The organism is Lactobacillus sp. 3B(2020), from assembly GCF_013487845.1.
Taxonomy (GTDB): Bacteria; Bacillota; Bacilli; order Lactobacillales; family Lactobacillaceae; genus Limosilactobacillus; species Limosilactobacillus alvi.
Genome location: NZ_CP047410.1, coordinates 346,028 through 403,698, shown reverse-complemented (window position 1 = coordinate 403,698; position 57,671 = coordinate 346,028). Strand labels below are relative to the sequence as shown.

44 protein-coding genes, 15 tRNA genes and 6 rRNA genes (1 of these 65 cut by a window edge) are annotated in these 57,671 nt (G+C 43.6%); 16 read left to right on the top strand and 49 right to left on the bottom strand.

Features of this window, described 5'->3' with window-relative positions; translation table 11 throughout:
• Window positions 1–218 carry the 3' portion of a PaaI family thioesterase gene (locus GTO83_RS01910; protein WP_180871467.1) on the top strand. It extends 148 nt beyond the left edge of the window, so 218 of the gene's 366 nt are visible here — the last part of the coding sequence; the start codon falls outside the window, past its left edge; its stop codon occupies window positions 216–218.
• Window positions 219–810: 592 nt separating this feature from the next.
• Here GTO83_RS01910 and GTO83_RS01905 read toward each other — a convergent pair.
• The 21 genes from GTO83_RS01905 to GTO83_RS01805 all read right to left on the bottom strand — a co-directional run bounded on the left by GTO83_RS01905 (window position 811) and on the right by GTO83_RS01805 (window position 13,259).
• Window positions 811–895 (bottom strand) — tRNA-Leu (locus tag GTO83_RS01905).
• 14 nt (window positions 896–909) lie between these two features.
• Window positions 910–980, bottom strand: a tRNA-Cys gene (locus tag GTO83_RS01900).
• 39 nt (window positions 981–1,019) lie between these two features.
• Window positions 1,020–1,094, bottom strand: a tRNA-His gene (locus tag GTO83_RS01895).
• 17 nt (window positions 1,095–1,111) lie between these two features.
• Window positions 1,112–1,182, bottom strand: a tRNA-Trp gene (locus GTO83_RS01890).
• A gap of 6 nt (window positions 1,183–1,188) precedes the next feature.
• Window positions 1,189–1,271 (bottom strand) — tRNA-Tyr (locus GTO83_RS01885).
• A gap of 6 nt (window positions 1,272–1,277) precedes the next feature.
• Window positions 1,278–1,350 (bottom strand) — tRNA-Phe (locus GTO83_RS01880).
• Window positions 1,351–1,381: 31 nt separating this feature from the next.
• Window positions 1,382–1,454 (bottom strand) — tRNA-Val (locus tag GTO83_RS01875).
• A gap of 9 nt (window positions 1,455–1,463) precedes the next feature.
• A tRNA-Glu gene (locus tag GTO83_RS01870) sits at window positions 1,464–1,536 on the bottom strand.
• Between the two features lie 5 nt (window positions 1,537–1,541).
• Window positions 1,542–1,633: transfer RNA gene (locus tag GTO83_RS01865), tRNA-Ser, on the bottom strand.
• A 52-nt stretch (window positions 1,634–1,685) separates the two neighbouring features.
• A 5S ribosomal RNA gene (rrf, locus tag GTO83_RS01860) occupies window positions 1,686–1,802 on the bottom strand.
• Between the two features lie 83 nt (window positions 1,803–1,885).
• Window positions 1,886–4,808, bottom strand: a 23S ribosomal RNA gene (locus GTO83_RS01855).
• A gap of 149 nt (window positions 4,809–4,957) precedes the next feature.
• Window positions 4,958–5,030: transfer RNA gene (locus GTO83_RS01850), tRNA-Ala, on the bottom strand.
• Window positions 5,031–5,034: 4 nt separating this feature from the next.
• A tRNA-Ile gene (locus GTO83_RS01845) sits at window positions 5,035–5,109 on the bottom strand.
• 87 nt (window positions 5,110–5,196) lie between these two features.
• A 16S ribosomal RNA gene (locus GTO83_RS01840) occupies window positions 5,197–6,771 on the bottom strand.
• Together the 16S, 23S and 5S rRNA genes with 11 tRNA genes alongside form the textbook arrangement of a ribosomal RNA operon.
• 472 nt (window positions 6,772–7,243) lie before the next feature.
• On the bottom strand, window positions 7,244–7,492 hold the full coding sequence (locus tag GTO83_RS01835; RefSeq protein WP_180871466.1) for a DUF1797 family protein: 249 nt from the start codon (window positions 7,490–7,492) through the stop codon (window positions 7,244–7,246).
• Between the two features lie 72 nt (window positions 7,493–7,564).
• Window positions 7,565–8,578, bottom strand: coding sequence for a lysylphosphatidylglycerol synthase transmembrane domain-containing protein (locus tag GTO83_RS01830; protein WP_180871465.1), 1,014 nt, complete (start codon window positions 8,576–8,578; stop codon window positions 7,565–7,567).
• A 1-nt stretch (window position 8,579) separates the two neighbouring features.
• Complete coding sequence (locus GTO83_RS01825) at window positions 8,580–9,602, bottom strand: glycosyltransferase family 4 protein (protein WP_180872090.1); 1,023 nt, start codon at window positions 9,600–9,602, stop codon at window positions 8,580–8,582.
• Window positions 9,602–10,807 (bottom strand): glycosyltransferase family 4 protein, encoded by a 1,206-nt coding sequence (locus GTO83_RS01820; RefSeq protein WP_180871464.1) that lies wholly within the window; start codon window positions 10,805–10,807, stop codon window positions 9,602–9,604. The genes GTO83_RS01825 and GTO83_RS01820 overlap by 1 nt, the downstream gene beginning before the upstream one ends.
• Before the next feature lie 140 nt (window positions 10,808–10,947).
• A complete protein-coding gene (ptsP, locus tag GTO83_RS01815; protein WP_180871463.1) occupies window positions 10,948–12,657 on the bottom strand; it encodes a phosphoenolpyruvate--protein phosphotransferase in 1,710 nt (569 codons plus the stop codon).
• Window position 12,658: 1 nt separating this feature from the next.
• On the bottom strand, window positions 12,659–12,925 hold the full coding sequence (locus GTO83_RS01810) for a phosphocarrier protein HPr (RefSeq protein ID WP_180871462.1): 267 nt from the start codon (window positions 12,923–12,925) through the stop codon (window positions 12,659–12,661).
• Window positions 12,926–13,076: 151 nt separating this feature from the next.
• Entirely contained in the window at window positions 13,077–13,259 is a 183-nt protein-coding gene (locus tag GTO83_RS01805) for a hypothetical protein (protein WP_180871461.1), read from the bottom strand.
• A gap of 229 nt (window positions 13,260–13,488) precedes the next feature.
• Here GTO83_RS01805 and GTO83_RS01800 point away from each other — a divergent pair, with 229 nt between their 5' ends.
• On the top strand, window positions 13,489–15,717 hold the full coding sequence (locus GTO83_RS01800; protein WP_180871460.1) for an ATP-dependent Clp protease ATP-binding subunit: 2,229 nt from the start codon (window positions 13,489–13,491) through the stop codon (window positions 15,715–15,717).
• Between the two features lie 337 nt (window positions 15,718–16,054).
• On the opposite strand, the gene GTO83_RS01795 is transcribed toward GTO83_RS01800, so the two are convergent.
• The 4 genes from GTO83_RS01795 to argF all read right to left on the bottom strand — a co-directional run bounded on the left by GTO83_RS01795 (window position 16,055) and on the right by argF (window position 20,912).
• Entirely contained in the window at window positions 16,055–17,473 is a 1,419-nt protein-coding gene (locus tag GTO83_RS01795) for a basic amino acid/polyamine antiporter (protein ID WP_180871459.1), read from the bottom strand.
• Between the two features lie 203 nt (window positions 17,474–17,676).
• Complete coding sequence (arcA, locus tag GTO83_RS01790) at window positions 17,677–18,903, bottom strand: arginine deiminase (protein WP_180871458.1); 1,227 nt, start codon at window positions 18,901–18,903, stop codon at window positions 17,677–17,679.
• A 61-nt stretch (window positions 18,904–18,964) separates the two neighbouring features.
• The gene (gene arcC, locus GTO83_RS01785) at window positions 18,965–19,894 is read right to left on the bottom strand and encodes a carbamate kinase (protein WP_180871457.1); all 930 of its coding nucleotides are present in this window, start codon (window positions 19,892–19,894) and stop codon (window positions 18,965–18,967) included.
• A gap of 16 nt (window positions 19,895–19,910) precedes the next feature.
• Window positions 19,911–20,912, bottom strand: a complete 1,002-nt coding sequence (gene argF, locus GTO83_RS01780) for an ornithine carbamoyltransferase (protein WP_180871456.1) — start codon at window positions 20,910–20,912, stop codon at window positions 19,911–19,913.
• 299 nt (window positions 20,913–21,211) lie between these two features.
• Here argF and GTO83_RS01775 point away from each other — a divergent pair, with 299 nt between their 5' ends.
• Window positions 21,212–22,060 (top strand): DNA-binding domain-containing protein, encoded by an 849-nt coding sequence (locus GTO83_RS01775; RefSeq protein WP_180871455.1) that lies wholly within the window; start codon window positions 21,212–21,214, stop codon window positions 22,058–22,060.
• A 126-nt stretch (window positions 22,061–22,186) separates the two neighbouring features.
• Here GTO83_RS01775 and GTO83_RS01770 read toward each other — a convergent pair whose 3' ends face one another.
• On the bottom strand, window positions 22,187–22,783 hold the full coding sequence (locus GTO83_RS01770; RefSeq protein WP_180871454.1) for an ECF transporter S component: 597 nt from the start codon (window positions 22,781–22,783) through the stop codon (window positions 22,187–22,189).
• 140 nt (window positions 22,784–22,923) lie between these two features.
• Between GTO83_RS01770 and GTO83_RS01765 the strand changes: the two genes are divergently transcribed.
• The 3 genes from GTO83_RS01765 to GTO83_RS01755 all read left to right on the top strand — a co-directional run bounded on the left by GTO83_RS01765 (window position 22,924) and on the right by GTO83_RS01755 (window position 25,977).
• Window positions 22,924–23,649, top strand: a complete 726-nt coding sequence (locus GTO83_RS01765) for a MucBP domain-containing protein (RefSeq protein ID WP_180871453.1) — start codon at window positions 22,924–22,926, stop codon at window positions 23,647–23,649.
• The gene (gene proC / locus GTO83_RS01760) at window positions 23,649–24,431 is read left to right on the top strand and encodes a pyrroline-5-carboxylate reductase (RefSeq protein ID WP_180871452.1); all 783 of its coding nucleotides are present in this window, start codon (window positions 23,649–23,651) and stop codon (window positions 24,429–24,431) included. The genes GTO83_RS01765 and proC overlap by 1 nt, the downstream gene beginning before the upstream one ends.
• 292 nt (window positions 24,432–24,723) lie before the next feature.
• Window positions 24,724–25,977 carry a carboxylate--amine ligase gene (locus GTO83_RS01755; protein ID WP_180871451.1) on the top strand — a complete coding sequence of 418 codons (1,254 nt, stop codon included), beginning with the start codon at window positions 24,724–24,726 and terminating at the stop codon, window positions 25,975–25,977.
• A 177-nt stretch (window positions 25,978–26,154) separates the two neighbouring features.
• Here GTO83_RS01755 and GTO83_RS01750 read toward each other — a convergent pair whose 3' ends face one another.
• The 3 genes from GTO83_RS01750 to GTO83_RS01740 all read right to left on the bottom strand — a co-directional run bounded on the left by GTO83_RS01750 (window position 26,155) and on the right by GTO83_RS01740 (window position 29,120).
• Window positions 26,155–26,646 (bottom strand): prolyl-tRNA synthetase associated domain-containing protein, encoded by a 492-nt coding sequence (locus tag GTO83_RS01750; protein ID WP_180871450.1) that lies wholly within the window; start codon window positions 26,644–26,646, stop codon window positions 26,155–26,157.
• A gap of 132 nt (window positions 26,647–26,778) precedes the next feature.
• Window positions 26,779–28,695 carry a heavy metal translocating P-type ATPase gene (locus tag GTO83_RS01745; protein WP_180871449.1) on the bottom strand — a complete coding sequence of 639 codons (1,917 nt, stop codon included), beginning with the start codon at window positions 28,693–28,695 and terminating at the stop codon, window positions 26,779–26,781.
• Between the two features lie 116 nt (window positions 28,696–28,811).
• On the bottom strand, window positions 28,812–29,120 hold the full coding sequence (locus GTO83_RS01740) for a helix-turn-helix transcriptional regulator (RefSeq protein ID WP_180871448.1): 309 nt from the start codon (window positions 29,118–29,120) through the stop codon (window positions 28,812–28,814).
• A gap of 97 nt (window positions 29,121–29,217) precedes the next feature.
• On the opposite strand from GTO83_RS01740, the gene GTO83_RS01735 reads away from it, so the two are divergent.
• The 3 genes from GTO83_RS01735 to GTO83_RS10905 all read left to right on the top strand — a co-directional run bounded on the left by GTO83_RS01735 (window position 29,218) and on the right by GTO83_RS10905 (window position 31,809).
• Window positions 29,218–29,757 (top strand): DNA-3-methyladenine glycosylase I, encoded by a 540-nt coding sequence (locus GTO83_RS01735; protein ID WP_180871447.1) that lies wholly within the window; start codon window positions 29,218–29,220, stop codon window positions 29,755–29,757.
• A 179-nt stretch (window positions 29,758–29,936) separates the two neighbouring features.
• A complete protein-coding gene (locus tag GTO83_RS01730) occupies window positions 29,937–31,655 on the top strand; it encodes an IS1182 family transposase (protein WP_180871446.1) in 1,719 nt (572 codons plus the stop codon).
• Window positions 31,656–31,677: 22 nt separating this feature from the next.
• Window positions 31,678–31,809 carry a hypothetical protein gene (locus tag GTO83_RS10905; RefSeq protein WP_255463140.1) on the top strand — a complete coding sequence of 44 codons (132 nt, stop codon included), beginning with the start codon at window positions 31,678–31,680 and terminating at the stop codon, window positions 31,807–31,809.
• A gap of 61 nt (window positions 31,810–31,870) precedes the next feature.
• On the opposite strand, the gene GTO83_RS01725 is transcribed toward GTO83_RS10905, so the two are convergent.
• The 9 genes from GTO83_RS01725 to sufC all read right to left on the bottom strand — a co-directional run bounded on the left by GTO83_RS01725 (window position 31,871) and on the right by sufC (window position 39,889).
• Window positions 31,871–32,503, bottom strand: coding sequence for an NAD(P)H-binding protein (locus GTO83_RS01725; protein ID WP_180871445.1), 633 nt, complete (start codon window positions 32,501–32,503; stop codon window positions 31,871–31,873).
• 151 nt (window positions 32,504–32,654) lie between these two features.
• The gene (locus GTO83_RS01720) at window positions 32,655–33,389 is read right to left on the bottom strand and encodes a demethylmenaquinone methyltransferase (RefSeq protein ID WP_180871444.1); all 735 of its coding nucleotides are present in this window, start codon (window positions 33,387–33,389) and stop codon (window positions 32,655–32,657) included.
• The gene (locus GTO83_RS01715) at window positions 33,376–34,290 is read right to left on the bottom strand and encodes a helix-turn-helix transcriptional regulator (protein WP_180871443.1); all 915 of its coding nucleotides are present in this window, start codon (window positions 34,288–34,290) and stop codon (window positions 33,376–33,378) included. The genes GTO83_RS01720 and GTO83_RS01715 overlap by 14 nt, the downstream gene beginning before the upstream one ends.
• 9 nt (window positions 34,291–34,299) lie before the next feature.
• Window positions 34,300–34,638 carry a metal-sulfur cluster assembly factor gene (locus GTO83_RS01710; RefSeq protein WP_180871442.1) on the bottom strand — a complete coding sequence of 113 codons (339 nt, stop codon included), beginning with the start codon at window positions 34,636–34,638 and terminating at the stop codon, window positions 34,300–34,302.
• Between the two features lie 86 nt (window positions 34,639–34,724).
• A complete protein-coding gene (gene sufB / locus GTO83_RS01705; RefSeq protein WP_180871441.1) occupies window positions 34,725–36,131 on the bottom strand; it encodes a Fe-S cluster assembly protein SufB in 1,407 nt (468 codons plus the stop codon).
• A gap of 4 nt (window positions 36,132–36,135) precedes the next feature.
• Complete coding sequence (sufU, locus tag GTO83_RS01700; protein WP_180871440.1) at window positions 36,136–36,588, bottom strand: Fe-S cluster assembly sulfur transfer protein SufU; 453 nt, start codon at window positions 36,586–36,588, stop codon at window positions 36,136–36,138.
• Window positions 36,566–37,810 (bottom strand): cysteine desulfurase, encoded by a 1,245-nt coding sequence (locus GTO83_RS01695; protein WP_180871439.1) that lies wholly within the window; start codon window positions 37,808–37,810, stop codon window positions 36,566–36,568. The genes sufU and GTO83_RS01695 overlap by 23 nt, the downstream gene beginning before the upstream one ends.
• The gene (sufD, locus tag GTO83_RS01690) at window positions 37,797–39,080 is read right to left on the bottom strand and encodes a Fe-S cluster assembly protein SufD (RefSeq protein ID WP_180871438.1); all 1,284 of its coding nucleotides are present in this window, start codon (window positions 39,078–39,080) and stop codon (window positions 37,797–37,799) included. The genes GTO83_RS01695 and sufD overlap by 14 nt, the downstream gene beginning before the upstream one ends.
• Before the next feature lie 11 nt (window positions 39,081–39,091).
• The gene (gene sufC, locus GTO83_RS01685; protein ID WP_180871437.1) at window positions 39,092–39,889 is read right to left on the bottom strand and encodes a Fe-S cluster assembly ATPase SufC; all 798 of its coding nucleotides are present in this window, start codon (window positions 39,887–39,889) and stop codon (window positions 39,092–39,094) included.
• A 299-nt stretch (window positions 39,890–40,188) separates the two neighbouring features.
• Between sufC and GTO83_RS01680 the strand changes: the two genes are divergently transcribed.
• The 4 genes from GTO83_RS01680 (at window position 40,189) to GTO83_RS01665 (ending at window position 43,709) form a co-directional block, all read left to right on the top strand.
• The gene (locus GTO83_RS01680; protein WP_180871436.1) at window positions 40,189–40,395 is read left to right on the top strand and encodes a FeoA family protein; all 207 of its coding nucleotides are present in this window, start codon (window positions 40,189–40,191) and stop codon (window positions 40,393–40,395) included.
• 3 nt (window positions 40,396–40,398) lie between these two features.
• On the top strand, window positions 40,399–42,384 hold the full coding sequence (feoB, locus tag GTO83_RS01675; protein WP_180871435.1) for a ferrous iron transport protein B: 1,986 nt from the start codon (window positions 40,399–40,401) through the stop codon (window positions 42,382–42,384).
• A gap of 23 nt (window positions 42,385–42,407) precedes the next feature.
• A complete protein-coding gene (locus tag GTO83_RS01670; protein WP_180871434.1) occupies window positions 42,408–42,575 on the top strand; it encodes a FeoB-associated Cys-rich membrane protein in 168 nt (55 codons plus the stop codon).
• A 162-nt stretch (window positions 42,576–42,737) separates the two neighbouring features.
• Window positions 42,738–43,709, top strand: a complete 972-nt coding sequence (locus GTO83_RS01665) for a polyprenyl synthetase family protein (RefSeq protein ID WP_180871433.1) — start codon at window positions 42,738–42,740, stop codon at window positions 43,707–43,709.
• A gap of 112 nt (window positions 43,710–43,821) precedes the next feature.
• On the opposite strand, the gene GTO83_RS01660 is transcribed toward GTO83_RS01665, so the two are convergent.
• The 3 genes from GTO83_RS01660 to GTO83_RS01650 all read right to left on the bottom strand — a co-directional run bounded on the left by GTO83_RS01660 (window position 43,822) and on the right by GTO83_RS01650 (window position 46,835).
• A complete protein-coding gene (locus GTO83_RS01660; protein ID WP_180871432.1) occupies window positions 43,822–44,784 on the bottom strand; it encodes a ketopantoate reductase family protein in 963 nt (320 codons plus the stop codon).
• 63 nt (window positions 44,785–44,847) lie between these two features.
• Window positions 44,848–46,023 carry a pyridoxal phosphate-dependent aminotransferase gene (locus tag GTO83_RS01655; protein WP_180872089.1) on the bottom strand — a complete coding sequence of 392 codons (1,176 nt, stop codon included), beginning with the start codon at window positions 46,021–46,023 and terminating at the stop codon, window positions 44,848–44,850.
• Window positions 46,024–46,052: 29 nt separating this feature from the next.
• On the bottom strand, window positions 46,053–46,835 hold the full coding sequence (locus GTO83_RS01650; protein ID WP_255463139.1) for a carbon-nitrogen family hydrolase: 783 nt from the start codon (window positions 46,833–46,835) through the stop codon (window positions 46,053–46,055).
• Window positions 46,836–47,429: 594 nt separating this feature from the next.
• Between GTO83_RS01650 and GTO83_RS01645 the strand changes: the two genes are divergently transcribed.
• Genes GTO83_RS01645 through GTO83_RS01635 form a run of 3 tightly spaced genes read left to right on the top strand, consistent with a single transcriptional unit; the run spans window position 47,430 to window position 49,745 of the window.
• A complete protein-coding gene (locus tag GTO83_RS01645; protein ID WP_180871431.1) occupies window positions 47,430–48,257 on the top strand; it encodes a transporter substrate-binding domain-containing protein in 828 nt (275 codons plus the stop codon).
• Window positions 48,258–48,314: 57 nt separating this feature from the next.
• A complete protein-coding gene (locus GTO83_RS01640; RefSeq protein ID WP_180871430.1) occupies window positions 48,315–48,995 on the top strand; it encodes an amino acid ABC transporter permease in 681 nt (226 codons plus the stop codon).
• A gap of 12 nt (window positions 48,996–49,007) precedes the next feature.
• Window positions 49,008–49,745: an amino acid ABC transporter ATP-binding protein gene (locus GTO83_RS01635; RefSeq protein WP_180871429.1), complete on the top strand. Its 738-nt coding sequence runs from the start codon at window positions 49,008–49,010 to the stop codon at window positions 49,743–49,745.
• Window positions 49,746–49,986: 241 nt separating this feature from the next.
• Here the strand turns inward: GTO83_RS01635 and menC are convergent, their stop codons facing one another.
• From menC to GTO83_RS01595, 8 genes are all read right to left on the bottom strand, one after another.
• A complete protein-coding gene (menC, locus tag GTO83_RS01630) occupies window positions 49,987–51,093 on the bottom strand; it encodes an o-succinylbenzoate synthase (protein WP_180871428.1) in 1,107 nt (368 codons plus the stop codon).
• 787 nt (window positions 51,094–51,880) lie between these two features.
• Window positions 51,881–51,953, bottom strand: a tRNA-Thr gene (locus tag GTO83_RS01625).
• Between the two features lie 41 nt (window positions 51,954–51,994).
• Window positions 51,995–52,067, bottom strand: a tRNA-Asn gene (locus tag GTO83_RS01620).
• A 5-nt stretch (window positions 52,068–52,072) separates the two neighbouring features.
• Window positions 52,073–52,189: ribosomal RNA gene (gene rrf, locus GTO83_RS01615) — 5S ribosomal RNA — on the bottom strand.
• Window positions 52,190–52,271: 82 nt separating this feature from the next.
• A 23S ribosomal RNA gene (locus GTO83_RS01610) occupies window positions 52,272–55,194 on the bottom strand.
• A 149-nt stretch (window positions 55,195–55,343) separates the two neighbouring features.
• A tRNA-Ala gene (locus GTO83_RS01605) sits at window positions 55,344–55,416 on the bottom strand.
• Window positions 55,417–55,420: 4 nt separating this feature from the next.
• Window positions 55,421–55,495, bottom strand: a tRNA-Ile gene (locus GTO83_RS01600).
• 87 nt (window positions 55,496–55,582) lie between these two features.
• Window positions 55,583–57,157: ribosomal RNA gene (locus tag GTO83_RS01595) — 16S ribosomal RNA — on the bottom strand.
• Window positions 57,158–57,671 lie beyond the last annotated feature (514 nt).

Here is a 57,671-nt window from a genome sequence, read left to right as displayed (position 1 = left end):
CCCTTGGGGCCAATGAAAATCTTGCAAGTAATCAAATTGCTGTTGGCGTTGATATCACCACTCACCATCTTGGCGCCGTCACTAAGGGAACGTTAATTGCAACCGCCATACCAATTCACATTGGAAAACATCTCCAAACTTGGGAGGTAAAAATCAGGAATAACCACCAAGTTACAAGTATTAGTACCGTAACCCTCAGCGCCATTAATAAATCCTAACAAGTCCCTTCTATTTTAACCCTTTACAAAATAAAAAATTTACATTACAGTTAAATTATGAGGTATACCTAAAAATGGAAAGAAGATCCAATAATGACAATCGTAACAAATATTATCCGACTTATTTGGTGGCTAATCGTTTTAGGATTAACGGTTAGCCGTAAGATGACAATTGCGATGGAAATGATGTCAATCGGAATGTGCTTAGAAGTTGTGTTGTGCTTTCTTCCAAGAAAAAATAAACGGTGAATCATGACCCGTGTATTAATTACGTGGCGAACTCCCTATACTGAAGACATTAAATCTCGGTTAGGGGGTTCGCTTTATATAAAAAATAACTGGCGGGAGTAGTTTTCAATAAAAAAGTTCTGAAACAAAATGAAGAGCTTTTAGAAATCGTCCGACAACTTTAACGGATGGTTATGACTAAATTTGCCAGTAATCATCTTTGATACATAAAAAATCCCATAAACCAGGCTGCTAGGATTTTAATCCTAGCAGTACCAAATATTGTAGACCCTGAATATACAAAAATAAAAGCGATCAGAATAACTCTGATCGCTTTTTAAGCAAAGACCTGAATATTTTAAAATGCCTCCGGTGGGGGTCGAACCCACACTCCCTCAACGGGAACTGGATTTTGAGTCCAGCGCGTCTGCCAATTCCGCCACAGAGGCATGTCTTTACTAAAAGGTGGTAACCGGATTCGAACCGGTGATAAAGGTTTTGCAGACCTCTGCCTTACCACTTGGCTATACCACCAATTAGTTATACTAACTAATCATAATGACTAGTTACAAGGGCGGTATGTGGGATTCGAACCCACGCATGTCGGACCCACAAACCGATGTGTTAACCAAACTTCACCAATACCGCCAAAATATTCAGTTGAGCAGGGATAGTAGGAATCGAACCCACAATGACGGTTTTGGAGACCGTAGTTATACCGTTTAACTATATCCCTATAAAGTGGAGGAGAGTGGATTCGAACCACCGAACCCGAAGGAACGGTTTTACAGACCGTCGCGTTTAACCAGACTTCGCTACTCCTCCATAAAGTGGCGCGGGACGGAATCGAACCGCCGACACACGGAGCTTCAATCCGTTGCTCTACCAACTGAGCTACCGAGCCATCTTTAGGTTATACAACTATTTAGCTGTAATGGAGGATACAGGGCTCGAACCTGTGACCCTCTGCTTGTAAGGCAGACGCTCTCCCAACTGAGCTAATCCTCCAAAGTAATATGACCCGTACGGGACTCGAACCCATGTTACCAGCGTGAAAGGCTGGTGTCTTAACCAGCTTGACCAACGGGTCATAAACGGAGAGTAAGGGATTCGAACCCTTGATACAGGCTTTAACCCGTATACAGCATTTCCAATGCTGCTCCTTCGGCCAGCTCGGACAACTCTCCAAAATCCAAGCCCTGACACATTTAACTGCCAGGTGCCAAAGGCTTGATCATCGCGTGGCGACGCCCTATCCTCGCAGGGAGCGATCCCCCAACTACTTTCGGCGCGTTGAAGCTTAACTTCTGTGTTCGGCATGGGAACAGGTGTATCCTTCAAGCCATCATCACCACACTCTATCCTTTTCAGGATTGAAAGCTTGTGCTTTCAAAACTAAACAATATCTTTCCCCTCAAGTAACCTTACCACCTTTTACCTTGGTTAAGTCCTCGACCGATTAGTAATGGTCCGCTCCATGCGTCACCGCACTTCCACTTCCATCCTATCTACCTCATCATCTCTGAGGGGTCTTACTTCCTTAACGGAATGGGAAATCTCATCTTGAGGCGAGTTTCACACTTAGATGCTTTCAGCGTTTATCTCATCCATACATAGCTACCCAGCGGTGCTCCTGGCGGAACAACTGGTACACCAGCGGTATGTCCATCCCGGTCCTCTCGTACTAAGGACAGGTCCTCTCAAATTTCCTACGCCCGCGACGGATAGGGACCGAACTGTCTCACGACGTTCTGAACCCAGCTCGCGTACCGCTTTAATGGGCGAACAGCCCAACCCTTGGGACCGACTACAGCCCCAGGATGCGATGAGCCGACATCGAGGTGCCAAACCTCCCCGTCGATGTGGACTCTTGGGGGAGATAAGCCTGTTATCCCCAGGGTAGCTTTTATCCGTTGAGCGATGGCCCTTCCATACGGAACCACCGGATCACTAAGCCCGACTTTCGTCCCTGCTCGACCTGTCTGTCTCGCAGTCAAGCTCGCTTGTGCCTTTACACTCTGCGAATGATTTCCAACCATTCTGAGCGAACCTTTGGGCGCCTCCGTTACCTTTTGGGAGGCGACCGCCCCAGTCAAACTGCCCACCTGACACTGTCTCCCACCACGATGAGTGGTGCGGGTTAGAGTGGTCATAGTGCAAGGGTAGTATCCCACCAACGCCTCCACCGAAACTAGCGTCCCGGTTTCTATGGCTCCTACCTATCCTGTACAAGCAATACAAACACTCAATATCAAGCTACAGTAAAGCTCCATGGGGTCTTTCCGTCCTGTCGCGGGTAGCCTGCATCTTCACAGGCAATTCAATTTCACCGAGTCTCTCGTTGAGACAGTGCCCAGATCGTTACGCCTTTCGTGCGGGTCGGAACTTACCCGACAAGGAATTTCGCTACCTTAGGACCGTTATAGTTACGGCCGCCGTTTACTGGGGCTTCAATTCAGAGCTTCGCCGAAGCTAACCCTTCCTTTTAACCTTCCAGCACCGGGCAGGCGTCAGCCCCTATACTTCATCTTACGATTTTGCAGAAACCTGTGTTTTTGATAAACAGTCGCCTGGGCCTTTTCACTGCGGCTGGTCTTGCGACCAGCACCCCTTCTCCCGAAGTTACGGGGTCATTTTGCCGAGTTCCTTAACGAGAGTTCACTCGCTCACCTTAGGATTCTCTCCTCGACTACCTGTGTCGGTTTGCGGTACGGGTAGTTAGTTACTCACTAGAAGCTTTTCTCGGCAGCGTGACATCAACGACTTCGCTACTATAATTTCACTCCCCATCACAGCTTGTTAACCCGGATTAAAACATTTAACTCTAACCCTAACTTACTGCTTGGCCGGACACTTCCAATCGTCCGGATCGTTTAGCCTTCTGCGTCCCTCCATCATTCAAACGCAACTAACTAGTACAGGAATCTCAACCTGTTAGCCATCGACTACGCCTTTCGGCCTCGCCTTAGGTCCCGACTTACCCTGGGAGGACGAGCCTTCCCCAGGAAACCTTAGTCATTCGGTGGACAGGATTCTCACCTGTCTTTCGCTACTCATACCGGCATTCTCACTTCTAAGCGCTCCACTAGTCCTCACGGTCTAACTTCATCGCCCTTAGAACGCTCTCCTATCATTCAACCTAACGGTTGAATCCACAGTTTCGGTAATATGCTTAGCCCCGGTACATTTTCGGCGCAGGATCACTCGACTAGTGAGCTATTACGCACTCTTTAAATGATGGCTGCTTCTGAGCCAACATCCTAGTTGTCTATGCAACTCCACATCCTTTTCCACTTAGCATATATTTTGGGACCTTAACTGGTGATCTGGGCTGTTCCCCTTTCGACGGTGGATCTTATCACTCATCGTCTGACTCCCGGACATGAATCGATGGCATTCGGAGTTTATCTGAAGTTGGTAACCCATGACGGGCCCCGTGTTCAAACAGTGCTCTACCTCCAAGATTCTTAATTCCGAGGCTCCCCCTAAAGAGATTTCGGAGAGAACCAGCTATCTCCAAGTTCGTTTGGAATTTCACCGCTACCCACACCTCATCCCAGCCTTTTTCAACAGACACGGGTTCGGACCTCCAGTGCGTTTTACCGCACCTTCATCCTGGACATGGGTAGGTCACCTGGTTTCGGGTACATAACTACGTACTTCGTACGCCCATTTCAGACTCGCTTTCGCTACGGCTCCGGTTTTTCCACCTTAACCTTGCACGTAATCATGACTCGCCGGTTCATTCTGCAAGAGGCACGCCGTCACCCATTAACGGGCTCCGACAGCTTGTAGGCACATGGTTTCAGGAACTCTTTCACTCCCCTCCCGGGGTGCTTTTCACCTTTCCCTCACGGTACTGGTTCACTATCGGTCACTAGGGAGTATTTAGCCTTGCGAGATGGTCCTCGCGGATTCCGACGGGGTTTCACGTGTCCCGCCGTACTCAGGATCCTGAACTGAGGGGGTAAGGTTTCGTCTACTGGACTATCACCATCTCTGGTGCAGCTTCCCAACTGCTTCGACTACCTTGCCCCTTGGTAACTCAAACGTTCAGTCCTACAACCCCAACAAGCAAGCTCGTTGGTTTGGGCTCTTTCCGTTTCGCTCGCCGCTACTCAGGAAATCGATTTTTCTTTCTCTTCCTGCAGCTACTTAGATGTTTCAGTTCACTGCGTCTACCGCTTACTAGCTATGAATTCACTAGTCAAGCAACTAACGACTAAGTTAGTTAGGTTTCCCCATTCGGAAATCTCCGGATCAAAGTGTACTTACCACTCCCCGAAGCATATCGGTGTTAGTCCCGTCCTTCATCGGCTCCTAGTACCAAGGCATTCACCATGCGCCCTTTGTAACTTAACCTGATTGATCGACGATCAATCGAGTTAATTGAGATAGCGATTATATTCGTTAAAAACTCAAATAACGCGGTGTTCTCGGTTTTCTTGATTATTTAGAAAAGATATTATTTAGTTTTCAAAGTACAAACTTTTACCAACTATCGTTGGTAATGGAGAATATCGGGATCGAACCGATGACCTCCTGCTTGCAAAGCAGGTGCTCTCCCAGCTGAGCTAATTCCCCATAATGGGCCTAAGTGGACTCGAACCACCGACCTCACGCTTATCAGGCGTGCGCTCTAAACCAACTGAGCTATAGGCCCAAATAAGCGAGCTATTAAATTGAGAGGTAAACCCCTCAAAACTGAACAAAGTTTCAACGCTGTGTAGGTTTCCGATTAATTCCTTAGAAAGGAGGTGATCCAGCCGCAGGTTCTCCTACGGCTACCTTGTTACGACTTCACCCCAGTCATCTGCCCTGCCTTAGGCGGCTGGCTCCAAAAGGTTACCCCACCGACTTTGGGCATTGCAAACTCCCATGGTGTGACGGGCGGTGTGTACAAGGCCCGGGAACGTATTCACCGCGGCATGCTGATCCGCGATTACTAGCGATTCCGACTTCGTGCAGTCGAGTTGCAGACTGCAGTCCGAACTGAGAACGGTTTTAAGAGATTAGCTTGCCCTCGCGAGTTCGCAACTCGTTGTACCGTCCATTGTAGCACGTGTGTAGCCCAGGTCATAAGGGGCATGATGATCTGACGTCGTCCCCACCTTCCTCCGGTTTGTCACCGGCAGTCTCACTAGAGTGCCCAACTAAATGCTGGCAACTAGTAACAAGGGTTGCGCTCGTTGCGGGACTTAACCCAACATCTCACGACACGAGCTGACGACGACCATGCACCACCTGTCATTGCGTCCCCGAAGGGAACGCCCTATCTCTAGGGTTGGCGCAAGATGTCAAGACCTGGTAAGGTTCTTCGCGTAGCTTCGAATTAAACCACATGCTCCACCGCTTGTGCGGGCCCCCGTCAATTCCTTTGAGTTTCAACCTTGCGGTCGTACTCCCCAGGCGGAGTGCTTAATGCGTTAGCTGCGGCACTGAAGGGCGGAAACCCTCCAACACCTAGCACTCATCGTTTACGGCATGGACTACCAGGGTATCTAATCCTGTTCGCTACCCATGCTTTCGAGCCTCAGCGTCAGTTGCAGACCAGGCAGCCGCCTTCGCCACTGGTGTTCTTCCATATATCTACGCATTCCACCGCTACACATGGAGTTCCACTGCCCTCTTCTGCACTCAAGTCATCCAGTTTCCGATGCACTTCTTCGGTTAAGCCGAAGGCTTTCACATCAGACTTAGAAAACCGCCTGCGCTCGCTTTACGCCCAATAAACCCGGATAACGCTTGCCACCTACGTATTACCGCGGCTGCTGGCACGTAGTTAGCCGTGACTTTCTGGTTGAATACCGTCAATACTAGAACAGTTACTCTCTAGCATGTTCTTCTTCAACAACAGAGCTTTACGAGCCGAAACCCTTCTTCACTCACGCGGTGTTGCTCCATCAGGCTTGCGCCCATTGTGGAAGATTCCCTACTGCTGCCTCCCGTAGGAGTATGGACCGTGTCTCAGTTCCATTGTGGCCGATCAGTCTCTCAACTCGGCTACGCATCATTGCCTTGGTAAGCCATTACCTCACCAACAAGCTAATGCGCCGCAGGCCCATCCAGAAGTGATAGCCGAAACCATCTTTTAAACATTAACCAGGCGGTTAATGTTGTTATGCGGTATTAGCACTTGTTTCCAAATGTTGTCCCCCGCTTCTGGGCAGGTTGCCTACGTGTTACTCACCCGTCCGCCACTCGTTGGTAAACCAACGTCAATCAGATGCAAGCATCATCAATCAGTTGGGCCAACGCGTACGACTTGCATGTATTAGGCACACCGCCGGCGTTCATCCTGAGCCAGGATCAAACTCTCATATAAAATAAGAATTTGAGATAGCTCTCAAAAATAAATTAAGCGAATTGACTTCGCAAATGTTTTGCCTCGATCATTACGATCAAGGACCCTACACATTTGATTCGTCGAAACTTTATTCAGTTTTCAAAGGTCTACCGAATTGCTTGGAAAAATAATTCCTAGCGCTTAGTTATTATAGCATCTGATTTAGAAGATGTCAAGAACTTTTTTAAATCATTTTTGGAGTTCTTAATTACTAAGCTCATCAGCAACTCTTATATGTTACCAAAGCATTAACTTTACGTCAAGAAGTTTTTATTGAAACTTTCAATTGCCGTGACAACGATAACTACTATACAGGTAACTATTAGTAATTGTCAATCATCTTCACAAATTATTTTTAACTTTTTTGTTTTTCTTTGTTATTCACGTTCATTAATGGCTAATTATTCGTAAATTATCTACTATAATTCATTATGAAGCAATAATAGTTCAGTTAAAAGCTTTCATAAAAATCATATAGGCAATTAAAGATCTCAATTGCTGCTAAGTCCAGGTCATCAAAAACTAATTGTTCTTGCTCACGATTGCGGACGATAATAAACTCGTTTTCCGACTGTCGATAAATTACCTCACAGACATAAACCCCATATGCCGTAAATTCACGGCGTTGATCATGAGCATCTTTAGCCAATGTCATCGCTTGGAGGCGCTTAATAATTGGTATTAATTTCGATTTCATCATTTTCATCTCACCCAATTTGATTTTAACGAAAAAAAGAGCCTATGCAAACCCTTTGGATTGCACAGACTCTTTTTAATTTTCAACTTTATCTGGTTTAATCATCATGGCAAACATTCCAGCAAACATTCCAAAATAGTAAGTTAAAAGACGCCATAAGAACATGGCTAAAACCAATTTACTTTGAGAATGAGTGAAACTCAAGAAAAGCACTGAAAAGCTATACTCTGCCCCACCCGTTCCTCCTGGAATTGGAAATAAGGAAATAATCATAAAAATAAGGACATGTAAGCTCATCACCATAATGAGATTGATTCCATTAACTCCTAAAGCTAAAAGAATAAAATAGGGAATAATATAATAAGCCAATAATTGTAACAGAGTGACCACTGCAACCTTTCCTAATTTATGGTACTCTCGTTTCATTTTGACGCTTTCTTGATAAAAAGTATCAATCTTTGTATCTAATCTTTCCCATATTTTTTGGTAACGTTGCTGTCCACCAAACCATCTTACCGGTACTAAAGCGGTCTTAACTAATCGTTTCGTGAAAGAATACCAATACATTACCATTAAAAGAGCAATTATTACTGCCAGGTGAATCGTAAAACCAAAAAGCACAAAAAGTGATAAGGCATGCAGTTTTTCGGCAATATAATGAAACCCGATTAAAATACTAATCAAGAAATTGATGACAATCATGGCCTGGAAAACCACAAATTTCATTAATAACACCGAGCTGGCCAAACCACCTTCAACCCCCGACTGCAGCATTGCCATCAGTTGGGCTGGTTGCCCTCCCGTTGAAAACGGTGTTATACCATTAAATAATTGTTCAATTAATGGTAAGCGCAAAGCATCCTTCCAAGTAAAGGACGGGTACCGGTCAGTCATAAAAATCTTTACAACAACACCTTCAAGACCCAAATATAGACAAATACACAAAACAGCTATCAAAAACCATCCCCAGTTAAGGTGAGCCAAATCATAACTCAACCGGGTTAAATTTGTATTTCGGAGTGAAAAAGCAAAGATTCCAATTCCTACAAGAAGCATCAAAACTAAAACAATCCAATTTTTTCGCGACATTTTAGTGCTCCTTTACTTGCGAAAAATAAAAATGTTTCCAGACTTGTGCTAGATGATCTTTCGAATATCGTTTGGCTGCTTGGCAAGACTTGTCCCTCAACTCAGCCAAAGCTTGGGGATCTTTGCTTAAAGTGCGGAGTTTTGTTTGCATCATCTTTAAATCCGTTGCTGGTTCATAGTAACCCCCAATAATGCCATGATAGAGGCTTAAATCTCTTAGCATTACTGGTGTTCCACAACTAAAAGCTTCCAGGACCGACATCGGAAATAATTCATTATAAGACGGTAATAAGAATAAGTCCGCCAGATTATTATATTCAGCAATCACTTCACGAGAAACAATCCCAGGAAAACGCAAATTGGTAGGTGGATTTTTGACTACTGCCTTTAGTTGCTTATAACCATCGGTGATCGCACCGAAAGAAAAACCACCAGCCCAAATAAAAAGGGTCTGCGGATTTTGTTTTGCTAACTGGATGAAATCAAAAATTCCCTTACGCTCTTGGAGTTGCCCACTCCCAAAAACAACAAACTGATCCTGGGGAATTTGATATTTAATCCGCAACTGCTCCTTTTTTTTAGTATCAACCGGGAAAAAGTGACTAGAATCAACGAAATTTGGGATATAGGTAATCTTTTCTTGCTTGATCCCATAAGCAACTAACTTTGGAATAAAATTAGGATTGACTACTACCAAGTGATCCATTCGTTTATAAAAGGCAATTACATATCGATAAAACAAACTCCGCCATGGTTGCGGAATTTTTAAACTTCCTTCCAAAGTTTCGGGCAAAAAATGGACATACCCAATTTTGCGCCCCCGTTTTTTGGAAAAAGTCGACAAAAAATAGGTAGGATTAATGGTGTGATAGTGACTAATATCCGTTGTTCGCCAAGAATTGATTGCTAAATCAAACGTTGAGCTAAATCGCTCCCTTAGCAAAGTAACTAATTCGTTATAAGCACTTCCTACCCCTTGTCCTTTAACTGAATCAGCTTGCGAGAACATCGTGATTTTTATCATCATCTACTCCTCATAAACGGTAACCGCCGATGGAATGGTGCCGTTTTTTGAGCGGCCCGTTCCGCACATTCTTGATAAAATTCGACCACTCGTTGTTCAAAGACCGCTGCCGAAATCTCATGTAACTTAACCTGTCGTTTTGCTTGATCTTCTGTAGCTGGTTGACTGGTTAAATACTTAATCACTCCTTTAACCAATTCTGAACGTTGTTGAAAGACCTGACCAATTGCCACATCATCAATCAATTCTGCGGTATAATCACTTTTCATTACAACTAAGGGTAAATCAGACGCTAAGGCTTCATCATAAGTTAATCCTTGCGACTCCGAGTCCGAAGCGGATACAAAAACGTTCGCGAGTTGATAATAATGATAAACTTCATCATTATCAATCTGACCAATAAAAGTGATGTGGTCTGTTAGTCCTAATTCACGACTTTGACGTTCAAGGGTCGACCTGGCCGGCCCATCCCCCACAATTAACAATTGGGCATCTGGGACCGTAGTTAAGATATCAGGCAAAGCTGCAATCAGAGCTTGAATATTTTTTTCAAACGCTAATCGGCTTAATGATAAGAGAACCGGTGTATCCTGACTGAAACCAAGTTCAGCCCGACGCTTAAGCCGTTCTGCTTTGGAATCTCGTTGCTGGTAACGGCTCAAATCCACCCCCGTGGGAATAATCCTGATTGGAGCAGAAACCCCATAGCCAATTAAGGTATCTAATACCCGCTCACTCGGGGCAATCACCCCATCCATATTCCGTAAATATAACCGCGCTAAGCGGGCAACATCTTTGGGTCGTAAAACCCGTCCATTGGCAATGTAATGGAGATAATCTTGGTACATTGTATGGTAAGTATGCAAACAAGGGATTCCTAATTCACGAGCAACCATTTTCCCCATTAAGCCAAGCGAAAATTCTGTTTGATTATGCACCACGTCTAATTGCAGTTGCTTAGCTACTCGAAGAACTTTAAGCCAACCAGTTACCGCAATCCGTCGATCAGTAAAGGAAACAAAGGGGATACTTTTAAAACGGTAAATTCCCTTCTCTGGTTCAGAAGCGGGTGCCGCTGGGTCAGTTGTTGTAAAGATATAAACCTGATGTCCATGACGGATCAATTCATCCCGTAAGGTTTTAATTGAGGTTGCGACCCCACTAACTTGCGGAAAATAGGTGTCTGTAAACAAACCGATTTTCAAGCTGCCCTCTCCTTTGATATTTTTTCGGTCTAAATTGAAAAGTCAAACTTCTCAATTACGCTGATTTTCTCATTTTAAACTCAAATTATTACAATAGCAAACAAGACCCCATTTTTATAACAATTATTAAGAAATAGGGTCTACTTCTTTTGGTGGCGTCGGAGCCATTTGTTAACTACTTCTGCCACTTCATCATCATTTTCCATCATTAGGACTTGCTTTACTAATGGCTGAAGTTGACGAACTGATAAATTCTGTAAGCGTTGCTTTAAGGGTAAGATTGCTGGGAGGGGGAGTGAGAATTCATCAATCCCCATTGCTAAAACCAATGGTTGAGCTAACTTTAAGGTTGCCATTTCCCCACATAAGCTAATCCATTTTCCTTCTGCATGCGCAGCCTGAATTACTTGTTTAATGGCCCGTAAAACAGCGGGATTCAGCGCAACATAGTGCTGGTTACTACTATCGGTTCGATCTTCTGCAAAGAGGTATTGGACCAGATCATTTGAGCCGATGCTAAAGAAGTCCGCATACTTAGCAAATTGATCTGCCATCAAGACCGCGGCTGGCGTTTCAATCATCATTCCAACCTCAACATTATTAGCTACTGCATGGCCCTGTTCTTCTAGAAGGCGGCGTTCTTGATCCAAAATTGCTAATGCCCGTTGAAATTCATCAATCGTGGTCACGAAAGGAAACATGATCCCTAAATGACCATAGACCGAAGCTCGCAAAAGTGCCCGTAATTGGGTCCGTAAAATTGGTTCTTGTTTTAAAAGCCAACGTAACCCCCGCTGAGAAAATAGCTTTACATTCCTTTCTTGGCCAAATCTTGGTTGCTTATCTGCCCCCAAATCTTGAACCCGAATCACTACTCGATCATGTGGCATAGCTAATAGGGCCGCTTTATAATTAGCAACTTGTTCATCTTCTGTGACGCGATGATCAACATTTAAAAAGAGAAATTCACTCCGGTACAAGCCGATTCCTTCGGCACCACTTTTAACCAATTGATTCAATTCATCCGGCAAGGCAATGTTGGCTGCGACATGAACCCGATTATCATCAGCGGTCACGGTTGCTAGATCCCGGTAAGCACCAAGACTTTGCTGTTGCTGTTGATACTGAGCAGCTAACTGTTGATAATGATCGATTTCCTGGGGGGTTGGCTGAAAAATCACCTTTCCATGTTCACCATCAATAATTGCCACCATATCCTCTTGGGCAATCTGAGTTGCCGTTTTAGTTCCTACGACTGCTGGAATTCCCAGTTCAGCTGTCAAAAGGGCTGAGTGGGCCGTCGCTCCCCCATTATCGGTAATTAACCCCGCGACCAATTGCGGATTAAAACTAGCAACTAAGCTGGGACTAACTTCATGGGATACAACAATCGCCCGATGATCTAGTTGTTCATTTTTTTGTGGTTGAAGATGCGTGATTAAACGTTGTGCCACGTCTTGATACGCTATTGCTAGGCGATGGCCTGTGCGCGTAGTTTGATCAATTTTTGCTAAGGTAGTGGCTAACCCATTTTCAATGGCACTAATCGCAGTTATTTTTTGACTCACAATTAACCGGCCAATTAATGCTGGAAATTCCCAATCTCTAAGAATTACTAATTGCTGTTCTAAAGGCTCTTTAATCTGTTTTCCATAATTACGAGTTGCTTGTTGGATAATCTGCTCGAGCTCAGCTGCCGTAATACGAAAAGAATCATGAAGCCGTTCGACCTCATGATTCACATCGGTTGTTTTTTGATCTTTAACCGGCGGCTTGCCGTAACTCAACAGATGAACTGGCGCAATGACAATTCCACCACTCGCTGCAATTCCGTTGAGTAATTTTGCCATTTTAGCCAGCCAAGCCTTCCTTTGCCATCGTGTCGGCGATTGCTGCAATGGCATCCTTTTCGTCGTCACCATCAGCAGAAATCGTAACATCAGCGTTTTGACCAACTCCAAGGGACATAACTCCCATAATGGACTTTAAGTTAACGCTCTTGCCGTTGTAAGTCAACGTAATGTCAGAAGCAAACTTGGAAGCAGTTTGAACCAAGATCGTAGCTGGGCGGGCGTGAATACCTGTTTCAGCAGTGATGTTAAAATCGCGTTTTTCCATTGTATCATTCTCCTTAGCACATAAAGAATAGTAGGTATTAAAAATACTTACTTTATAAGTCCCATTGTAGCAATTGTAAGCGTTAAATACAAGAATCTTCCGTCGGTTTTAATGTTAAAAACGATGAAAGCTCCTCATTTCTTCTCAAACTTTACTTTTTAACGCGATGGTAATGAATTTCACCGTCCCGATGAGCATCCCCGGTAATTTGGGTCTTAAATTGATATGTCCGGTAAGCCGTTTGAAAATCCAGAAAATCATCTGGGGTGACGATTAATTCATCAATTTCCCCTTTTCGCAATTGCTCTAACTTAGCTAAATAATCTGCTGCCATTAATTAGCCAACCCCCTTTTTAAATATTTTACCATCCAATGACTAAGAAACATTACCAAATTAAACTGATTTATTTCTCTCATTCTATATAACCTTTTAAAGCAATCTTTTTTATTTCTTTGTTTTCACTTAAAACCAGGTAGATAACTTGCTTTAAGTGAAAAAGTAAGTATAATTAAAGCTAATTAGTCAAGAAAGGTCAAATGACCAGGCAAGGGGGAATTAAACCATGCTATGTCAAATCTGTCATAAAAATCCAGCAACCATTCATCTACAAATGATGATGAATGGCCAAAAGATGCAGATTGACCTCTGTCAAAATTGTTATCAAAAATTACAAAACCAACAAATGCAAATGTTAAATGGGGGAAACGATATGAACAATGCTTTTGGATTTGGTAACCTCGATGATTTTATGAATGCCTTAAATAATATGCAAAGCCAAGCTGCTAATGGTGGTGGCCAAGCACAAGGCCAACGCCAAGGTGGCAATGGCCAACGGGGAAAGGGCGTTTTAGGCCAATACGGAATTAATATGACCGACCTTGCCCGCCAAGGAAAGATCGACCCAGTAATCGGTCGGGATAAGGAAATCCATCGGGTAATTGAAATTTTGAACCGGCGGACGAAGAACAATCCCGTTCTAATTGGTGAAGCTGGGGTTGGGAAAACCTCTGTGGTTGAAGGCTTAGCAACCGCAATTGTTTCTGGTGAAGTTCCGGAGAAGTTAGCTAACAAGGAAATTATCCGGTTAGATGTAGTTTCACTTGTTCAAGGAACTGGGATCCGGGGCCAATTTGAAAAGCGGATGCAACAATTAATTGAAGAAGTTTCCAAGAACCACAATATTATCCTCTTCATCGATGAAATCCACGAAATTATGGGAGCCGGAAACGCTGAAGGTGGGATGGATGCTGGAAACGTCTTAAAACCAGCCTTAGCTCGGGGGGAATTCCAATTAATCGGTGCTACAACCCTGAATGAATACCGGAAGATCGAAAAGGATGGTGCTTTGGCTCGCCGGTTCCAACCAGTTGAAGTCGCTGAACCAAGTGTCGACGAGACCATCAAGATTTTGGATGGGATCAAGAGTCGGTACCAAGATTACCACCATGTTAAATATACTGATGATGCGATTATGGCGGCTGCAAAGTTATCTGACCGTTACATCCAAGATCGGTACTTACCTGATAAGGCAATCGACTTGCTTGATGAAGCCGGTTCGCGGAAGAACTTAACCTTAAAAAACGTTGATCCAAACGCGATTGAAAATCAAATTCACACTGCTGAAGCTCATAAACAACAAGCGGTTGAAAGCCAAGACTACGAAAAGGCTGCCTTCTACCGTGATCAAGTCGAAAAGTTAACCAAAGCCAAAAAAGAAGCCGAAGAAAATAAAGTCACGGACGAAGCCATCGTTGATGTTAAAGATATGGAAAAAATCGTCGAAGAAAAGACCAATATTCCGGTTGGTGACCTGCAAAAGCAAGAACAAAATCAATTAAAGGACCTTGATAAGGAACTTGAAAAACACGTCATTGGTCAAAACGAAGCGGTAGATAAAATTGCCCGGGCAATTCGCCGGAACCGCATTGGTTTAAACAAGTCTGGTCGGCCGATTGGTTCCTTCCTCTTTGTTGGACCAACTGGGGTTGGAAAGACTGAAACAGCTAAGCAATTAGCTAAGCAACTCTTTGGTTCTAAAGACGCGATGATCCGATTCGACATGTCTGAATACATGGATAAAACATCGACTTCGAAATTAATTGGAGCGGCTCCAGGCTACGTTGGTTACGAAGAGGCTGGTCAACTAACGGAACAAGTTCGTCGGCACCCATACAGCTTAATTCTCTTGGACGAAGTTGAAAAGGCCCACCCAGACGTCATGCACATGTTCTTACAAATCCTTGATGATGGTCGGTTAACCGACTCTCAAGGACGGACGGTTTCCTTTAAGGATACCATCATCATTATGACCTCTAACGCTGGCTCTGGCGATGCGGTCGCTAGCGTTGGTTTCGGTGCTGAAACTAACGGCAACGTTAACTCCGTCATGGATAAGTTAACTAATTACTTTAAGCCAGAATTCTTAAATCGGTTTGACGATATTGTTGAATTTAACGCCCTTACCAAGGACGATTTGATGAAGATCGTTGACTTGATGATTGATGATGTTAACCAAATGTTGGCTGACCGGGAACTTCATGTTACAGTCCCACAAGACGTTGAAGAAAAGCTCGTTGAACTTGGTTATAACCCAAAGATGGGAGCGCGGCCATTACGGCGGGTCATTCAAGAACAAATTGAGGACCAAATTGCTGACTTCGTGCTTGAACACAATAACGACCATCGACTCATTGCTCAATTAAATGACGATGGCAAGATTGTAGTTACTGCCGAAAATAGCCAAAACGAATTAACAAAGCCAGCTGATAGTTCCTTGACCACTACGGATTAGAGATTAAGTTATTAACACTAGCAAAAGAAAAGCGAATGAATTGGGAAAGTTACCTAGTTCATTCGCTTTTTATTTAGATCTACGGGGATTACACCTTAGCGAAAAGAGGCTGGAAAATCGACTAGGTCACTAATTTAAAGATTGGAAGGTCACCACCCCATATCTGTTATACAGATACCGGAGAAGTAGTAATAAATGGTAGTTGCTCCGGGAGGCTGACCGCTTGCATGAGTTTGCAGACGACAGGAATCCTATCTAGTTCGTCCCACATGGCCTTATTGGGGAAAAGAAAAAGGTTGCCCGGATTTGGACAACCTTTCATTACATATTTGTTTTCCTAGCTAATTGCAATCGTGCCATTAGCAACAAAGTAGATGGCAAGGATTGAAAGCAAGAGTACTAAAATAATAACTGTCTTTTCGGCTCCGCTCATCTTGTGGTTTTGTTCCTTGCAGTTTTGCCAGTAAATAATGAAACCTGGAATAAAACTGATGGAAACTAAGAGCACTTGACTCCAACCCGCAAGGACCATACAAATGAGTTGGAAGATCGATGCTATCAACCCAACCGTGAACTGACCCCATTCTTGGTTTTCTGCACTATACTTCATTTGGTACAAACCAACCAGTAAGTATGAGAACAAGATCGCAGCAGCAGCTAATGAGTAAGCAAATTCATAAGCTTGTTGTGTGAAGAGCAAGGAGAAGAGGAAAATCGTTTGCAAAACCCCAGTGATCATCAAGGAAGTTGTTGGGGCTCCCTTAGCGTTTACCTTTCCCCACACCTTTGGCATTGCCTTATCATCAGCGACTAACATCGTCGTTTCAGCTGGTAACATCGTCCAGGATAGCCAAGAAATGATCGTTGAGATGATCAACCCAACGTTAATCATTACGGCCCCCCAGTGACCAACAACGGCTTCAAGGACACTTCCAAGGGCTGGTTGACCACCAGCAGCTAAAGCGGCCCGACTTAAGTGACCGTATGGTAAGATCGAAATCATAACATAGATCAAAACTAAAAGAATAAAACCAATAATCGTTGCTTGTTCGGCTTGTGAACGGTTCTTGGCCCGGTGGGACATAACAGAAGCCCCTTCAACCCCGATGAAGACCCAAATCAATGTCATCATCGTACCTTTAATTTGTTCCCAAACTGAACCAGTTGTGGTTCCCTTTGACATATTATTAGCAACGTGGCCCCAGAAATCAGCAGTAAAAAGACCACCCTTAAATCCAATAATCATCAAAATGATAAAAAGAACCAGTGGAATAACCTTAAAGACCGTCCCAATTGAGTTAATGAAGGAGGCACTTTCCACCCCTTGATTAACTAAGAGCGTTAAAATCCAACAGAAAATAATCGCAACAATGATTGATGCTAAGTTTTGACCACCCTTAAACATTGGGATAAAGGTCCCTAATGAACTCATTAGCATCGTCGCAAAAGCAATATTCCCTAGCCATGCTGACAACCAGTATGACCAACCAGAAATGAATTCCCCAAGCGGGCCAAAACCGGCTCCAGCGTAAGAGAAGATCCCAGCTTTAAGATCAGGACGCTTGTTTGATAAATTGTTCAACGAAAGAACTAAAAATAAGATCCCAATTCCAACAAATAGCCATGCTAGTAAAGCTGGACCAGGCGCAGCAGCGGCTGCAACATTCGTTGTAATCCCAAAGATCCCAGTCCCAATACAGGAACTAACGATCAAGGCAATCAGCTCAGTGCGGCTAATTCCTTTTTTGTTTTCCATTTTTCACTCCTCGATTCTATAAACTAACCTGTAAAAAAGAATGATTGCAAATAGGCGATCATGGTTTTTCGCCACTAAAGCCTACTATTAATTATATTATACACGCTAATTATAAAACTAACCGAATAATTTTTGGCTCAAAAAAGCGGAAGTAACCCTTGGTAGTCGTTGGTACCATCTAGATCACCTCCGCTAATTTTTAGCTAGTCGATGTCCTCACGAACGATTGGGCAGGACATGCACCGCGGACCACCACGGCCCCGGGACAATTCACTCGAACGAACCTCGTGAACTAAGATCCCATGTTCACGTAATAAGTCATTTGATACGTAGTTCCGGTTGTAGGTAACAACCTCACCTGGAGCAATTGCTAAGGTGTTTGAACCATCATTCCATTGTTCCCGTGGCGCTACGATTGGATCAGCATTCCCAGTTGGAATTAAATCGATTTCAGACTTGTTCAAAGCCTTCTTCAAAACTTCCTTGATGTCGGTATGGTGTTCCATCACGATTTCGCCATCTTTACCTGGGTGAAGAACCCAGTTGTCAACTTGACCGTTGTCATCCAAGATAGCTGGGTGAACCGTAAACTGATCGTAGTTAATCATCGTAAAGACAGTATCCAAGTGCATCATAGCGTGGTTGTGTGGAATTGAAATGGCAATTACGGTGTCGTAGTCGGAGTCCTTGAAGAGGTTCTTAGCGATGTCTTCAATTGCGTCGGCTGTCGTCCGTTGGGAAATCCCAATTGCCAAGACGTGGTTAGAAAGAACCAGTTCGTCCCCACCTTCAATGTGGGTCGTGTGGTTCCGGTCACGCCATACTTCAACCTTGCCAGCAAAGCGTGGATTGTGCTTAATGATGTATTCCGTAATTAAGGATTCCCGTTGCCGAGCAGCGAACGTCATCCGGTTAATTGAGATCCCATCACCAATTGAGGCTTGTGGATCCCGGGTAAAGTAAGCGTTTGGCATTGGGTCCATTAAGAATGGCCAATCCGTATTTTCAGAAACTGATTGTAAATCACCATGCTTAAGATCGATATCCGTCCCCCGGACCCCTTCGATAATCTTATCAACCATATCTTGAGGGTTCATTGCGGAAAGGTATTCAATCAAAGCATCATGGGTTGCTCCAGCAACGTAACCTGATTCAGCAACCATCCGATTCAAAAATTCTTGACGAACTTTTTCATCAGCTAAAGCTTCAGCAGATAATTTTTCGAAGTAAATAACTTCAGCGCCTTGGTCACGTAAAGTTTGAGCAAAAAAGTCATGTTCTTCTTGAGCGATTGGTAAGTATGGAATGTCATCAAAAAGTAAGCGTTCCATTGAGTCAGGGGTAATGTTTTCAATTTCACGCCCTGGCCGGTGGAGCATAACCGTCTTTAACTTACCAATTTCGGAAGTAACGTGGATCGGACTTGTCATTTTTTTACACTCCTATCTATTTAAAAAAGTGTTAAATCAAGAGAATCACATTGGAATTAGTTTAGCCGTGAATTACCGTTCCAAGCTTACCAGCCAGAGCATCATCTAGCCCATCAAGGGAAGTGATGATTGCTTCACGCTCTGGGTGCCCTTCCACGAAGGACAAGCAAGCTTGAATCTTTGGTAACATACTACCGGCAGCGAATTGATCTTGGGCCATGTATTCCTTAGCTTCATCAACGGAAAGCCGATCTAACCGCTTTTGATCTGGCTTGTTAAAGTTGATGTAAACGTAGTCAACAGCTGTCAAGATAATTAATTTATCCGCATTGATGTTATCAGCTAACAAAGCGCTAGAACGGTCTTTATCGATCACAGCTGGAACCCCTTTAAGGCCTTCATCAGTAATTACAACCGGGATTCCACCCCCACCACCAGCGATGACTAAGTCACCATTGTTGATTAGGGTTTCAATACTATCGAGTTCGATGATCTTTTGTGGTAGTGGTGATGGGACCACTTGCCGGTAACCGCGTCCAGCATCTTCCTTAAAGGTATAACCTTTATCAGCTGCGATTTGGTCAGCTTGTTCTTTAGTGTAGAAGTCACCAACGGGCTTAGTTGGATTCTTGAAAGCCGGGTCGTTTTGGTCAACGACAATTTGGGTTACCGTGGTTACCACATTTTTCTTCATCCAGCGCTTGTGGAGTTCATTTTGCAGACTTTGTTGCAAATGGTAGCCGATGTACCCCTGGCTCATTGCACCGCATTCGGGGAATGGGAAAGCGGCCGTCTTTCCGTTCTCCGCGGCAAAATTCATCCCTAAATTAATTTGACCAACTTGAGGACCATTTCCGTGACTAATCACTACTTGATTCCCTGCATCGATCAACCCCACAAGTGAAGCGGCAGTGTTTTTTACTAACTGCAGTTGTTCTTCTGGAGATTTACCCAGGGCGTTTCCCCCTAAAGCAACGACTACTTTTGCCATTTCTGCATCCTCCTAACTATTCACCTAAAGTTGCAACCATAACAGCCTTGATCGTGTGCATCCGGTTTTCAGCTTCACGGAAGACAACGGATTGTTCACTTTCAAAGACTTCGTCAGTAACTTCCATTTCCTTCAAGCCGTACTTTTCAAAGATCTTCTTACCAACACCAGTTTCTTGGTCGTGGAATGCAGGTAAGCAGTGTTCGAAGATCGCATGTGGATTGCCAGTAGCTTCCATAACTTCCTTCGTAACTTGGTAAGGCTTTAACAACTTAATCCGTTGTTCCCAGATTTCGTCTGGTTCACCCATGGATACCCAAACATCGGCGTAAATAACGTCCATTCCCTTAACACCTTCCTTGATGTCGTTGGAAACAACGATCTTAGCCCCCGTCTTATCAGCAATCTTTTGAGCCTTGTTAAGAACTTCTGGCGTTGGGTTTAATTCCTTAGGCGTTACCACATGGTATTCCATCCCCATAACAGCGGCCCCAAGCATCAAAGCGTTAGAAACGTTGTCTTGACCATCACCAACAAAGGCAAACTTGATGTCCTTGTATTCCTTCTTCAAAACTTCCTTAGCAGTTAAGAAGTCGGCCAAAACTTGTGTTGGGTGGTCTTCATCAGTTAAACCGTTCCAAACTGGAACTCCAGAGTATTCAGCTAAGATTTCAGCGCTCCGTTGGGAGAAGCCACGGTATTCAATCCCGTCAAACATTCCACCAAGAACCCGCGCAGTATCCTTAACTGATTCCTTGTAACCGATGTGAGAACCAGATGGGCCAAGGTAAGTAACGTGAGCCCCTTGATCCTTAGCACCGACTTCGAAAGCACAACGAGTCCGCGTAGAACTCTTTTCAAAGATTAAGGCGATATTCTTGCCCTTTAATTTTTGTTGTTCAGTTCCGGCGTACTTTGCCTTCTTGAGGTCTTCTGCCAAATTCAACATGTATTCCATTTCACGCGTGTTGAAGTCAGCAAGTGTTAAGAAACTACGATTCCGTAAATTAAAAGCCATTGATCTAATTCCTCCTAAGGTTTGTAATAACTTTCTTTACGATTATTATTATAGAAAGCGTTTTCAAAATTTTACGTTGAACTTACGCATGCTTCAAAGAATTGCGGAGAATTTTTTCGAGGACTTTAAATTATACAACCAATTTTGCATGATTTATCCTCGCTAAATGTATAAATGCATACAACAATGTATAAGCCAGCTTCTGATTGTGAATAATTTTACTTTATTCATCAATTTAAGTTATACTTCAATCAGCATCAAAAAAAATCAAATTTGTTTAAAAAAGGAGCAATTTTGCAATGAATTTCTATCTTGCTGACCCAAATGAAGCCAATCGCAACCTCTTTCAAGAGTTGATTGAGCGCAGTTTTGATAACTATGTCGTTGGTCAAAGCAGCTCAGCTTCACAGGCTTACTTAGATTTGTTGGAATTGCGGGTTGATATCATGGTAATCAGCAATGATCTTACCCCTTATGACGGGATTGAACTTGTCCGCCGCCTGCGCGATGTTAACTCCCGCCCCCGCTTTATCCTAACGGGGACGAAAATTACCCCTGAAATTCGGGAAGCCGCTTACCGAGAAAATATCGATATTGTTGTTGCCGCTCCCCTTCAGCCAATTGAAGTTAAACATTTACTCCAATTAATTGGTGGTTATGTCAACATGACCAACCGCCTCGCTGCTATTTACGAGTTAGCGCTCGCCAGTCCCGCTTCATATCAACGACCTCAATCGGCCCAACGAAAGCGAATTGACCACGTTAATTCAGTTTTAATGTTCTTAGGAATTGCGGCTGAAACTGGGAGTGAAGATATTCGGCGGATCGTAAAGTTAATGGTTGACCAAAATATTAACTTTGCGGCGATCAACTTTGAACGCGATCTTCAAATGAATGACCACACTAAAAAGGTCGTTTTCCAGCGGATTCGTCGTTCACTAAAAGCCGGCATCACTAATCTTGCAACGATGTGCCTCGATTATCCTGAAAATGATATTTTACTTGAATACGCCAATAACCTCTTTGAATACCAAAACGTGCATGTTGAAATGCAACGGCTCCAAGGCGATGAAACCCCCGCCAAAAGTCAAATCTCTTTACAGCATTTCTTTGATGGTCTCTGGCAAGAAAGCTTTAGGGAAAGATAAAAAAGGCCTCGCTAAGAAATTTTCCTCTAGATAAGAGTGAGATTTCTTAGCGAAGCCAGATTACATGCATGATTTAGACTAGAATAAGGTTGTTTTAAATTTATAACTACCGATTTACTTCCTATTTTATTTTGCTAACCGTTGGATCACCTTCCGTAAAGGGATCACTAATAAAGGAACTACCACCGTAGCAAGGACTGCTTCAGCAATTCCGTTGGTCCCGACAATTGCGGCTAAAGCTACCCCTAAATTAGTTTGACTAACGTGGTAGCCGGCAGCGACTTGCGGTGTATTCGCAAACAGGTAAATCCCGCCTAATACCAGAATAGTGTTGGTTAATGATGCTACTAAGCCGCCCAGACTTGCCGCTAGTCCAGTTCGTCCACTCTTTTGAACTAACCAGAAAACCCACCCAGCAAATAAACCAACTAACATCCGAGGAACAATCGAGATTAAGGGATTGGTAAAAATTAATGGTGCAAGGGCACTACTTGGGTAAACAAAGGCTCGAATAAAAGTTAGAATTCCCCAAACCGTCCCTGCTAAGGTACCTTCAATTGGACCATATAGAGCAGCAATTACGGCGACGGTTATTGGCATTGTAGTAATTGAAAGGGGGCCAAGTGGTAAATTACCAATAAAAGGAACTAAATCTTGAACGATAATTAAAACTAATAGTAGACTCCGCCGGGTTAGGCGGCGAATTTGCGATCGTTGTTGCATATTTACCTCCGTAATAAGTTGATGTTTTATTTTACCATTATTAACCTACAAATTTCTTTAAAAATCATTCGAAAAGTGGCGGGACACAAGCCCATTAAAGCGGTATACTTAAGACAAACTATGCATTTGGGGTGAACCTTATGAAAGACGAATTCAAAACCGGTAATCCAATTTGGATCTACTACCGAGACATCGATAGCAATGATAACCTTCGCCTGCCCCAGCTTCTCCGGGGGCATCTCGGGCAAAGTTACGATATTAAAAAAATTGAAATTCCTAACTATAACTTAGTTCAAATTACAGGAACCTTAAAAGGAACCTTTGACAATACGGCCAAAAGTGTTTGTTTTTACTACCGGAAACAAACTTGGGGGGAGATTCAAAACATCGATCTTTACCTCCATCTAAAAACGCCCGTTACTATTTACGACCGCGTTGGCGGAATGCCATTACCCGATAAACTTCCGGGAAATATCTATGTGAAATCTTTTCAACGGGTTGCCACAACAACTCGTGAATTTTGGTATCAGGTCAACGCTGACCAATGGGTTAAGTTTGATGATGCCCAAATGACCTTAGTTGAACACGATCCATTTACAGAACAAAAAACAACGAAGCCAATTATTGACCTTACCTACTTAAAACTAAATCAGATCAAGGGAGTCGTTGATTTCCTTCCTAACCGGTCCGTAGACACCTATGATCAACCATATGGACTTCCCCTAACAAAGTTATCAAATGGAAGTGTCGTCACCTTAATCGCCCGAATTAAGGATGAAAACGGCGTAACTTGGTATGAAACGGATCACGCTGGCTACATTAATGCAAGTTACATTAAATTAGATAATGAGGATGGTGAAGATTAGTGAAAATTGCCATTGTTGGTGCTGGTAACATGGGCACTGCTATTTTAAACGGATTTAAGGCCGCTGGTGAAAATGATCTAATTACGCTTAATCCAGTTAATCCCCGGGTTGAGAAATTTACGCAAGCTAAGCAGATCCAATTAGTAAATACCCCTACTGACTTGGTTAAAGCCCAGCCCGCGGTCGTAATTTTAACTACGCCAGCATCGATTACGCTTGAGGTTGCCAGTCAGTTAGCTTCCCTAAATGAAGAAACAATCATAATCTCTTCAGCTGCGGGAATTAGCTTAGCCGCACTTGCCAAGGCTTTACCTAATCATCCCCTTGCAGCTATGATTCCGAATACGCCAGTAGCTGTAAATGCAGGAACGATTGGTTTAGCATTGCGTGAAAACTTACCCGCAACGATAACAGCAACCATTAAAGAAATCCTCGGTAAACTTGGCGATGTGATCGTTGTCAAAGAAACTGATCTCAATATTATTGGAGTGGTAGGTGGTTGCGGACCGGCTTTTGTTGATGTTTTAATGGACGCCTTTTCGGATGCGGCTGTTAAACATGGTCTAAGCCGCCAAATTGCTTACCAAGTTGTCGCTAGCATGGTAAAAGGAAGCGGCACCCTTGCAACGGAAACTGGTTTTGCCCCAGCTCTCCTTCGTGACCAAGTCACCTCCCCTGGCGGAACGACTATCAAAGGCATTAGTGCTCTTGAAGCGCGTGGTTTTCGGGGAGCGGCAATTGCGGCAATTGATGCGGCTAGTGACAACTCTGCAACTAACTAAATCGCTAGTAATTTTTTGAAAGACTAGTTTTATTTCTATTTTTGCTATATAACATCCTAGGACTGAAAAAAAGAGGTTGGGAAAAAAGCTCCTTGACGGCCTGGTTGGGATAAGAAGGACGAAGGTTGATTCATTAGAATTGACCTTTCGTTCGCACTTATCCGCTAAGGCCGTGCTTTTTAACCTTAGTTACTGAGTAACATTCGGAGATGAAAGAAAAGGTGGGAAAAATTTGAGTTTTTTTCCCAGTCTCTTTTTAACTTTTTTACTAAAGGAGCTTGACTTAATAATTATGACTGCTAATTTTATCCCGCTTATTCTTGGAAGTGACTTCAATGCTTATGGAATGGCCCGGGCAATTCACAAAACCTATGGGATTAAATCCGAACTTTTTGCACGAGCTGAGTTAGCCCCAACTAAATATTCAAAAATCGTTAACCTTCACTTGCATCCGGACTTGCAAAAACCGGATGTCTTTACAGACCTTCTTGTTAAGGCTGCCGAAAAGTTTAAGGCCGAAACCGGTAAGCAAGTTCTTTTAATTTCATGTGGTGACGATTACACGGAATTAGTTGCCAAAAATCGGGACGCCCTCGCTCAACACATGGTATGTCCCTATGCTGATTTCAAGACGATTGCCACGCTAACTGATAAAGAGAAATTTTATGAAGTCTGTGAGAAATACAACTTACCATATCCAAAAACTGCGATTTTAAAGCCTGATCTGGACTATCAAAATTATGTTTCGCCATTTGAATACCCCGTGGCCCTTAAGGCCGCCGATGCAGTTGAATGGCACAAGGGAAACTTTGAAGGTTACGAAAAAGCCTACATCATTAATGACCAGGCCCGGCTTCGCAAAGTTTTAAAGATTATCTATGAAGCTAGTCCCTACAAGGGGGATTTAATCTTACAAGAGTTCATCCCGGGTGATGACAGTAATATGCGAACAATGAATGCTTATGTTGACCAGTACCACCACGTAAAAATGCTTAGCCTTGGGCACCCTTTACTTGAGGACTGCAACCCAGCTAACGTTGGTAACTACGTCGCCATTCTTCCCCAATATAATAAACAACTTTACCATCAAGTTCAAAACTTCTTGGAACAAGTTAACTTTACGGGTTACGTGAACTTTGACTTTAAATATGATCAACGTGATCAAACCTTTAAAGTCTTTGACCTTAACCCACGGCAAGGACGAAGCTCTTTCTTCGTTTCCCTCAATGGAAACTCAATGCCGTCCTTCCCGGTAATGGACTACATCGAAGGAACCTTAAAAGATCAACCAACTCTTTACGCTAACCAAGATCCAAGTAAGTATCAGGTTTGGCTTGGCGTTTCGAAAGCAACCTTCCTCAAATACGCCAAAGATAACCAAGCTAAGCAAACTGCCGAACAACTCATTCAGCAAGGTCAATGGGGCACAACCTATTCATATGCCGCTGACATGAACTTTAAGCGGTGGTTACTTGGTAAACGCATCGATTTTAATTATGCCAAAAATTTTAAACGTTTCTTTATTCAAAAGGGTGATTTAAAATAGCCCTTTCTCGATGAACTTAGCTCTTGATTAACATGCAAAGATCCAATACAGACTGGATAACAAATTAAGTTTTCTTCTCAAAGTCAAAAATCCTAGTGAATTCTGAAGTAACTTGCAATTGTTGGGCAAAGCCCCAATGATTATGAGGTACTTCAATTAAAATTCACTAGGATTTTTTTATAAATTAATCACTTCATACGTAAAGCCTTGCGCTTCAATAAACTTTAAAACGTCTTGATTATCGAGGAAAATCGTATGCGTATTTTCGTTGGGGTGAAAAGTCCAAATCGGTTCATCTAAGACCATTTGATCAACATAAACTTTAATATCCTTAGCTTTATTATTTATTAAGCCAAAGGGAGAAATAATTCCAGGCTTTAAACCGAGTTCATCCATGATCTCCTCATCTTTAGCCATTGATATCCGTTTGGTCCCTGAAATTTCTTGGAATTTTTTGAAATCCATCCGCTTCGCATCATCCATGATTATCATGTAATGCTGGTGGTGCTTATCGTGTAAAAACATCGTCTTCGTCCGGGCACCTTCGTAACCTTCAATATAATGGTCGGCTTCTTCAGTAGTTTTAGCTGCCGGATGATCCACCATTGAGTACTTGATCCCCAGCCGTTTCAATTCATTAATGCATTGCTCGTACGTTGCAACTGTCATTTTATGCCCCTTTTCCCTCTTCCCCTCGCTACTTAAATTATATGGTTACTAAATCGGTTTATCAACACATCAACATAAAAATGAGTGGAAAGTCTTTTTCTTCCAAAGACTTTCCACTCATTTTTATTCTTGCTAAACTTTTTCAACCGTCACTTGGGGATGTGGGTGGGTAGGTTGTTGCTTTTGAGGAATCGCTTTAGTACGAACTAAGCGTAGCGCATTCAAAACAGCGATTAGCGTTACCCCCACATCGGCAAAAACCGCTTCCCAAAGGTTTACTATCCCAAAGGCCGCTAAAGCTAAACAGCCAACTTTGATGGCAATCGCAAAAGCAATATTTTCTTGCGCGATCTGGCGGGTTTTTTGTGCTAATTTCCGAACTACTAAAATTGAACTTGGTTCGTCATTCATTAGGACAATATCAGCCGCTTCAATTGCCGCATCTGATCCTAAAGCTCCCATAGCAATCCCAAGATCGCTACCTGCCAAAACTGGTGTGTCATTTAGTCCGTCCCCGACAAAGGCAACTTTTCCTTGGTTAGTTTTTTGAAAGCGACGAACCAACTTTAACTTATCTTCTGGGAGTAAGTTAGCGTACACTTGATCAACGCCTAGCTCAGTTGCAACAGCCTTAGCAGTTGCTTCATTATCTCCCGTTAGCATGATGGTTTGGGTAATCCCGCTTTGTTTAAGTCCACCTAATGCTTCTTTGGCACTGCTCTTTACGGTATCCGCTACCAGAATTGCCCCTTTAAATTGACCATCCCAGGCTACATAAACCACGGTTCCCGTAACGCCCATTAGCGGAACAAAAGCTTTAACTGCTTGAGAATGCATTAACTTAGCGTTCCCAACTAATAAGACTTTTCCTTGGTATTGGGCTTTTACCCCTTGACCAACAACTTCAGTAATTTTCTTTGCTTCTTCCCTAGTATTACTTGCCTGAACCAAGGCCTTGGCAATTGGGTGGGGCGACTTTCGTTCCGCAACCGCCGCTAATTTCAAAAGTTCAGCGGAACTAATTCCTACCGGGTGAAGTTGACTAACCGTGAAGTGACCTACCGTTAGGGTTCCCGTTTTATCAAAGACCATTATTTTAACCTGGTTTAAAACATCCAGATAATTACTTCCTTTTACCAAAACTCCTTGCTTAGATGCCGCCCCAATGCCACTAAAGTAACTTAATGGGACAGAGATTACAAGCGCACAAGGACATGAAATCACGAGCACACTTAGGGCTCGATAAAGCCAAGTTAACCAAGCACCACCTGTTAAGAGCGGGGGTAAGATTGCGACTAAAGTAGCTAAGCCAACCACTGCTGGGGTGTAAACCCGACTAAACCGAGTAATAAAGTTTTCAACCTTAGTTTTCTTTTCACTTGCCGATTCAACTAATTTAAGAATCTTAGCCACGGTTGAATCACCATAGCGCTTAGTAACTTTAAGTTGAAGAACTCCGCTTTGATTTACCGTCCCACTTAAAATTGTTTGTCCCGGACTAACAAAAACGGGGTTGCTTTCCCCGGTTAAAGCCGCGGTGTCAAGATAGGAACTACCTTCAATAATCTTACCATCCAAGGGAACCTTTTCTCCTGGTTTGACTTGAATAACATCCCCAATTTCAACCGCTGATGGTGAAACTTGGTTGATTTTTCCATGAGCTAATACTAAATTAGCATAGTCTGGCCGAAGTTGGAGCAAGCTACTAATTGACCGTTTAGAATTTTCAACCGCCAAATCCTGAAAAAAATCACCAATTTTATAAAATAACATGACGGCTACTGCTTCGGCAAACTCACCGATCGCAAGTGCTCCAATCGTTGCAATCGCCATCAAGAAATTCTCGTCAAACCAGTGCCCGGCCCGGATATTTTTGCCAGCGGCCACTAAAACGTCATAACCGACGACTAAGTAAGCAAATACTAAAACTCCCGCTTTGACAAACTGCGGGAATGGTACCACGACACCAATCACTAGCAATAAAATTCCCAATCCTGCCAAGATTGCTTGGCGTTTTTGATTTGTATTTAGGTTCGATAATTTTACCAACACCTTAATCTCCCCCGATCTTTTTTACCGCTTTCATTCATATATAAACATACGTGAATATGTTATCTATAATTTAACATTAATCATTAGTTTTATCAACAAAATGGTGCCTAAAATTAGCCTTGGGTGGTATGGGCTTGAACTTGGCGTAAAATTGTTAAAACGTGATCGTCAGTTAATTGGTAATAAATGTAGCGTCCATCGCGTTTACCAGCAACAATTCCCGCTTGTCGAAGAATCATTAATTGATGAGACATTGCCGGTTGGGAGGTTCCTAACCGGTCGGCTAATTCATTTACCGTTAATGGGCCATGCGCTAAAATAGTGACAATCAAATACCGGGTTCGATCCCCAAAGGCTTTAAAGAAAGTTACAACCCGGTCTAATTCTTGATTTTTAGGAACTTCAAATGGGACTGATTTCATTAACTAACTGCGCCCTTTCTCAATTATTGCTTACTTTATTATAGGGCAAAACGAGAAAAAATGCTTTGCGAATGCAATAAAATCAATGGAGGAACTTATGAGTGAAGTAAACTGGTGGGAAAGCTCTCCTGAAATGACCATTTATTACGAAAGCGAATGGGGCTTTCCGGAACACAATGATCAAAAATTATTTGAAATTCTAAGCCTTGAAATTATGCAAGCGGGGCTCAGTTGGAATACCGTTTTTAAAAAACGAGCTAATTTTCGGCAAGCTTTTTATGATTTTGAAATTAAAAAAGTTGCCGCGATGACTTCAACCGACATTGATCGTTTAATGGGCAATCCAGGGTTAATTCGTCACCGCCAAAAATTAGCTGCGATCATTAATAACGCTCAAATGATCCAAAAATTTCAACAAGCCGGGCAAAGTTTCGATCATTTTGTTTGGCAAAGCGTTAATTTTCAAGTTATTAATCACCATCCTCAGACCATGGCCGAGGTTCCAACCGTGATTTTCGAAGCCAAACAATTAGCTAAACAACTTAAAAAGGCCGGGTTCAAATTCGTCGGTCCCACGACCTGTTACAGCTTCATGCAAGCCGCCGGTTTGGTGTGTGATAGGATAAATTTTCCCTAAGATGATACAACAATGAGCCCTTAGTTAATAAAAGCGAGGCTGGGAAAAAACTCCTAGTCCAAAGTAAAAACCGGATGATGAATTTCTTAAACAATTCATCATCCGGTTTTTATGTACACAGGAAGTTGCTCCTGATATGATGTAATTATCACGAAAACAAACAAAAAGGAGCGATTTCCATGTATCAAAATTATACCATAGGGCAAACCGAATTCGTACTAAACTATAACTATGATTTACCAAAGAACCATATTGCGCGACTAATTAGTGCATTTGTCGACTCAATTCCACAGGAGGTTCTATTGGAAGAGTCGGTGGCGGCTACTGGCCGCCCTGCATCGCATCCAGCAATTATGCTTAAGATCCTCTTGTTTGCCTACTCGCGTCAAACCTATTCTGGAAGAAAGATTGAAATGATGTTGGATGAGAGTCTACCAATGCGTTGGTTAGCCCATGACTATACTTATAGTTACCACACCATCAATAACTTTCGGAGCAGTCAGCACGCTAGTAATCTGATCAAGCGTGCTTTTGTCTACTTTACCATGGCTTTAACAGATCACGGCCTAATTCAAAATGATGCAGTTTTTATTGATGGAACCAAGGTCGAAGCTGATGCCAATAAATATTCATTTACTTGGCGTCGTGCAGTGGAAAAGTACCACGCTAAGTTAAGGGAAAAGACAAGTAAGATTTATGAGGAATTAGTGGAAAAACGAGTGGTGCAAGAAATGGCGCCAGAGCTGGTCACTTCTGCCGAAGGCATGAAAACAATGGAACAAGAACTCGGAGAGCAAATCACTAAATTAGATGAAGAGATTGAGCAAGAATCCAAAATCATCAAAGGTGGTTCAGTTAGGAAACGGCGTCGTCGTTTCCTAAAAAAACTTCGCCACCAGCTAAGCAACGACTTAATTCCTCGTGCCCAAAAGTATGAACATGCCGAAGATATCTTCCAAGGTCGCAATAGCTACTCCAAGACTGATCATGATGCGACTTTTATGTGTATGAAAGAAGATCCGATGATGAATCGGGAATTGAAACCTGGCTATAACTTACAAATTGCCACTCATAAGCAATTTGTTCTTGATTACGGATTATTTTCAAACCCAACTGATACAAGGACTTTAGTGCCATTTCTTAAGCAATTTCATGCCTTAGGCTTCTTTAAACATATCGTCGCTGATGCAGGTTATGGTAGTGAATACAATTACACAACGATTCTTGATCAGTTTGAAAAGCAACCTATTATTCCCTATACAACTTATCAAAAGGAACAGAAGCGCAAGTTTAAAAACGACCCAACTAACTCACAAAATTGGCAGTATAACGCCGAAGATGATTACTATATTGATCATTTAGGGGTTCGCTTTAGCTTTTATCGGTATAGTGAGCAAATCGATAAATATGGTTTCAAACGTGATTTTAAAATCTATCGGGCAGATAAGCACCAGCCGTCAGCGCAATTGGATAAATTAGCGAAAACACCAGGCGGCCGGCAACGTTATATGAAGGTTAACCCGACCTGGAATTATTACAAAGCAAAAGTGAAAGCGACCCTCTCAAGTGACGAAGGTAAGGCGATTTATCGTCGACGGAAGTTCGACGTTGAGCCAGTCTTTGGTCACATGAAGAGGGATTTTGGCATACGCCGAACTCACTTGCGTGGTCAACGGGCTGTGGAAAATGACATTGGCCTGGCCCTGATGACATTAAACATAACGAAATTGGGACAATTAATTAACCGATGGAGGGCCAATTTCATAAATAATCGAAAATCCGGACTACAATTTTTGATCAAGGCAAAAATTATAGTCCGGATTTTAATGTTAGAGGGGCAAAAATTAATAGTTAATTCCCAGCCTCGCTCTTTGTCATCTCCGAATGTTACTCAGTAACTAAGGTCAAAGCAGTAGCTGAATGGCAGTTGCTTCCCTAACGGTCGCACCAACCGATTCAACCTTGCATGGGCTCACAAACGCCAAACCAGTTGGCTGGTTCGCTCCAAAGCACGGCCTTAGCGGATCAGGGCGAACGAAAGGCCGATTCTAATGAATCAACCTTCGTTCTGCTTATCCCAACCAAGCCGTCAAGGAGCTTTTTCCCCAACCTTTTAAATTTGCCCCAGCGCCTCGTCAACTGGGGTTGAGCCAGCCTTCATCATTATTACTTGGTGAATGGTATTATCGTGGTCGAGACATTCAACGAGGACCTTGGCAACATCTGAAATTGGATTTTCACCAGCCGTTTCTGGATTTAATGCGATCATCCCTGTCCCCGGTTTCGTGGTCAAACTCCCTGCTTGAATAATCGTGTAATCTAACTGGGTTTCGTCCATTAGCCACCGATCAGAATAGTATTTAGCTAAATTATAATCCGTGATTTGGGCAAGACTCGGGACCTTCGTCCACATTTCTTGATCAAGCGAATAGGCCGAGCTGAGTTGGATAAAGCGCTTAATACCGGCTTTTTCAGCCGCCATCATTAACTTAACTGCTCCATTAAGGTCCGTCTGTAAGAGATCTTTACCTCGTGATCCAGCAGTAAAGATAATGGCGTCACAACCAGAAATTAACTGCTGTAAGTCAGTTACTGGAGCGTGTAAATCCATGGATACTGGGTTTGCTTGGACCGGAAGCTTCCCCAAATCCCGACCGCCCGCATAAACGGTAACCTTTTTTGCCAATAATTGTTCAACAACGGCTTGACCAACTCGACCCGTTGCTCCTGCAACAAAAACTTTCATCGTATTTCCTCCTCGTATTATATAAATCAATCTTTACGGATTTTGATACTTTACTACTTAAATTTTCCTAAGGCTTCAATTTCGCTAGGTAACATTATGGGTAATCCAGCTTCGTAAGGAAAGTCCCCTCGCGCTAAGCTGACTGCCTTGCTTAATACCGCCCCATTCTGGATGCGGCTTTTTGACCTACATGAATCGCCGCCGCACCGAGGTTAAGCGGGATAACCTTAACAGCGACCATTCCAGCTTCTTCCATCATTTGCTTTAACTTACTTGCCGAAACAAACTGCATAGAAGTTTCCTTTAAGTAGGTATAGTCTTTATAACTTCCCCCAAAGGCCTTTGCCAAAACTGGAAAGGCGTTGAAATAGGCTTTCCAACCTAAACGAACAACTGGATTGGTTGGTTGCGACATTTCAATGCAAGCAAAGTAGCCACCTGGCTTGAGTACCCGTTGGGCTTCTTTTAAAACTTGGTTGGCATCTGGAACATTCCGGAGACCAAAGCCGATCGTCACAAAGTCAAATTGATTAGCTTCAAATGGCAGGTACATCGCATCCCCTTGCACCAATTCTATATCTTTTGTGAGGTCAGCCTGGCGAATTTTTTCTTCCCCGCCAGCTAACATAGCTGCGTTGAAGTCTAGCCCAATCGTTCGTCCCCGTGGGCCCGCTAGTTGAGCTAACTTGATGGTTAAATCAGCAGTTCCGCAACAGAGATCTAAGCTATCTGCCCCTTTAAAGACTGGAAGCTGATTAAAAAATTTTTTTCGCCATTGGCGCTGAGTCCCCAAACTAACAACGTCATTCATTAAATCATAACGACCTGCAAGCCGGGTAAACATTTGGTTAACTTCATTTTCGGAATGGTGATTAGTCAGTGTCATCTTTTTCTCCCTTAGCGGTATTTGTCAATAAATCACGATAACGTTTAATCAACGCGGTCGCTTGAATAAGCACGACATTATTTTGATTCAAGCGTGCAAAAGCCCGGGCATCAGTTAATTCTGCCATCACTAATTGTGGGTTCTCCCCAACAGCTAAGGCGTTTTGGGCCCGAAGTAACTTTAGGCGAGGTAAAAAGTAAGTAACGTGTTCGTGAGCACACCGCTCAATTCCTAATTTTAAGTAGTGATTACTTTCCTGGGGCTGATTTAACAAAGTATAGTACTCCCCAAGATAATACATCATTGTAAGCAATCGTGCATTATCGACGTTTCCAGGATGAGGATCTCCTTGCTTTAATTTCGCCGTCAAATATTGTTTAACCTTATGAATAAAGAACTGGGCCCGCTCCATTAAATTTTTCCGTGCATACAAGACCCCTTCTCCTAAGTATGCCAGTTGGGAAAAAATCGTCTCATGCCGTTCATCAAGTTCATCCAAAATTTGGGTAAAGGAAAAGAGTGCAACTGTATCAGCTTGATTAGTCAAGGTAGCCATTAACCCTTCTAAATAGTAGTATTGCATCTTTAATTGGGTGTTTTGCACCTGATCGATTTTAATTGGCCCTAATATTTTTTGAACCGCCCGGTAATTTTCAACCATCAACTCTTCTTCAGCCATTTCTAATTGATGGCGAAGCGAAAAGGTTGCTCGACTCCGTTCATCTAGATCATCCAAAGTTAGATCTAGGCGCTCACATAATTGCCGTAAGATCGCTAACGACGGAATCTGGCTGTTATTTTCAAATTTACTGAGGGTCGACTGGGTACAAATTCCCCGTGATAATTCAACTTGTGAATAGCCCCGGGCTTTTCGCCGAGCAACAAAGTATTCAATATCCATTTTCCTCACCTAACCATAAATTCCAAGAGCGATCTTAGCATAGCGACTAACCATATCGACATTCCAAGGGGGTTCAAAAGTTAAATTAATCTTACATTCTTTAATCCCATCAACGGAAAGAATTGCTCGATTAATGTCATTATTTAAATAATCAGTTAAGGGGCACCCCATCGTTGTTAAGGTCATTGTAACGGTACAACTTCCTTTAGGATCAACTTCGACATTGTAAATTAACCCTAAGTTAACCAAATCAAGTCCCAATTCAGGATCGATTACTTTTTCCAAAGCCGTCATTACTTGGTTTTCAATTGGCGAAAAAGGCGCCCCCGTATTATTTTCCGCTGTCATTTTTACGCCTCCTACTAAAATGCCACAAAAGCCGTCGTTCAGGTTTACTAACCAGAAAGACGGCTAAATCGTTGTTAACCCTAATACTAGCCAATGGAGCCTTCCATTTCAAAACTGATCAGTCGGTTCAATTCAACCGCGTATTCCATTGGTAATTGCTTAGTAAATGGTTCCACAAAGCCCATGATAATCATTTCCGTTGCCTTTTCTTCAGAAATCCCCCGACTCATTAAGTAGTAGAGTTGTTCTTCAGAAATCTTAGAAACCTTCGCTTCGTGTTCCATGGCCACGTTATTGTTATCGATTTCGTTATATGGAATCGTATTTGATGAGGATTGGTCATCCATAATAATCGTATCGCATTCAACATGCGCTTTGGATCCATCGGAATCCTTCGTAAAACGCACCGTTCCCCGGTAGTCAGTGGCCCCACCGGTCTTGGAAATTGACTTGGAAACGATTGAACTTGAAGTATTCTTGGCGTTATGAATCATCCGGGCCCCAGAATCTTGGTGAATCCCGTTGGAGGCGACAGCAATTGAAAGCATGGTTCCCCGGGCACCTTCACCGTTTAAGTAAACGGATGGATACTTCATCGTAACCTTCGAACCAAGGTTACCGTCAACCCATTCCATCGTGGCGTTTTTATCGGCAGCCGCCCGCTTCGTTTCCAAACTGTAAACATTATCAGACCAATTTTGGATCGTCGTGTACCGGCAGTAAGCATCCTTTAAAACATTTACTTCAACTACCGCGGCATGTAAACTATCAGAAGAGTAATTTGGTGCCGTACACCCTTCAACATAATCCACACTTGCTCCTTCATCTACAATGATTAAGGTCCGTTCAAATTGACCAGAATTTTCGGAGTTCAAACGGAAGTAAGATTGGATTGGCGTCTTGGTCTTAACTCCCTTTGGGACATAGATAAAGGAACCACCGGACCAAACAGCACAGTTAAGGGCCGCAAACTTATTATCTGCTGGTTGCACTAATTTTCCAAACCACTTCTTGAAAAGCGCCGGGTATTCCCGCAAGGCGGTATCGGTATCGGTAAAGATGATCCCTAGCTTTTCAAATTCATTTTTCATATTGTGGTAAACCACTTCGGATTCATATTGGGCGGAAGAACCAGCTAAGTACTTTCGTTCGGCTTCCGGAACCCCTAACCGATCGAAAGTCTTTTTTAAATCAGCTGGTACATCGTCCCAATCCCGATACTTCTTATCGGTCATCTTTTGGTAGTACAACATGTTGTCCAAGTCAAGTTCTGACAAATCAGGGCCGAACTTTGGCATTGGTAACTTCTTGTAAATTTCGTAAGCCTTCAAACGATAGTCAAGCATCCACTTTGGTTCGTGCTTTTCAGCTGAAATAGCCCGGACGATATCTTCGGTTAACCCCCGCCCGGTTGAAAAGGCTGGTTGAATGTTATCGTGGAACCCAAATTCGTAATCGTCTTTATTTTTTAAAAGTTCATTTGCATCTGTCATTGGCTTAATCCTCATCACTTTCTTGTAAGAGTGCCCGTTGCAATGCCCACCAAGCGAGGGTTGCACACTTAATTCGGGCTGGGAATTCCATAATACTCGTTAAAATTTGGGCATCCCCTAGTTCTTTTAGATCCGCTTCTGAATGTTTTTTACCAATTGCCATATCCGAGAAAGTCTTAGCCATTTTAAGGGCTTCTTCCTTGGTCTTTCCTTTAACAGCTTCCGTCATCATTGATGCGGAAGCTTGACTGATCGTACATCCTTCCCCGGTATAAGCAACTTCCTCGATCTTATCAGTATCATCAAGGTTAATTTGGAGATTAATAACGTCCCCACAAGTTGGATTATTTAAAGTAATTTGATGGGAGGCGGACGCTAGTTTTCCCTTATTATGGGGATTTTGGGCGTGGTCTAAGATGACTTCCCGATATAAACTATTTAGTTTCTCCAGTCCCAATTCTAAAGAACTCCTTTGCTTTCTTAATCGCGGTCACTAAAGCATCGACATCCGCCTCAGTATTGTAAAGATAGAAACTGGCCCGTGCCGTGGCAGTAACCTGAAGGTATTCCATTAATGGTTGTGCGCAATGGTGTCCCGCCCGCACTGCAATGCCTTCCATATCAAGGGCGGTTGCTAAATCATGCGGATGGAGGCCAGTTAAATTAAAAGCAACCACCCCTGTATGCTTTGCGGGATCATGTGGTCCGTAAACCGTTAATTGGTCAATTGATAGTAATTGGGGAAGTAATTTCTGAACTAAAGCTTGTTCATGGGCCGCAATTTGCGTCATTCCAATTTGATTGAGGTAATTAATCGCAGCGGCAAGCCCCACCGCTCCAGCAATGTTTTGGGTTCCAGCTTCAAACTTATAGGGAATTGGAGCCCAGGTACTAGCTTGTTGATGAACTTCACCAATCATTTCGCCCCCGTATTGGTATGGGGGCATTGTTGCTAGCAGATCAGCTTTCCCATAAAGCACCCCAATTCCAGTTGGCGACATCATCTTATGGCCAGAAAAAGCATAGAAATCCACATCAAGCGCTTGAACATCAACCGGCATATGGGCTACAGCTTGTGCACCGTCAACTACAATCACTGCTCCATGTTGGTGGGTAATTTGAGCTAATTCCTTAATTGGATTAACCGTGCCTAAAACGTTCGTGGCATGGGCAATCGCCACTAACTTAGTTTGGTCGGTAATTTGTTGTTTGACATCCGCCAAATCCAACTCGCCGTCATCAGTTAAGCCAATATACTTAAGCGTTGCTCCCTTTTGCTTAGCTAATTGTTGCCAAGGAATCAGATTACTATGGTGTTCAGCAATAGAAATAACGATTTCGTCACCGGCTTGGATGTTAGCCTGCCCATAGGTAGCTGCCACAAGGTTAAGGGCATCGGTACAGCCCTTAGTAAAGATAATTTCTTCTGGTTTGGCCGCATTAATAAACTTTTGCACCGTCACCCGGGCCGCTTCGTAATCAGCGGTTGCCCGTTCGGCTAAAGTATGCACTCCCCGGTGAACATTTGCATTATCCGTTTGGTAAAACTTCATTACCCGGTTAAGCACAGGTGTTGGTCGTTGCGCAGTTGCCGCGCTATCTAAGTAAACTAACTTTTCCCCGTTGACCGTTTGATCCAAGATGGGAAAGTCAGTCCGGTATTGTTTAAAGTTGGCCATCGGTAAGCTTCCTTTCCAAAATTTCAATTAGCTTTTCCCGAACTTCCTTTTCTGGAATTACTGAAATAACGGAGCTAAGGAAGCCCCGAATAACCAAGTGGGCTGCTTGCGGTTTTGGGATTCCGCGACTCATCAAGTAGTTCATTTGGACTGGGTTGACTGGACCAACACTAGCCGCGTGGCCGGCAATTACGTCATTTTCATCAATTAGCAAAATTGGGTTTGCATCCCCACGACATTCTGGGGACATCATCAAGACCCGGTTTTGTTGTTCCGCATTGGCATCATGAGCTCCATGAATGATTTCACCAATTCCGTTGAAGACTAAGTGTGATTTCCCCAGAAGAACCCCCCGTTGGTTAATGTTCCCGGTAGTATGTTCACCATGGTGGGTAACCCGGTTATTGATCCCAACGTGTTGGTCACCAGTCGTAACCGCGATTAGCTTAGAATCACCCTCACCACCAACACCAATTAATTCGGAGTCCATGTCGCCAACCGTATTACCACCATTCATTAAACCAACGGCCCATTCGACTTTAGCATCCCGGCCAATATTGGCCCGCCGCTTAAAGTAGGTAACCGTTTGCTCGCCTAATTCATCTAAAGATGAAAAGGAAACATGACTCCCTTGGCGGGCATCAATTTCAACCATTAAGCTGGCAGGATTAACCTCTTCTCCACGAGTAGTTGTGTGTTGCAAGACGCTAACTTCACTATTATCATCGGCAATAATTAACAAATGCGAATTAAGCGGTTGGTTAGCCTGGGTACTGTCTTGGATCAAATTAATTTCAACTGGGGCCGTAATTTTGACCCCTTTTGGAACATAGAGGAAAACCCCTGCATTTAAGTATGCTAAGTGGTAAGCTGTTAACTTATTTTCTTCTGGCTTAACAATTGGCCGCATTAAATTGGCCTCGACTAATTCGGGATCTTTCTTCATGGCTTCAAAAAGATCCATCAAGATAACTCCTTGATCAACCAAGGCTTGGGGAAGATGAGTTTCAATGGTTGTTTGACCAAATTGAACAAAACGAATTTGATCATCAGTAACTGGTTCTAAATCTAGTGTCGCCGTTTCAACCCAGTTTAGTTCTGGTTGGCGATCAAAGAGAGGCCAGGTGCTAAAGTTAAACTTTTGCATCCGGGGCATTTTTGCCACCGCAAATGAATCAAAAGCCGTTAGGCGGCGGGCCGTAAACTCAGTACTTTCGCCATGGGCGGCACTCGCCGCTTGCAATTGGTTTCGTGCAAGATCTTTATCCATGCTTTTGCCCCCTAGTCCTTATCGTCAACCAACTTAATATCAAGGCCTAATTCGTCTCGTAAGCCAGCGTAACCTTCTTTTTCAAGCTTCAAAGCTAAGTCAGGACCACCAGTCTTAACAATCCGGCCCCCCATCATAACGTGAACCGTGTCAGGAACAATGTAGTTCAAAAGTCGTTGGTAGTGGGTAATAATTAAAGAGCCAAAGCCTTGACCCCGCATGGAGTTAACTCCCTTAGCAACCACTTTCAAAGCATCGATATCTAGTCCCGAATCGATTTCGTCCAAGATTGCAAAGGTTGGTTCAATCATCAATAGTTGTAAGATTTCATTTCGCTTCTTTTCCCCACCGGAAAAGCCTTCGTTTAAGTAACGTTCCGTCATGGATTCGCTCATATCCAACAATTCAAGATTCTTATCCAGTTTCTTGATAAAGTCCATCACGGAAATTTGATCGTCCTTTGGGCGACGGGCATTAATGGCTGCTCGGAGGAATTCAGCATTGGTAACCCCTTGGATTTCAGCTGGGTATTGCATGGCTAAGAACAAGCCTTGCCGCGCCCGTTCATCAACTGGCATATTAAGGATACTTTCCCCATCAAGCAAAATATCCCCTTGGGTAACTTCATAGCCAGCTTGGCCCATAATTGTTTGTGAAAGGGTAGACTTACCCGTCCCGTTGGGACCCATAATGGCATGGATTTCACCGGTTTGCATCTTTAAGTTAACTCCGGTCAAAATTTCCTTTTGCTGCTTGGTTTCTTCGTCCGTAACCGCGACGTGTAGATCTTTAATTTCAAGCGTTGCCATGTTTAAATTCCTCCGCATCATGTTTAATATTCCAATTCTTTTTTTGAAAACGTTATATCTCTATTATAATCACTTTTTTTGAAATTAAACTTAGGAATTTTCCTAATTCTAAAAAACCGATTACAGTGGCATTCTAATGGTGTACTATAATGATAATATATTCTTCGATATTCTAATTTGGAATATCAAATATTTCAAAAAACTTGTAACCCTTATTCTTAGTGATTTAAATCATTCGCAATCTTTTTCACAAGATGATTGCTTGTCACCAATTAAAATGTGGATTAGGAGGCATCAAAATGAAAAAAGCAACTAGTTTTACTCTGCATCATTTTGACAAAGTTAATAAAGAAACTTTTACTCGCTTACACAACTTAGGCCTTTATGATGGGGAAACTATCCGCCTAATTCAACGTTATCCTTTTCATGGTCCAGTAATTATCGAAAACAACCACCAGCGAATTGCCTTACGCTATCAAGTTTTTGCCACGTTAACTGGAGAATGACAAATGGAAATTGCACTAATTGGAAATCCAAATACCGGAAAAACGACCCTTTTCAACAGTTTGACCAATAATTATGCAACGACGGGGAACTGGACGGGAGTAACCGTAGCTCAAAAGATTGGTAAATTAAAGCACGCTACTGCTAAGGTCATTGACTTACCCGGGGTCTATTCCTTAACACCCCTAACTAAGGATGAAGAAGTCGTTACCCTTTATTTACTTGACCATCAACCAGACTTAATTTTAAACGTTACTAATGCCAGTCAACTAAAACGAAATCTTTTATTAACCTTAGAAGTACGGGAATTTGGGCAACCAATGATCCTAAACCTCAATATGATTGACGACCTTAAGCGTCAAGGGCAAGCTTATGATTTCACCACTTTGAGTCATCTCCTGGGCTGTCCGGTGATGGCAACCAACGCGCGGAATCAAGATGGGGTTAAGGAACTGGATCACGCCCTACAAAATGAGCCAGCTCCTTTAGCACCACTAGACCTTGACTATCCACCAATGGTTAAACAGGCCATTCGGCAAGCAACGGAGGCTTTAGTGGAAAAGTACGAATTACCGGCCAGCACAGCGCGCTGGTTAACTATCCAATATATGAACCAAAATAAGGTTGTTCGCCGGGCAGTTGCTTTTAGAAATTTACAACCCCTCCTTAAGATGCGAGCTTATTATGACGCTCAACATTTTGAAGAAAAGATCTTCAATACCCGGCTTGATTTCATTGAAACCATCCTGGCAAGTGCAAAGAAAAACCTTGGTGATCAAAAACCAAAGGAATTTTCAAATAAAGTTGATAAAATCATTACCAACCCGATCTTAGGTTTGCCAATCTTTGCCTTAATCTTTTTATTAATCTTTGAATTATCCTTTGATTGGATTGGGACTCCCCTTTCAGATGCCTTGGATAGCTTTATATCTGGTCCCGTATCAACGACGGTTAGCCACTGGCTGATCGTAGCGGGAGCCCTCCCACCACTTCGCTCGTTAGTCGTTAACGGAATTATCGCTGGGGTTGGTGGGGTCTTAGTCTTCGTCCCCCAAATCGTTGTTTTATTTGCCTGTATTTCAATCCTTGAAGATTCTGGCTATATGGCAAGAGCAGCGCTAGTTACTGATCGGATTATGCAAACAATTGGGCTAAATGGAAAGTCCTTCATCCCTTTGATCATTGGTTTTGGCTGTAATGTCACCGGGATCATGGCCGCCCGGACCATCGAACAACCAAAAGAGCGCCTCGTTACTACTTTGATTTCACCCTTCATGTCCTGTTCGGCCCGACTCCCGATCTATAGCTTAGTCGTCGCCGCTTTTTTCCCCAAACATCAAGCCTTAGTTGTCTTGTCAATTTACTTTTTGGGGATTGTGGTGGCCTTAGCAGTTGCCAAAGGCTATCAACTTTTCTTCCATACGACCGATAGTTCCGTTTTTATCGTAGAACTCCCTGAATATCACTTACCGCGGTTTGATGTTATTTGGCAGGGAACCTGGGATAAGAGTAAGGGATTTATTCGGAAAGCGGGAACCGTGATTTTTGCAGGTTCAGTTTTAATTTGGTTAATGTCTTCCTTTGGAGTCAGTGGCTTTGTGACTGATCCAACCAAGAGTTTTGCGGCTAACTTAGGCCAAGGCTTGGCCCCGATTTTAGCACCACTAGGGATCACTCACTGGCAAGTCATTTCTGCCCTTTTTACTGGGGTCCTAGCAAAAGAAGTCATCACTTCCAGTATGATGGTCATGTTCCACGCCACCAACCAAGCGGCTTTAATTGGGGCCCTTGGTACCTACATGACACCGGTCGCGGCTTATGCTCTACTGGCCTTTATCTTGCTTTATTCACCATGCTTTGCTACGCTAGGAACGATTAAACAAGAAACCGGCTCAACGAAATGGATGCTTTGGTCATTGGCTTTAAGTCTAATGATTGCCTACGTTGTTGCCGCTGTTATCTATCTTGGAGGAACTTTGATTTTCGGTTAAATTAATTTGAAAGGAGTACGCTCATGGCAGTCTTCGTAAATACCATTATTATTTTGGCAATTATCAGCCTCGCTGCTTGGCAACTTGTTAAGGTCTTTAAGCGAGCTAAAAAGGGGAAATGTGCTGCTTGCGATTATGATTGTGTTTTAAAAAAACAAGTTAATTCACGGCACAATTCTGCTAAAATATAAGATAGTAAGGTTTGAAAATGGAAAGGGTGAGAAAAATCTCGTCGGTTTCTCACCCTTCTTCTTTGTCAAATTTCACACTGTAATTCCGGGAAAAAGCTTAAGCTGATAATTATAATGTGTCAGTAAAAACTTATTTCCAACTACTTACATAGGGGACTTCTCATGCAACAAGCCTATTTTCGTTATTATCCGCAACTAAAACCCAGCCTAACACTAGTAAGCCAATTAATTGACCAACGGCTGATCGTTCGTTACCAGCAGCTCGAACCCGCCCTAAAACAAATGGCAAGCCATGGCGGGAAATTCTTACGGCCCGCCTTCTTCCTGCTATTTGCTGGTCTTCATGAAACTGAGATTAGCGAAAAACAGGTCAAGGCCGCTGCATCAATCGAAATTTTACACATGGCAACCTTGATTCATGATGACATTATCGACGATTCACCTAAGCGGCGGGGGCAGGCTAGTATCCAAGCCGCCTTTGGCAAGGACGTTGCAGTTTATTCAGGGGACTATCTCTTTACCGTCTTCTTTGACCTTATTACTGAAACGATGGCCAATAGCCGGTTTTTAACGATTAACGCCCGGATCATGAGACGAATTCTTAACGGTGAACTTGGCCAAATGGGTGACCGGTTTAAACTTGACCAAACCATCCTAAGTTATCTGCGAAACGTCAACGGTAAGACAGCAGCCCTCTTTAGCCTCGCTGCTGAAGAAGGAGCTGCTTTTGGGGGAGCAAACAAGCAAGAAATTCAACTGGCAAAACGGATCGGCCAAAACATTGGAATTGCCTTTCAAATTCTCGATGATATTTTAGATTACAATGGCCATCATTTAAACAAACCAGTGCTGAAAGACCTCGCGACGGGGGTCTATTCCCTCCCCCTCCTCTTAGTTTTACCAACTCATCAAGCTGAATTAGCTCCGTTGCTAAAAAAAGGTAAAGATATGACCCCTAAGGACATGCAAGCCGTCCAAAAGCTAGTCGTTAACTTCGGTGGGGTTCAAGCAGCTCAACAATTAGCTGGTAAGTTTACCGCAAAGGCCGAACAAGAAATTGCCCAATTGCCAGCTAGTCCTGCCCAAACGGCGTTGAAAAAAATTGTTGAACAGTTACTGAAACGAACGAGTTAAAAATTTAAGAAAAAAGGTAAGGATTTTCTTAGCATAATGCCTTGATTTTCCTTACCTTTTTTTATGTTCACTAAAACAGCATTCAATTTAATGGAAGCGTGCCCTCTTCCCTTTACTTCCGATACTTCCGGGTATTTTCAGCAAGGTGAACTAAGCCCCGGAGGAAGTCATGCGTACTTGCTTCATAATCATATTTTTTACCGAGATCATAGATGTAACCATTAATGTAGTCAACTTCAGTTGGCCGGTCCTTACTCATATCTTGATACATGGAAGGATAGTGTAAGGGATTAGAAACCGCGCTAACGTAGCGAACTGTTTCCCATTCTTCTTCCCGTGTTGAAAGTAATTGCACTCCGGCTCGTTCAGCGACATCAAAGGCTTCATTAATTAATTGCTTACTGAGCCGTTCGGCCCCGTTATAATCAATAAATTGTCCCATTTGGATTTCAAAAAGAGTACATAAAGTGTTGATGACGGAATTAAAGACCACCTTAGTAAAAAGCGTCCCTTCACAGTTATGGTTTAGATGGGGATTAATGTTAGCGGCGGTAAAGTCAGTAACTACTTGGTCCAACCATTCCGCATCTTGGTTATTTTGGGCCGCTAGATTAATTGAACCAGCGCCAACTTTCCCAATAAAGTCAACATCCCCTGCTTGATTAAGCACCGTTCCAATCAAACAAGTTCCGGCCGCAACTCGCTCTTTGGGGAAGTATTGATTAATCTTTTCGAGATGCCCCATCCCGTTCATTCCCGTAAACACATATTGTGTCTGCGGATCGAAAGCATGGGCCGTCCGGTCAAGTAAGTCTTGGAGCGTCATTTGTTTAGCGAAGACAATCCAAACATCAGGATTTCCTTGATATTCTTCCGGACTAAAAATCTTGACTGGAACGAGGTGTTTATTTTCATGATCCCGTGAAACGAAGACGCCACCTTGTTCTTTGATGGTATCGACTTGCGGCGCCCAATTATCAACAAATTCAACTTCAGCACCGGCAACTTCTTGAAGTAAAACCCCAAACCGAAGTCCCATTGCCCCTGCGCCTAAAACAGTATACTTTAACGTCATATGTATGTACCTCCTTATGTTCACCGGTAAATCCCAACCAACCACCCAAATTTAGCAATTTAATTAAAACAAATTCAGCTTACCAACCCGTTGGACCGCTTCAACTAAGCGTTCTGGGGAAATTAAAAGTCCGATCCGAACATAACCCTCCCCGTATTTACCAAAGCCCCGCCCAGGAGCAACCGCCACAGCGACCTTCTCTAATAATAAATCAGCAAAGGCTTCGCTCGTCATCCCGGTTGGGGTCTTCATCCAAGCGTAAAAGGTCCCTTTAGGAACGAATCCTTGCCAACCAATTTGCTTAGCGGCACCCAAGAAGGCATCACGGCGACTCTGGTAACGGTCGACTAACTTTTGAATTTCACCATCTCTCTCGGGGGCTTTTAAGGCATCGATGGCCGCATATTGAAGGGCGGGAAAGAGGCTCACGAAGAGATGATCTTGAATTAAATTGAGAGCTTCAATAATGTCAGCATTACCGACTGCAAAGGCAATCCGCCAACCTGCCATATTGAAGGTCTTGGAATAGGTATAAAATTCAATTCCAACTTCCTTAGCTCCGGGAACTTCCATAAAGCTAGTTGGTTTCTCACCATCGTAGCCCAACGCCCCATATGCAAAATCAGAGATAATCCCGACATGATATTTTCGCGCCCAAGCAACTAATTCAGTATAAAATTCCATGGTCGCAACCGCTCCCGTGGGATTATTCGGGTAATTAAGGTAGAAAAACTTTGCCCGTTTAGCATCGGCTTCCGGAATTGAAGCGAGGTCAGGAAGAAAACCATTTTCCGCCTTGAGAGGCACGGTTTTAAATTCGACTTGTCCGAGGGCTGCTCCAGAAAGGTAATCCGGATAACCCGGATCAGGAAGTAAGAATAGATCACCCGGGTTCATCGAAGCCCACGGCAATTCCACCAAGCCAATCTTAGAACCGCCTAAAATGGCAACTTCCTTTTCCGGATCAAAACTTGCCCCATATTGTTCATGGTAAAAATCGGCCGCCGCTTGTTTAAAAGCCGGTAAACCACGAAAGAGAGAATACTTGTGAGTTTGCGGATCAGCCACCCACTTTTGGGTACTTTTAACAATATATTCCGGGGTTGGTTGGTCAGGGTTACCCTGGCCCAAATTAATCACATCCGCTCCAGTTGCGATTTTGGCATTAACCTTTGCAACTAAATTGGCAAAAAATTGTTTTGGTAGCTGATTTAGTAGTTCAGATTGTGGAAATTCCATGTAATCACTCTTTCCTATCATAATTTACCCTACCGGTATAATTCCGGTCGGCGATCGTTTTGAATATCAAATAGTTGCTTAGCTTTTTGAACTGCAGTTTGATCAATTTCAACGATAGTAATCCCCGCTTGTTCACCAGCGTTAGCAAGTACTTCCCCACTTGGGGCAACTGCCATTGAATGGCCATTAAAGTGGTTATTGGGGTCATCTCCGACCCGGTTAACCCCAATCACAAAGGCTTGGTTTTCAATCGCCCGGGCCTTCAACAGCACTTCCCACTGTTCAATCCGTGAAGTTGGCCATTCAGCAGGGAGAAAGTAAACATTAACTCCCTTGGTTCCAGCAGTCCGCCACCATTCCGGGAACCGTAAATCATAACAAATTAAGCTTGCACTTTTGAGATTGGCAATTTCATAATTGGCTGGCTGATTTCCGGCCGCTACATATTGATCTTCTTGCATTGGGCCAAAGCGGTGAGCCTTATCATATTCTGCAATAACTTTACCAGTCTGATCAAAGGCATAAGTCGTGTTATAAAAGAGGCCATCCTTTAAAGTCGCAACTGAACCAGCTACGACATTCAACGATAATTGCTTGGCTAGCTGCCCGACAAGGGTCTTGGTCCGGCGGCCGTCCCGGTCAGCGATTGATGGCAAATTTTCAAGATCATAACCGGTATTCCACATTTCGGGAAACACCACCACTTCAGCCCCTAGATCCTTAGCTTGTTCTAAGGCTTCGCCAACCCGACTGAAATTTTTAGCGGGATTACCAAATTCAATGTCCATTTGCACCATTGCTACCTTAACCACGGTTGCCTCCTTGTAGCGATTGCTACTTCCTTTTCTAGTAATTAAATTCTATGGTTGAATTCTAATTTAATTCTCATATAATGTCAACGGAATTTGTCGCCATTTTTGAACGTTTCAAATAAATAATTGTCATTTAGTTAATTTAATAAGGCATTAAAAGTTAACAACTAAAGTAGATAATTTTTTAACGCGGCTAATCCCGAACTTTACTTCCAATTAGCCTTTTTAATCCTAGCTTAAATTAATAACTATGCAAGCCGACCATTAAATAAATATAATACATTGTATGCGTTTTGATTCGCAATCTTCTTTAAAATGTTAATTTTTATAAAGGATATACAACTATTTATTCACCATTTTGATTAATTAAGGAAAAAACAATCTTTTTAGCTTTACTTTTTATGGATAATAATGCAAAATAAATAGCAACTTCGAAATGATTTATGTAAAAAATATTCAGAAAGTAAATTTAGGAGACACTATGGAAAACTTAGTAATTCTTCAGTTTCCCCTGTTTATAATTAAGGTTGATCGACGACGTATTTTCGTATAATTATCAAACTTAATCACTAAAACCTTGGGAGGAACTTAATCATGAAAATTAAAACTATTAAAAAATTACTTGGCTTCGCCACGGTCGCACTCTTAGGCGGATTAGTTTTAACTGGTTGTGGGAAGTCAAACGCTGATAACAGTTTAAAGAACATCCAAAATAAGAAAGAGTTAGTCGTGGGGACTTCCGCTGACTATCCACCGTTTGAATTTCAAATTGTCAAAAATGGCCACAAGCAAATCGTCGGGTATGACCTAATGGTTGCCCAAGAGGTTGCTAAAGACATGGGTGTGAAGTTAAAAGTGGTAAACACTGAATTTCCATCCTTAATTTCAGAATTGCAAGATAAGAAGGTCGATATCGTCATGGCTGGGATGGTTTCCACCCCCCAACGGAAAAAAGCGGTCGATTTCTCGAAGTCTTACTATACCGTTAAGAACGTACTCTTAGTTAAAAAAGCTGACGCTGATAAGTACAATACCGCTGCTAGTTTAAAAGGCAAGTCAATTGGGGCACAACAATCAACGACCCAAGAAACAATTGCCAAGAAACAACTTTCAGCAGCTAACTTGGTTACCGAAGCTAACTTCACTAGTTTAACCAGTGAGCTTAAAAACGGGACTCTTACCGGGGTCGTTACGGAAACGGAAATTGCGGATAACTTAGTCAGCACGTATCCTGACAAGTATGCGGTGGCTAAAGTGCCATTGACTACCCCCAAGGAGGACGCCCAAATTAATATTGCTATGCAAAAGAATAGTCCTGCTTTGAAGAAGCAAATCAACAAGACCATTACGAAGTTACAAAAGAACGGCCAACTTGATAAGATGTTTAAAAAGGCCCAACAGCTACAACTAGAATACAAGTAAATTCCCGGCTTTTCTGGGGGCAACCTAGAAAAGCTTTTTATATCGAAAGGAATCACTATGGAATTACTAAAATATTATCCAATGTTTTTACAGGGGACGGCCCTCACCATCATCATTACCATTATCGGAAGTATCTTCGGGATTATCCTGGGATTAATTTTCGTGATGATGCGGCTTTCAAAAGTTAAAGCCATTTCAGCAATTGGTCGAACCTACATCGCAATCGTGCGGGGTACACCTTCAATGATTCAAGTAATGTTAATTTATTACACTTTGGCCAAAACAATGGACTTACCAACAATTCAATTCTTAGGTTCATCCCTTGACCGGATCATCCCCGGGTCAATTGCCCTTGGGATTAATTCTGGGGCCTATGTTGCGGAAATTTTCCGGGCTGGTATTACAGCGGTTCCGGTTGGCCAAACTGAAGCTGGGATTTCCCTTGGCTTGTCAGATCGGACAACGATGACTTCAATTATTCTCCCCCAAGCTTTTCGGAACATTTTGCCCGCCCTGGGGAATGAATTTATCACCTTGGTTAAGGAATCATCCGTCCTCTTCTATATTGGGGTCCAAGAAGTTACCGCCCAAGCGCTTAGTGTCGGCGGAACCCTATACAACTTCATCCCACCGCTATTAGTATCAGCGGTTATCTACTTTATCTTGACCTTTGCCCTTTCCCAAGTTTTCGGGCAAATCGAAAAGCAAATTAATAAGAAGTACGCCCACTTAGGTTAGGGAGGGAAACATATGAGTAACGTAATTGAAGTTAAGAATTTACACAAAGCGTTTGGTAAAAACACCGTTCTTAAGGATATTAATTTTACCGTCACTAAAGGTGAAAAAGTCGTTTTAATTGGTCCATCTGGTGGCGGTAAAAGTACCCTCTTGCGGTGTTTAATCCGGCTTGAAGAAAACTATACCGGTGAAGTTACCTTTGAAGGTAAAAACGTTAATCAAGCCAATAAAGACCAACTCCAAACTCTCCGGCAAAAAATGGGCTTTGTTTTCCAACAATTTAACCTTTTCCCTCACATGACCGTTTTACAAAATATTACTTTTGCGCCACTAAAGTTAAAAGTTGACGAACCTGATAAAATTGAGGCTCATGCCGTAGAATTACTTGATCAAGTGGGACTGGCAAATAAAGCCCAAGCTTACCCCCAATCTCTTTCTGGCGGTCAACAACAACGGGTGGCCATCGCCCGGGCTTTAGCGATGAAACCAGAAGTAATGCTCTTTGACGAGCCAACTTCCGCGTTAGATCCTGAAATGGTCAATGATGTGTTAAACGTTATGAAGCAACTTGCTGCTGACGGAATGACGATGATTATTGTGACTCACGAAATGTCTTTTGCAAAGGACGTTGCTGACAAAGTTCTCTTTATGGATAAGGGTAAAATTGCCGATCAAGGTAGTTCGGATTATATTTTCCACGAAACGACTAATCCCCGGACCAAGGAATTTTTGGCCAAACTTATGGGGTAAACATTCTAAACGCCCCAAGTCGCTGGGGAAGATTCAAAGAGAAGAGGCCGGGAAGAAACTAATGTTTTTTCCGGCCTCTTTTTCGTCGCCAAAGGTTATTCAGTAACTAAGGTCAAAACAGTAGCTGAATGGTAGTTGCTTCCCTAACGGTCGCACCCTTGCATGGGCTCACAAACGCCAAACCAGTTGGCTGGTTCGCTCCAAATCACGGCCTTAGCGGAGTCTGTTTTTCCATCCGCTTTTATTTAAGCTCAAATTTCCTGGAGGTTACCTTCCGCAATTGTTGCCAATTGATCTGGTAACCGATTCCGGGTTGAGCCGGTACTTGGACAAAGATTCCGGCCAGGGTAACTGGTGGGGTAATGATGTCAGTCGTAAAGAAGCGCCCTGAAGCCGACAAATCATTGGGGAGGTTAATTCCCGGTAAGGTTGCTAAAGCGAGGTTAGCGGCCCGACCAATCCCCGTATCGACCATTCCACCAACCCAACAATCAATACCGACTTGCTGAGCATACGCTTGAATAGCCTTAGCCTGACTTAAGCCACCAACCCGGGCAACTTTTAGATTAATTACTTTCCCCGCCCCTAGTTTCACCATCGCTTTGACATCCGCTATGGTAACGATACTTTCATCAAGACAAATTGGCGTCTTAATATGAGCTTGCAGGTCTGCGTGTTCGACTAAATCCCCAGCCGCTAGCGGTTGTTCCAGCATCAAAAGATTAAGGGAATCAAACTGTTTTAGGTGGTTGACATCTGCCAACGTGTAGGCTGAGTTAGCATCAGCCATTAACATCAAGTCCGGAAATTTTTCCCGCACTGCTTTAAGATAGGTAAAATCATGGCCAGGTTTAACTTTGATTTTCACCCGTCGATAACCTTCATTAACCGCTGATTGGACCTTGCTAACTAAAGTTGCCGGGTCAGATTGTAAACCAATCGCAATTCCCGCTTCCGCTTCATTTCTTACCCCACCGAGGGCTTGGGCTAGCGGGATCCCCTGTCGCTTTGCGTATAAATCCCAAAGGGCACAATTTACCGCGGCCTTAGCCATTTCATTTCCCTGGTAGCCGGCAAATTGGTCATCAAAATCAGTTGGTGTTAGATAGGAATGATTTATTAACTTAGGAAGAACGAGTTCCGTTAAAAAGGCCCAAGCTCCACTGCGGAATTCAGCAGTATAAAAAGGGGTCGCGAAAGCGGAACATTCCCCATATCCGTGATTCTTCATTTCATCGGTTAATTCTAAAATTAAGGCCGGTTTAGTTGTCATCTTAGCTTCACTACTAATAAAGGGATGGCGCAGCGGGAGGTCAATTTGCCAAAGGTTAATTGCGGTAATGTGCATTATTTAGTCCTTTCATTAAGCAAGTCTTTTTGCTAATTATAAGCAGTATTTACGCTAAGTTAAAGCAACTCCAAATTACTTATCATAAAAAAATAAACTGGAAAATTCTAACAAGACACTTGAAATTATTTTTATTGTCCGAGATAGTACCGATAATTTAATGATTTGGTATGAAAACACAAAGAAACGGAGATTAGTATCAGTGGCCTTGCATAGTGAGCCTAAGATAGTGAAAGTTAGGTCATGAAAGTAACTGTGAAGTGGCTAAGGCAACGAAGTGGAGTTTTAGCCGGGAGCGCCCGTTACCGCACCAACGTATCTGATTGATTCATGGAGGTGAGGTGTCACTAGTGATGGTGACCTGAATAAAGGTGGTAACACGCAATGGAGGATGGGAAAAACTCCTTGACGGCCTGGTTGGGATAAGGAGAACGAAGGTTGGTTCGTGGGAGCTTGGCGTCGGTGAACCCATGCAAAGCTAAATAGGTTGGGCGACGGGGCCACTTGGTTGTTATCTTAACCCTAGTTTCATAATTTAAAATAGAAGAATGGCCGGTAGGAAACGCTTCTTACCGGCCGCTTATTTCTACGGATCTACAATATTTGGTACTGACAAGGAGACGAATTAAGGAATTACTAGTTGGAATAAACCCAGTTGGCACACCACAGGCACACCGAAAAGATTTAATGTGAATATGCAAGAATATAATTATATATTAAACACAAAAATAAAAGCGATCAGAATAAATCTGACCGCTTTTTAAGTAAAGACCTGAATATTTAAAAATGCCAACTAGAGGAATCGAACCTCCGACCTTCTCTTTACGAGGGAGATGCTCTACCGACTGAGCTAAGTTGGCATAAAATAAAAGATGTTGACCCAACCATCAACATCTTACAACTCCGGTAGTCAGACTCGAACTGACGACACCCTGATTAACAGTCAGGTGCTCTACCGACTGAGCTATACCGGAATAATGCGTGGCGACGCCCTATCCTCACAGGGAGCGATCCCCCAACTACTTTCGGCGCGTTGAAGCTTAACTTCTGTGTTCGGCATGGGAACAGGTGTATCCTTCAAGCCATCATCACCACACTCTATCCTTTTCAGGATTGAAAGCTTGTGCTTTCAAAACTAAACAATATCTTTCCCCTCAAGCAACCTACCACCTTTTACCTTGGTTAAGTCCTCGACCGATTAGTAATGGTCCGCTCCATGCGTCACCGCACTTCCACTTCCATCCTATCTACCTCATCATCTCTAAGGGGTCTTACTTCCTTAACGGAATGGGAAATCTCATCTTGAGGCGAGTTTCACACTTAGATGCTTTCAGCGTTTATCTCATCCATACATAGCTACCCAGCGGTGCTCCTGGCGGAACAACTGGTACACCAGCGGTATGTCCATCCCGGTCCTCTCGTACTAAGGACAGGTCCTCTCAAATTTCCTACGCCCGCGACGGATAGGGACCGAACTGTCTCACGACGTTCTGAACCCAGCTCGCGTACCGCTTTAATGGGCGAACAGCCCAACCCTTGGGACCGACTACAGCCCCAGGATGCGATGAGCCGACATCGAGGTGCCAAACCTCCCCGTCGATGTGGACTCTTGGGGGAGATAAGCCTGTTATCCCCAGGGTAGCTTTTATCCGTTGAGCGATGGCCCTTCCATACGGAACCACCGGATCACTAAGCCCGACTTTCGTCCCTGCTCGACCTGTCTGTCTCGCAGTCAAGCTCGCTTGTGCCTTTACACTCTGTGAATGATTTCCAACCATTCTGAGCGAACCTTTGGGCGCCTCCGTTACCTTTTGGGAGGCGACCGCCCCAGTCAAACTGCCCACCTGACACTGTCTCCCACCACGATGAGTGGTGCGGGTTAGAGTGGTCATAGTGCAAGGGTAGTATCCCACCAACGCCTCCACCGAAACTAGCGTCCCGGTTTCTATGGCTCCTACCTATCCTGTACAAGCAATACAAACACTCAATATCAAGCTACAGTAAAGCTCCATGGGGTCTTTCCGTCCTGTCGCGGGTAGCCTGCATCTTCACAGGCAATTCAATTTCACCGAGTCTCTCGTTGAGACAGTGCCCAGATCGTTACGCCTTTCGTGCGGGTCGGAACTTACCCGACAAGGAATTTCGCTACCTTAGGACCGTTATAGTTACGGCCGCCGTTTACTGGGGCTTCAATTCAGAGCTTCGCCGAAGCTAACCCTTCCTTTTAACCTTCCAGCACCGGGCAGGCGTCAGCCCCTATACTTCATCTTACGATTTTGCAGAAACCTGTGTTTTTGATAAACAGTCGCCTGGGCCTTTTCACTGCGGCTGGTCTTGCGACCAGCACCCCTTCTCCCGAAGTTACGGGGTCATTTTGCCGAGTTCCTTAACGAGAGTTCACTCGCTCACCTTAGGATTCTCTCCTCGACTACCTGTGTCGGTTTGCGGTACGGGTAGTTAGTTACTCACTAGAAGCTTTTCTCGGCAGCGTGACATCAACGACTTCGCTACTATAATTTCACTCCCCATCACAGCTTGTTAACCCGGATTAAAACATTTAACTCTAACCCTAACTTACTGCTTGGCCGGACACTTCCAATCGTCCGGATCGTTTAGCCTTCTGCGTCCCTCCATCATTCAAACGCAACTAACTAGTACAGGAATCTCAACCTGTTAGCCATCGACTACGCCTTTCGGCCTCGCCTTAGGTCCCGACTTACCCTGGGAGGACGAGCCTTCCCCAGGAAACCTTAGTCATTCGGTGGACAGGATTCTCACCTGTCTTTCGCTACTCATACCGGCATTCTCACTTCTAAGCGCTCCACTAGTCCTCACGGTCTAACTTCATCGCCCTTAGAACGCTCTCCTATCACTCAACCTAACGGTTGAATCCACAGTTTCGGTAATATGCTTAGCCCCGGTACATTTTCGGCGCAGGATCACTCGACTAGTGAGCTATTACGCACTCTTTAAATGATGGCTGCTTCTGAGCCAACATCCTAGTTGTCTATGCAACTCCACATCCTTTTCCACTTAGCATATATTTTGGGACCTTAACTGGTGATCTGGGCTGTTCCCCTTTCGACGGTGGATCTTATCACTCATCGTCTGACTCCCGGACATGAATCGATGGCATTCGGAGTTTATCTGAAGTTGGTAACCCATGACGGGCCCCGTGTTCAAACAGTGCTCTACCTCCAAGATTCTTAATTCCGAGGCTCCCCCTAAAGAGATTTCGGAGAGAACCAGCTATCTCCAAGTTCGTTTGGAATTTCACCGCTACCCACACCTCATCCCAGCCTTTTTCAACAGACACGGGTTCGGACCTCCAGTGCGTTTTACCGCACCTTCATCCTGGACATGGGTAGGTCACCTGGTTTCGGGTACATAACTACGTACTTCGTACGCCCATTTCAGACTCGCTTTCGCTACGGCTCCGGTTTTTCCACCTTAACCTTGCACGTAATCATGACTCGCCGGTTCATTCTGCAAGAGGCACGCCGTCACCCATTAACGGGCTCCGACAGCTTGTAGGCACATGGTTTCAGGAACTCTTTCACTCCCCTCCCGGGGTGCTTTTCACCTTTCCCTCACGGTACTGGTTCACTATCGGTCACTAGGGAGTATTTAGCCTTGCGAGATGGTCCTCGCGGATTCCGACGGGGTTTCACGTGTCCCGCCGTACTCAGGATCCTGAACTGAGGGGGTAAGGTTTCGTCTACTGGACTATCACCATCTCTGGTGCAGCTTCCCAACTGCTTCGACTACCTTGCCCCTTGGTAACTCAAACGTTCAGTCCTACAACCCCAACAAGCAAGCTCGTTGGTTTGGGCTCTTTCCGTTTCGCTCACCGCTACTCAGGAAATCGATTTTTCTTTCTCTTCCTGCAGCTACTTAGATGTTTCAGTTCACTGCGTCTACCGCTTACTAGCTATGAATTCACTAGTCAAGCAACTAACGACTAAGTTAGTTAGGTTTCCCCATTCGGAAATCTCCGGATCAAAGTGTACTTACCACTCCCCGAAGCATATCGGTGTTAGTCCCGTCCTTCATCGGCTCCTAGTACCAAGGCATTCACCATGCGCCCTTTGTAACTTAACCTGATTGATCGACGATCAATCGAGTTAATTGAGATAGCGATTATATTCGTTAAAAACTCAAATAACGCGGTGTTCTCGGTTTTCTTGATTATTTAGAAAAGATATTATTTAGTTTTCAAAGTACAAACTTTTACCAACTATCGTTGGTAATGGAGAATATCGGGATCGAACCGATGACCTCCTGCTTGCAAAGCAGGTGCTCTCCCAGCTGAGCTAATTCCCCATAATGGGCCTAAGTGGACTCGAACCACCGACCTCACGCTTATCAGGCGTGCGCTCTAAACCAACTGAGCTATAGGCCCAAATAAGCGAGCTATTAAATTGAGAGGTAAACCCCTCAAAACTGAACAAAGTTTCAACGCTGTGTAGGTTTCCGATTAATTCCTTAGAAAGGAGGTGATCCAGCCGCAGGTTCTCCTACGGCTACCTTGTTACGACTTCACCCCAGTCATCTGCCCTGCCTTAGGCGGCTGGCTCCAAAAGGTTACCCCACCGACTTTGGGCATTGCAAACTCCCATGGTGTGACGGGCGGTGTGTACAAGGCCCGGGAACGTATTCACCGCGGCATGCTGATCCGCGATTACTAGCGATTCCGACTTCGTGCAGTCGAGTTGCAGACTGCAGTCCGAACTGAGAACGGTTTTAAGAGATTAGCTTGCCCTCGCGAGTTCGCAACTCGTTGTACCGTCCATTGTAGCACGTGTGTAGCCCAGGTCATAAGGGGCATGATGATCTGACGTCGTCCCCACCTTCCTCCGGTTTGTCACCGGCAGTCTCACTAGAGTGCCCAACTAAATGCTGGCAACTAGTAACAAGGGTTGCGCTCGTTGCGGGACTTAACCCAACATCTCACGACACGAGCTGACGACGACCATGCACCACCTGTCATTGCGTCCCCGAAGGGAACGCCCTATCTCTAGGGTTGGCGCAAGATGTCAAGACCTGGTAAGGTTCTTCGCGTAGCTTCGAATTAAACCACATGCTCCACCGCTTGTGCGGGCCCCCGTCAATTCCTTTGAGTTTCAACCTTGCGGTCGTACTCCCCAGGCGGAGTGCTTAATGCGTTAGCTGCGGCACTGAAGGGCGGAAACCCTCCAACACCTAGCACTCATCGTTTACGGCATGGACTACCAGGGTATCTAATCCTGTTCGCTACCCATGCTTTCGAGCCTCAGCGTCAGTTGCAGACCAGGCAGCCGCCTTCGCCACTGGTGTTCTTCCATATATCTACGCATTCCACCGCTACACATGGAGTTCCACTGCCCTCTTCTGCACTCAAGTCATCCAGTTTCCGATGCACTTCTTCGGTTAAGCCGAAGGCTTTCACATCAGACTTAGAAAACCGCCTGCGCTCGCTTTACGCCCAATAAATCCGGATAACGCTTGCCACCTACGTATTACCGCGGCTGCTGGCACGTAGTTAGCCGTGACTTTCTGGTTGAATACCGTCAATACTAGAACAGTTACTCTCTAGCATGTTCTTCTTCAACAACAGAGCTTTACGAGCCGAAACCCTTCTTCACTCACGCGGTGTTGCTCCATCAGGCTTGCGCCCATTGTGGAAGATTCCCTACTGCTGCCTCCCGTAGGAGTATGGACCGTGTCTCAGTTCCATTGTGGCCGATCAGTCTCTCAACTCGGCTACGCATCATTGCCTTGGTAAGCCATTACCTTACCAACAAGCTAATGCGCCGCAGGCCCATCCAGAAGTGATAGCCGAAACCATCTTTTAAACATTAACCAGGCGGTTAATGTTGTTATGCGGTATTAGCACTTGTTTCCAAATGTTGTCCCCCGCTTCTGGGCAGGTTGCCTACGTGTTACTCACCCGTCCGCCACTCGTTGGTAAACCAACGTCAATCAGATGCAAGCATCATCAATCAGTTGGGCCAACGCGTACGACTTGCATGTATTAGGCACACCGCCGGCGTTCATCCTGAGCCAGGATCAAACTCTCATATAAAACAAGAATTTGAGATAGCTCTCAAAAATAAATTAAGCGAATTGACTTCGCAAATGTTTTGCCTCGATCATTAAGATCAAGGACCCTACACATTTGATTCGTCGAAACTTTATTCAGTTTTCAAAGGTCTACCGAATTGCTTGGAAAGTTAATTCCCAGCGCTTAGTCATTATATCATCTGGTTTAGAAGATGTTAAGAACTTTTTTGAATTATTTTGAAGCTCTTAATTACTAAGCTCATCAGCAACTCTTACATGTTATCAAATCATCAACTCTTTGTCAACTACTTTTTTAATTAACTTTTGTTGATCAGCAGTGAATTTACTTAACTGCCGTGACAACGATATCTAATATACAGGGTTCCCTAGCCTCTGTCAACAAAATTTCGAAATTAATTTTCAATTTTTTTATCTCCGAATTTTAACTTTATTCAATTTCTAAATCATCGCTGAATCACTAACTTTATTCCCGTTTTTCGATGAATCACCCGGCTTTAATATTTAGAATTTTGGGT

Excerpts from the sequence above, each read along its gene's own strand:
- GTO83_RS01830 (WP_180871465.1), bottom strand. The coding sequence starts at position 8,578 with ATGTCGCGAAAAAATTGGATTGTTTTAGTTTTGATGCTTCTTGTAGGA.
- GTO83_RS01710 (WP_180871442.1), bottom strand. The coding sequence starts at position 34,638 with ATGACAGCGGAAAATAATACGGGGGCGCCTTTTTCGCCAATTGAAAAC.
- ptsP (WP_180871463.1), bottom strand. The coding sequence starts at position 12,657 with ATGGCAAAATTACTCAACGGAATTGCAGCGAGTGGTGGAATTGTCATT.
- GTO83_RS01660 (WP_180871432.1), bottom strand. The coding sequence starts at position 44,784 with ATGACGTTAAAGTATACTGTTTTAGGCGCAGGGGCAATGGGACTTCGG.
- GTO83_RS01755 (WP_180871451.1), top strand. The coding sequence starts at position 24,724 with ATGACTGCTAATTTTATCCCGCTTATTCTTGGAAGTGACTTCAATGCT.
- GTO83_RS01680 (WP_180871436.1), top strand. The coding sequence starts at position 40,189 with ATGAAAAAAGCAACTAGTTTTACTCTGCATCATTTTGACAAAGTTAAT.
- GTO83_RS01740 (WP_180871448.1), bottom strand. The coding sequence starts at position 29,120 with ATGAAATCAGTCCCATTTGAAGTTCCTAAAAATCAAGAATTAGACCGG.
- GTO83_RS01800 (WP_180871460.1), top strand. The coding sequence starts at position 13,489 with ATGCTATGTCAAATCTGTCATAAAAATCCAGCAACCATTCATCTACAA.
- GTO83_RS01775 (WP_180871455.1), top strand. The coding sequence starts at position 21,212 with ATGAATTTCTATCTTGCTGACCCAAATGAAGCCAATCGCAACCTCTTT.
- GTO83_RS01735 (WP_180871447.1), top strand. The coding sequence starts at position 29,218 with ATGAGTGAAGTAAACTGGTGGGAAAGCTCTCCTGAAATGACCATTTAT.
- sufB (WP_180871441.1), bottom strand. The coding sequence starts at position 36,131 with ATGACAGATGCAAATGAACTTTTAAAAAATAAAGACGATTACGAATTT.
- GTO83_RS01645 (WP_180871431.1), top strand. The coding sequence starts at position 47,430 with ATGAAAATTAAAACTATTAAAAAATTACTTGGCTTCGCCACGGTCGCA.
- argF (WP_180871456.1), bottom strand. The coding sequence starts at position 20,912 with ATGGCTTTTAATTTACGGAATCGTAGTTTCTTAACACTTGCTGACTTC.
- GTO83_RS01765 (WP_180871453.1), top strand. The coding sequence starts at position 22,924 with ATGAAAGACGAATTCAAAACCGGTAATCCAATTTGGATCTACTACCGA.
- sufC (WP_180871437.1), bottom strand. The coding sequence starts at position 39,889 with ATGGCAACGCTTGAAATTAAAGATCTACACGTCGCGGTTACGGACGAA.
- GTO83_RS01640 (WP_180871430.1), top strand. The coding sequence starts at position 48,315 with ATGGAATTACTAAAATATTATCCAATGTTTTTACAGGGGACGGCCCTC.
- sufD (WP_180871438.1), bottom strand. The coding sequence starts at position 39,080 with ATGGATAAAGATCTTGCACGAAACCAATTGCAAGCGGCGAGTGCCGCC.
- GTO83_RS01670 (WP_180871434.1), top strand. The coding sequence starts at position 42,408 with ATGGCAGTCTTCGTAAATACCATTATTATTTTGGCAATTATCAGCCTC.
- GTO83_RS01725 (WP_180871445.1), bottom strand. The coding sequence starts at position 32,503 with ATGAAAGTTTTTGTTGCAGGAGCAACGGGTCGAGTTGGTCAAGCCGTT.
- GTO83_RS01805 (WP_180871461.1), bottom strand. The coding sequence starts at position 13,259 with ATGGCAGCAGATTATTTAGCTAAGTTAGAGCAATTGCGAAAAGGGGAA.
- GTO83_RS01655 (WP_180872089.1), bottom strand. The coding sequence starts at position 46,023 with ATGGAATTTCCACAATCTGAACTACTAAATCAGCTACCAAAACAATTT.
- GTO83_RS01720 (WP_180871444.1), bottom strand. The coding sequence starts at position 33,389 with ATGACACTGACTAATCACCATTCCGAAAATGAAGTTAACCAAATGTTT.
- arcA (WP_180871458.1), bottom strand. The coding sequence starts at position 18,903 with ATGACAAGTCCGATCCACGTTACTTCCGAAATTGGTAAGTTAAAGACG.
- menC (WP_180871428.1), bottom strand. The coding sequence starts at position 51,093 with ATGCACATTACCGCAATTAACCTTTGGCAAATTGACCTCCCGCTGCGC.
- GTO83_RS01825 (WP_180872090.1), bottom strand. The coding sequence starts at position 9,602 with ATGATAAAAATCACGATGTTCTCGCAAGCTGATTCAGTTAAAGGACAA.
- feoB (WP_180871435.1), top strand. The coding sequence starts at position 40,399 with ATGGAAATTGCACTAATTGGAAATCCAAATACCGGAAAAACGACCCTT.
- GTO83_RS01835 (WP_180871466.1), bottom strand. The coding sequence starts at position 7,492 with ATGATGAAATCGAAATTAATACCAATTATTAAGCGCCTCCAAGCGATG.
- GTO83_RS01695 (WP_180871439.1), bottom strand. The coding sequence starts at position 37,810 with ATGGCCAACTTTAAACAATACCGGACTGACTTTCCCATCTTGGATCAA.
- GTO83_RS01665 (WP_180871433.1), top strand. The coding sequence starts at position 42,738 with ATGCAACAAGCCTATTTTCGTTATTATCCGCAACTAAAACCCAGCCTA.
- GTO83_RS01730 (WP_180871446.1), top strand. The coding sequence starts at position 29,937 with ATGTATCAAAATTATACCATAGGGCAAACCGAATTCGTACTAAACTAT.
- GTO83_RS01810 (WP_180871462.1), bottom strand. The coding sequence starts at position 12,925 with ATGGAAAAACGCGATTTTAACATCACTGCTGAAACAGGTATTCACGCC.
- GTO83_RS01635 (WP_180871429.1), top strand. The coding sequence starts at position 49,008 with ATGAGTAACGTAATTGAAGTTAAGAATTTACACAAAGCGTTTGGTAAA.
- GTO83_RS01795 (WP_180871459.1), bottom strand. The coding sequence starts at position 17,473 with ATGGAAAACAAAAAAGGAATTAGCCGCACTGAGCTGATTGCCTTGATC.
- GTO83_RS01770 (WP_180871454.1), bottom strand. The coding sequence starts at position 22,783 with ATGCAACAACGATCGCAAATTCGCCGCCTAACCCGGCGGAGTCTACTA.
- GTO83_RS10905 (WP_255463140.1), top strand. The coding sequence starts at position 31,678 with ATGGCAGTTGCTTCCCTAACGGTCGCACCAACCGATTCAACCTTGCAT.
- GTO83_RS01750 (WP_180871450.1), bottom strand. The coding sequence starts at position 26,646 with ATGACAGTTGCAACGTACGAGCAATGCATTAATGAATTGAAACGGCTG.
- GTO83_RS01715 (WP_180871443.1), bottom strand. The coding sequence starts at position 34,290 with ATGGATATTGAATACTTTGTTGCTCGGCGAAAAGCCCGGGGCTATTCA.
- arcC (WP_180871457.1), bottom strand. The coding sequence starts at position 19,894 with ATGGCAAAAGTAGTCGTTGCTTTAGGGGGAAACGCCCTGGGTAAATCT.